Source organism: Pannonibacter carbonis, assembly GCF_003012935.1.
Lineage (GTDB): Bacteria > Pseudomonadota > Alphaproteobacteria > Rhizobiales > Stappiaceae > Pannonibacter > Pannonibacter carbonis.
The window spans coordinates 223,438-265,883 of the sequence record NZ_PUDR01000007.1 but is presented as its reverse complement, the minus strand read 5'-3'; the positions used below and the strand labels follow the sequence as shown (position 1 = coordinate 265,883).

Genomic DNA, 42,446 nt, shown 5'->3' with positions numbered 1-42,446 from the left:
CCTCCTCGCGTCCCCAGTCACGTAGGGGAGAGGGCGCAGGGCTGTCGCAAATGTCGCCAGACGGTTCTCGAGGCCTCTCAGCTCCCCTCCCCCGCGTGGGGAGGGGCCGGGGGTGGGGGGCACGGCGACCGTTTGATCGCAAACCGCGTTAAACATGTCCAGTCAGGAACGCAGCGTACCTGGATCGTAGCCTGTTCCCCCCACCCCCAAACCCCTCCCCACGAGGGGGAGGGGAGCTGAGAGGCTCCGAATGGGAAACAGTTCCGGGTGCAGTCGTTCGCATCGCGCATGTCCTGGACATCATAAGCGAAAACCCTCCCCACGAGGGGGGCGGTTGGACATGTCGCCATGGAAGCTCTGTGAAGGCACCGAGCCCCAGTTTGAGCCCGTGTCTGAGGTCATCTGCGACGGCGCCCTCAAAGTGGCAAGGGAGCAGGAACGCAGGGCATGTGGAAGAACGTGCCAGGCAGGCGCCACCAGCACGCCGCGTTCCGCCTTATCGCGAACTCAAGGTCCCCGAAAAGGTTCAGTCACTTTTTCTGACAGCTCGGTGCGCGACGCCCCTCCATGCTCGTGCCGGAGTTGTTCCGGGACAAGCTGGATGCAAGCCAGGCTGTCAGCGCTGGCGTGCCTTGCGGTTGGCATAGCGGCGGTCGCGCTCGGCCTTGCGGGCAGCTTCATCTTCGACCACGCGCGTGGCCCGGTCCATGTTGGCCTTCTCGCGCGCTTCGCTCTCTTCGCGCGCGGCAGCATCGGCTGCGGCCTGCAAGGCGGCAGCTTCCGCGCGGACACGCTCCAGTTCGTCGGCTTTTGCCTGTTCACGCTCTGCGCGGCGTTGGTCGCGGGCGGTGGCGACGGCCAGGCGCTCGGCCTGCTTGGCAAGGCGTGTCGGTTCGGCAGCTTCCCTGGCGGCGCGATGGGCCTCGACAAGCTTCAGTCTTGCGTCGGCGGCCGCGCTGCTGCGGTCAGAAAAGTCGCTGCTTCTGGTTTTCTTCAAAGGAACAATCCGGATCAAGTGGTTCATCCCGGAGCCTGACGCGCCTGGCGCATCGGGCCCGGGTTCTGCGCCATGGGGCGCCTGGGCGATATCAAGGCGGGATGCCGAAGGCATCTGGACGCCGTGATCTGAGGTCGAAGGGTCAGGACTTCAGGGGTTTCCTCGGCGCGGGTGCAAGAGCAGCCATCGCGCGGTCCTCGAGTTCCTTGGCCATGCGGGCCTTCTTCAGTTCCATTGTCTTTTCGTTGCGCGCCTGGACGATGAGATCGATTTCCTCAACGGCACGGCTTCGCGCCCGCGCGCCGGTCTGTGCCTTGGCGAAGGCGATCTCGGCCTGCTGGCGAAGCTTGCTTTGCTTTTCGGTCATGATGATCCCTTTCAAACGGCATGGAGCGGCGAAGGACAATAAAAAAGGTCAGGCGAGTGGCCTGACCTTTAATGGTGTCATGCTTTCAACAGTGCCAGTACATCCGTGGTCAAAGGAAAGCAGATCCCTGATTAGGCAGCCTGGATATTGCAGGCCGACATCTTGCCCGACTTGTTGTCGCGCTCCATGTCGTAGCTAACCTTCTGGCCTTCGATGATTTCACGCATGCCGCTGCGCTCGACAGCCGAGATATGCACGAATGCATCCGGACCGCCATCGTCAGGCTGAATGAAGCCGAAGCCCTTGGTGGAGTTGAACCATTTTACGGTGCCAGTGGTCATGACGAACCCTTTCATAGCAGTGTGGAGGCCATACCGCAGATGCGATACGGAGTGAGGTAGCGATTTTGAAAGGGAGATACGTTTGGAACGCGGTGCCAATCGCGTAGAAACTAAAGCCCGGCAAACAAATATCGATGTCGGAAAAATAGTGACAAATATCCCTTTTGTCAAGCTGCTGTTTTCACTGTAGCCATGCATTCTCTGGCTTAAAGAATAATTTGAACAATATTTTCGGCTGGACTCGCAAGTTTTCAAGGAATTTTGGAAATCGCATGCTTTCGTCGATCAGGTCGGCACCTTGGTGTCGACCTGATCTTTGTGTTGGCGGATGTTACTTCACTCGTGTCCAGGTCTCGCCCTTGCAGAGCAGTCCGCCCATGACGCAGCCTTCAAGCTTCATCTTGTCGTTGCCGTCCATCTGGATGAAGCCGGTGTAGGTTTCGCCATCCTCGGCGTTGTAGACCTTGCCCTTCCACTGGCCATTCTTGCCGGTCGGCTTCATGCCCAGCACGGTCTGGCTGCCGAGCAGGGGGCGCGAGCGTTTGGACGCGTCCGGGTTCTTGTCGTCGTTGCGCGGGTCTTTCAGCCAGACCAGCGTGCCGCAGATGGCATCGCCGCAAGGCGCCATCTTGATGCGCGATGTTCCGCTCGGCCGCGCCCATTCCCCTTTGGCATCTGCTGCCATCGCCGGAGCCACCGGTAGGCTCACGGCAAGGCCGGCTGCAAACAGAAAGGCAAGCCCAAGGCTGCGCCGGACCGCCTGATTGGATTGTGTCATGTCGTCTCCTCCCGAAAGGGATCTTTCCCTTAACGCAAACGGAAGGCTACGCCGTTTGATTTCGGCTGAAAAGTCGTGACGCAAGGGAAGGTCGACAGTTTGCGCTTTCGGGCCTGACGTTGCAGATGCCAACTGGCGGTGCTGTCGGTTGCCAGACCCGAAATGTGCCAACCGGCTCTTGCCGGTTACAGGTCCTTCGCCTGTCCGTCCGGTTCGCCGGCGACCCAGTAGCCGGCGGCGCGGAGCCAGGCGGTGGGTTGCGCGCGGCTTATCAGGAAATGGTCGCGCACCGCCCGGGCGACGCCGGCCTCGGCGGCAATCCAGACGAAGGTCGCCTTCGGCAGGTGCATCGCCTTCAGCCGCTCCAGGAACGGGGCCGGATCGGTCGGATCGCCGCGGTGGATCCACAGGGCCGTGTGGCTTGCTGCCGTCTCCAGCGGCTGCTCGTCGGCAGCCGAGGGCACGGCGACGAGGCTGGTCACCGTGACGCCGGCGGCCATTTCCTCGATACGGCGGCCGATCGAGGGCAGGGCGGTCTCATCGCCGATCAGCAGCCAGTGGTGGATCGGCCCGGAAATGACCAGCGAGCCGCGCGGCCCGCCGATCTTCGCTTCATCGCCCACCTTCACCGACAGCGCCCAGGCGGTCGCCGGGCCTGCCTCATGCAGGGCGAAGTCCAGCACCAGCTCCTGCCGGGCCGTGTCGTAGCGGCGCGGGGTGTAGTCGCGCATGGCCTCGCCGCCGCTGCCGTCCGGCACGAAGATCTTGACGTGGTCGCCGGGCGACAGGGAGACGAAGTCCGCCATGTCCGGACCGGTCAGGGTCAGACGCAGCATGTTCGGCGTCAGCCGCTCCACGGCCGAGACAGTCAGGACACGGCGGCGCAGCTCGTGGCGGTGGCGTTCGAGGATCGGGTCGCCGGACGGGGTAGGGGCCGAAGTTGTGACCGGAGTTGCAGTGGGCGTGTCGAGCATCGGGAGGGAGGTCCTTTGACGGGCGCGAGGGCCGGAAAATATTATGAGTTTTCTACTCAAGAAATTATCCGGCGACAAGCCCGGCAGCCGTCGCAACCTGTATCAAATCGAGTGTCACCCTTTGTCGGAAAAGGGCGACAGAATCGCCGTGTTTTGGCATGGTTTTGGCGCAAGTTGGCGCGTGCCGTTCCGGCGTCGCCAGACCCTCCCGGACTGCCCTGAAATGACCCTTTCCCTGACCGTCACCGACAGCGCCGATCCGGCGGATGTCGAGGCCATCGGCCGTGAACTCACCGCCTTCAACGACGCCGATGTCGGCCCGTCCGGCCGCCGTCCGGTCGTGGTGCTGGTGCGGGACGAGGCGGGAGCCCTGAAGGCCGGCGTGTCCGGCTACACCGCCTGGGGCTGGCTGTACGTGCAGTGGCTGTTCGTCTCGCCAGACCTGCGCGGCCAGCAAATGGCGGGGAAGATGCTCACCGCCGCCGAGGACGAGGCCCGCCGGCGCGGCTGCCATGGTGCCTTTATCGATACCTTCAACCCGGCCGCCGAAACAGCATACCGGCGACAAGGCTATGAGATCTTTGGCGAATTGCCCGACTTCCCGCCCGGCCGCCGCCGTCTCTTCCTGCAGAAAAAGCTGTGATCGGATGCGGCCCGCCCCTCTCCCCCCTTGAGGGGGAGATGCCCCCGTCAGGGGGCAGAGGGGGGTAATGGGAAGTTCGGCAAGCGCTGTGCCAGCGGATAGGCAGTCACCCCCCTCTGTCCGCTTCGCGGACATCTCCCCCTCAAGGGGGTAGAGGTAACATTCACCTTGAAAATCAGGACCTTCACGCCGCCAGAGGCTTCGGCTCCGCGATGCGGCCGCCGGGCATGGGGGCGGGGACGCCGGTGGTGGTGGGGAAGCTGATCGGCAGGCCGCGCAGGGTGCGCAGGGCAAGGAAGGCGAAGCATTCCGCCTCGATGGCATCGCCGCGCCAGCCGACGCTTTCGGCCGGGACTGCCATGACACCGGCGCGCTCGGCAAGGCGTTCCATGATCACAGGATTGCGCCGGCCGCCACCGCAGACGATGAGTTTTTCCGGGCGCACCGGCAGGAGATCCAGCGCCTTGCCGACCGCCGCCGCCGTGAAGGCCGCGAGCGTTGCCGCGCCGTTCTCGATCGTCAGCCCATCGGCCATCGCAGCGGTAAAGTCGAAGCGATCCAAGGACTTCGGATAGGGCGCGGTCATGTAGGGATGGGCCAGGAGCTTTGCCAGCCGCGCCTCGTCGACCTGTCCCGAACGGGCGATCAGCCCGTCCCGGTCCATCTCGCCCAGACCATGCTGCCGTATGAAATCATTGAGCGGCGCATTGGCCGGACCGGTGTCGAAGGCCACCACCTGGCCCTTGCCGTCGCTCCAGGTGACATTGGCAACGCCGCCCAGATTGAGCACCGCCGTCATCCCGTCCGAGCCCAGATCCTTCAGAAGCGCGGCATGGTAGCCGGCCGACAGCGGCGCGCCCTGGCCGCCGGCGGCGACATCGGCGCTGCGGAAGTCATAGACCACCCGCGTGCCCAGAAGATCGGCCATCAGGTGGCCGTCGCCAAGCTGGCGTGTCGCGCCGATCCGTCCAGCCTGCGGCGCGCGGTGCAGCACCGTCTGGCCGTGGAAGCCGACAGCGGCAATGTCCTGCATGGTCAAGCCGTTGGCCTCGACAAGCGTGCGCACGGCCGCCGACTGGCCCCGGGTCAGGACCTCCTCCGCCTCGCGGAAGATGGCCGGCTCCGGCCCCTCGAAATTCCACGCCCGCGCCTCGTCCAGCGTCCGTTCAAGAAGCCGGCGGGTGCTGTCCGGATAGGGGCTCAGCGTGTAGGCGCCGAAGGCCTCGATGGTCTCGCCATTGGTCTTCAACAGCGCCACGTCGATGTTGCCATCCAGCACGGTGCCGGTCATCAGGCCCACGGCCCATTGCGGTTGGTCGAGCATCAGGACTGCTCCTCGTTGCAGAAGAAACGATCACCGACAGCGCGGCGCAAGGCCATGATTCCGCTGTCGAAATGGCGAGAGGGGTGGACCCGGTTGGTGAGCAGGGTGATGGCCCGGCCTGTGAGAAAGTCGATCCAGAGCCCGGTGCCGGTGAAGCCCGTGTGGCCGATGACGCTGGCGTTGGCCCTGTCGCCGCCGGACCAGCCCGGATAGGGCCGCTCCCACCCGTGGGTGCGGGTGGGCGACAGGGGCTGACGCATCAGCCGGGTGACCGGATCGCCGGTCTTGTCGCCAGAAAGCCGGTCGTGGGCAAAGCCGAGCACCGCATCGACCGTGCCGAAAAGCCCTGCGTGGCCAGCCCCTTGCAGGGCGGAGCAGTTCTCGTCATGCACCTCGCCGACGAGGAAACGCTCGCGCCAGTGGCAATACTCGGTTGCCGCGGATGTGGCCTCCGGCGCGGACCAGGCAAAGCCCGGACCTGGGTCGAGGTCGCGGATCCGCGCGCCCGCCAGCCGTTCCAGCACGATGCCGAGCAGGATGAAGTTGATGTCGGAATAGACCGGAGGTCCGGCGCGCCAGTCCCGCTGCATCACGAAGGCGCGCAGGCGCGCCGGATCGGAGCCGTAGGTGTAGACTGGTTCGACGGCCGGAAACGGCGTCTGATGTCCAAGGCATTGGCGGAAGGTCACTTTCCGCTGCCAGGCGGTCATGTCGTACTGACACAGGTCCGGCAGCAGCGTGGTCAGCGGCGCGTCCAGATCGATCTCACCGGCCTCCGCCAGTTCCAGGATGCGCCGCGTCGTGAAGATCACCTTGGTCAGCGAGGCGAGATCAAACCAGGTCTCGGTGGTCATCGGCCGGGCTGACGGGATCACCTGCGCCTTGCCGATAGCGCGGGTCAGCTGTGTGCCGTCCGCATCCACGGCGCCCAGCACCGCGCCCGGAATGCGGCCACTGCGGACGATCTCTGCAACGGGCTGGAACGCGCTTTCAAACAGGTCCGGGAGGCTGACTGTTCTTGTCATGGCGAAACGACCTCCACTGGCTCAGACTTCGGTTCGGGACAGATGATCCGGGCCATGGCTGACCCAGGCGGCGGGCGAAGGCTCGAAGCCGCGTGGCCGGACCAGCGAGGGCACCTGCCGCGTGTCGAGCGCATAGTCCAGCCGGCGCCGGTCGATGTGCGGCACCGCGTCGATCAGGCGGCGGGTATAGGAATGGCGGGGCGTGCCCAGCACGTCCGCCGCCCGGCCGATCTCCACCACCTGTCCCGCATAGAGCACGGCCACCCGGTGCGCGATGCGCTCGACCACGGCCATGTCATGGGAAACGAAGAGATAGGAAAGGCCGAACTCGCGCTGCAGATCAATGAGCAATTCCAGCACCTTGGCCTGAACGGACACATCCAGCGCCGAGACGGCTTCGTCAAGGACGACGACGGAAGGGTTCAGCATCAGGGCCCGGGCAATGCACAGGCGCTGGCGCTGGCCGCCGGAGAATTCATGCGGATAGCGCTTGAGACTGTCCTGCGGCAGGCCGACCCGGTCGAGCAGCAGGACCATGCGCTGGCGCACGGCCGCATCGACCCGGCGACCGGCTGCGGTGACGGGTTCGGCCAGAATGCTCTCGATGCTGAGGCGCGGGTTGAGCGAGGCATAGGGGTTCTGGAACACCATCTGCACCACATGGCCAGCGGTGCCATCCTTGCCGTGGACCGCCAGGGTGCCCCGGGTCGGCTGCACCAGACCGAGGATCGCGCGCGCGGTCGTGGACTTGCCGCAACCGCTTTCGCCGACCACCGCCAGCGTCTCGCCGGGCATCAGGTCGAAATCGACACCGTCGACGGCGTGGACCGCGCCGGGGGAGGGCTTCAGGAAGCCGCCGCGCATCGGGAAGCGCACCACGAGATCCTGAACATTCAGCGCAGGAACCGGCTTCACAGCCACGGCGCTGCGGTCGTGATCCGTGCGGACCGATCTGCCGGAGGTGAAATGCGGAACGGCGCTGAGCAGATGGCGGGTGTAAGGATGCTGCGGAGTGTCGAGAACGGCGTCGAGCGGCCCCTGTTCGACGGCTTCGCCGCCCTGCATGACGAGCACCTGATCGGCAATTCCGGCAACAAGACCAAGGTCATGGGTGATGAAGATCATGCCCATCCCGGTCTCGCGCTTCAGCTCGGCCAAGAGCGCCATGATCTGGGCCTGGACCGTCACGTCGAGCGCCGTGGTCGGTTCGTCGGCGATGAGCAGGCGCGGATTGCAGGCGAGCGCCATCGCGATCATCACCCGTTGCAGCATGCCGCCGGAGAACTGGTGCGGGCAGTAGGAAAGCCGCCGCTCGGCGTCCGAAATCCGCACCCGGTCAAGGGCGTCCTTCGCCGCCTTGCGGGCCTGCGCCCCCGTGAGGCCCCGGTGCAGGCGGAAGGCCTCTTCCACCTGCGTGCCGATGGTCAGGACCGGGTTGAGCGAGGTCATCGGCTCCTGGAAGATCATGCTGATCTCGGCGCCCCGGATCTCTTCCAGTGTGGTCTCCGGTGCGGTCACCAGATCAAGCACCGACCCGTCGGCCCGGGTGTAGAGGATCTCGCCGGAGGTGATGCGCCCGCCGCCATAATCAACGAGCCGGTTGACGGAGAGCGCGGTGACGGACTTGCCCGAGCCGCTTTCGCCGACGATGGCGAGGGTCTGGCCGGCCAGGATGTCGAAGCTGACCCCGTGGACGATTTCCTTCTGAACCGGCGGCTTGCCAAAGGCGACGCGCAGGTTCGAGACGCGGAGAAGCGAGGTCATGCCATGGCCCTCCGGGTCTTGGGATCGAGAATGTCGCGCAGGGCGTCGCCGGTGAGATTGAAGCCGAGAATGCCGATCATGATGGTGAGGCCCGGGAAGATGAGCAGCCAGGGCGCCATTTCCATAAGGTTGCGGGCATCGGCCAGCATGAGCCCGAGCGACGCGGCTGGCGGCTGGGTGCCGAGGCCGAGGAAGCTGAGGCCGGCTTCGGTGAGCAGCGACCAGGCCAGCGCTAGCGTGACCTGCACGGTCAGGGGCGCGACCAGGTTCAGCATCAGGTGGCGGGTCAGGATGTAGCGGCGGCTGGAGCCGAAGGTGCGGGCGGCGTCGACGAATTCGCGCGTCTTGATGGAGAGCGCGGGACCACGCACCACGCGGGTGAAGATCGGCGTGTAGACGATGGCGATGGCGGTGACGCTGGTCCAGGTGCCGGGGCCGGCGACGGCGATGATGAGAAGCGCGAGCAGGATCGCCGGGAAGGCGAGGAGCACGTCCATCGAGCGCATCACCACGCCATCCCAAAGGCGGCCAAACCAGGCGGCAGTGAGGCCCAGCACGGTGCCCAGCGTCGCGGCGATGCCGACCGCGAGGAAGCCGACGATGAAGGACTGGCCGATGGCCAGCATGACGCGGCTGGCGACATCGCGGCCGAACAGGTCCGTGCCCATCACATAGGTGAGGCTCGGCGGCTTGAGGCGGTCGAGCCGCATCTGCTTCAGCGGATCATGCGGGGTCAGGCCGAGCTGGCCGAGCAGGGCTGCCAGCAGGAAAAGCAGGATGATGCAGCCACCGATGCGGCCGCTGGGGTGGCGCAGGAGCGCCCGGACGAGTGACATCAATTGCCCCCGAGGCGGATGCGCGGGTCGAGCGCCACATAGGCGAGATCGACGAGCAGATTGACGAGAAGGAAGTTGAAGGCAATGAACAGGACGGTGCCCTGGACCAGCGCATAGTCACGCTGCAGGATCGCTTCCAGCACCAGCCGGCCAAGGCCGGGCAGGGCGTAGATCTGTTCCACCAGCACCGCGCCGCCGAGCAGATAGCCGAACTCGACGCCGCTCAGGGTCACAACCGGGATCAGGGCATTGGGCAGGGCATGGCGCCAGATGACACGGCGCGCCGGGGCGCCCTTGGCCCGTGCGGTGCGGACATAGTCGTCCGACAGCACATCCAGCATGGCCGAGCGCGAGATGCGCGTGACGGAGGCGGTGAAGGCAAAGCCGAGCGTGATGGCGGGAAGGATCATCTGGCCGAGATTGGTCAGCGGATCCTGCCACAGCGGCACGAACTGGCCCATGGCGGGCAACACGCCAAAGCCGACCGAGAGGAAATAGATCAGCAGCAGGCCGACGACGAAACTGGGGGTCGACTGGCCGATCATCGCCAGCACGCGGACGCCGAGGTCGGCCGCCTTGCCGTTTCGGGTGGCGGCGAAGACGCCGAGCGGCAGACCGGTTCCAAGGGCAATGACCATGGCCATCAGGGCCAGCTGCAGCGTCAGGGGGAACCGGTCGAGGATGACGTCGAGGACCGGCTTGCCGTAGGTGACCGAGAGGCCGAGATCGCCGGAGAGAACCCCGGCGATCCAGCGGGCGTATTGTGTGAACCAGCTCTGGTCGAGGCCGAAATAGCTGGCAAGGGCGGCCTTCTGTTCGGGCGTGAGCAGGCCGGCTTCCGTGCCGAGCATGGCCGTGATGGCATCGCCCGGCACGAGACGGATTGCGACGAAAACGAGGACGGAGACCCCAAACATCACCAGGGGGAAGGTCAGGAGCCTTCGGGTCAGGTAGTTCATGGACAGTCCGTCCTCGTCTTGATCGTCGTGCGGCTTACGGCTTCAGGGTGACCGTGGTCAGGCCGAAGAGCGAACCGGTCGGCGAGGACACGAAGCCGTCCACGGTCTTCTGCTGACCGGTGTAGGTGTAGCCGGTGTAGAGCCAGATCCAGGGCGCCATTTCGGTCAGGTGCTTCTCGAACTCGGCGAAGATCACCTTGCGCTTGGCAAGATCGGTCTCGACGCGGCCCTGCTGCATCAGGCTGTCGAGCGTGTCATCGATGTAGTTGGCAACCTTCTGCAGGTTTCCAGCCTTGGTCCAGTAGCGGTTGTACATGGTGTAGGGGTCGGAACGGCCACCGTTCAGGGCAACGGCCATGTCGAAATCACCCTTCAGCCAGGTGTCGACATAGACATTCAGCTCCATCATCTTGATGTCGAGATTGATGCCGATTTCCTTCAGCTGTGCCTGCAGCACCTGGGCTTCAGCTGCGGCCGTGGCCGGCTCGCCGGTGGCGACGATCACGGTGGCCGAGAAGCCGTCAGCCTTGCCAGCTTCCGCCATCAGGGCCTTTGCCTTGGCGACGTCCTGCTGGTAGCAGAAGAACGTCTCCGGGTCGGACTGGTAGGCCGGCATGGTCAGCGGACCGGTGATGCGGCCTTCGCCGAGCAGGGCGGTGTCCAGCACTTCCTGGCGGTTGACGGCGCAGGAGATGGCCTGGCGCACTTTCAGCTCGTTCATCGGCGCACGCGACGGGTTGAGCTGCAGCACGTGATAGGCAAGCACCGGCGTGCGGTTCAGCGTCAGGCTTGCCTCGTTCGGCACCAGCGTGGCAACGAGCGGGTCGTTGATCAGGGCAAAGTCGATCTGCTTGGCGCGCAGCGAGGCGAGGATGGCGGTCTCGTCCGGCAGCACGGAGATGTCGATGCCGTCATAGGCGACCTTGCCGCCAGCCCAGTCCTTGTTGGTGGACAGGATTTCCTTCGCGTTGGGTTCCCACTTGTCGAGCTTGAACGGGCCCGAGCCAACGGCGCTGGTGCCGATGGAGCCCGCTTCGATCTCACTTGCAGGGACGACGGCGGCGTTGATGCCGGCCATCGCGGCCAACAGCGGCACGTCGGGCTGTGACAGGTTGAAGACGACGGTCACATCGTCTGGCGTGTCGATGCTGGCGATCGACAGGAAGTTGGCGCGGGCCGCCGCACCGGTCTTCTCGTCCAGGAGGCGCTCGAACGAGGCCTTCACGTCGGCTGGGGTGACCTTGGCGCCGTTGTGGAACTTCGCATTGGGGTTCAGCTTGAAGGTGAGCTTGGTGCCATTGTCGGCGAAGGCCCAGCTGTCGGCCAGCGCCGGCACGATCTCCAGCTTGTCGTCGAGACGAACCAGCGGCTCATAGATGAGCTCGAGCAGGCGGATCGAGGAAAAGGCCGTCTGCTTGTGCGGGTCAAGGCCCGTGGCATCCTGCGACCAGGCCATGCGCAAGGTGGCGGCGCTGGCGGCGGTGGCAAAGGCGGTGGTGCCCAGCATCGCGGCCAGCGCGATGGTGGAAATGATCTTCCCTGCAGTCTTCAGCTTCACGATGGACCTCCCTGGTCTCGCGGTCGGTTGACTTCCATGCCGTTCGGTCGGCTTACCCCTCCGGGTTGACCCCGGTTTCGTTGATGGCGCGGCGCAAGAACCCGCCGGCGCGCGCCAGCGCCATGCGGGCATCGTCGAGGCTCAATCCCGTCAGTGCAATCAGGATCGCCAGTTTGACGTCGTTTTCCGTCGCATCGAGATAGGCCCGGGCCTCCTCGAGCGTGCAGCCGGTTGCTTCCATGACGATGCGCGAGGCGCGGGCATGGAGCTTCTGGTTGCTGACATTCAGATCTACCATCAGGTTTTGGTAGCTCTTGCCGATGCGGATCATGCTGGCGGTGGTCAGCATGTTGAGCACCAGCTTCTGCGCGGTGCCAGACTTCATGCGGGTCGAGCCGGTCAGGATTTCCGGGCCGACGACAGGCGAGATGGCAATGTCGGCCATGCCGGCGATGGTGGAATTGGGATTGCAGGTCAGCGAGACGGTGGTCGCGCCCAGCTCTCTGGCGTGGTCGAGCGCACCGATCACGAACGGGGTGCGCCCGCTGACCGCGATGCCGACGATCACGTCCCTTGCCGAGGCTCCAACCGATTGTAGCATGGCGCGGCCGGCTGCCGGATCATCTTCAGCGCCTTCGACCGGATGCCTGAGGGCATGGTCGCCGCCGGCAATCAGGCCGACGACCATGCCTTCGGGCACCGAAAAGGTGGGCGGGCATTCGGAGGCGTCGAGCACACCAAGCCGGCCGCTGGTGCCGGCCCCGATGTAGATCAGGCGCCCGCCCGCCTGAAACGCCTCGACGATCCGGTCTACGGCGCGGGTGATGGCGGGCAGCTCGCGGGCAACGGCCTCCGGTACGACCCGGTCCTCGGCATTGATGGCCGCCAGAAGCTCGGCTGTGGGCAGCAGGTCGATCTGCATCGTGCGCGGATTGCGGGATTCCGAAACCAGCTTCTCCAGTTCGGAAATGAGCACCTGTTCCATCCGGGCCTCTTGGGTCTTAAGGGGTGTTAAGAAGTTAGAATTAAATATTCCTGATGTCAAACATGAATGGAATTTACTATTCCGGACGACCCAGGCGTCCACAGCTCTCCGCCTGTACCGGCTTGAACCGGCCGGAGCGGGAATGGAACGGGAATGGAAAGGCAGTGCGGAGTGGGGTCAGAGCGTGAGCGCTGCCGGGGACCGGGCGAGGAAAAGCGCGCCGGAAACCGCGTCGCCGTCGGCCGGCTTCAGGCGGCGGCGGACATCGGGGGCAATCCAGGGCTCCAGCGGCTTCCCAAGGCCGCCGAGCAGGGTGAGTTGATCCGCGCCCCGGGCGAAAAGGGCCCGCGCCAGTCCGTCAATGGCTTCCGCGCCAGACCGGATGATCGCACGGGCGGCGGCATCGCCCTGATCGGCGTGGGTGAGGACGTCTGGCGCAAGCGTCGCGTAATCGGTGGCGCTTGCCTTGTCCATCCAGCCGATGATTTCCATCGGATCGCGGTTGAAGCGGACAAGCAGGGCGGTCAGCAGTGGTGTTTCCTCAATGCGGCCATCATAGGCACGCAGCGCCTGCTGCAGGGCCTTGAGACCGAGGTCAGCGCCGCTGCCCTCGTCCGAGACGGGAAAGCCATAGCCGCCGACGCGCACGTGCACGCCCGCAAGGAAGCCCACGCCGATGGAGCCGGTGCCGACGATGACGATGGCACCGTCCTGGCCGGAGTGCGCGCCGAGACAGGCGGCGGCTGCGTCGCTGATGAAGCGCCGGCTGTTGAAGGGATTGGGCAGGGCGTTGAGTGCGTCCAGCGCGCCGCGCCGGCTGAGACCCGCCAGACCGATGCCGGCATCGATGCGGGACAGGTCTTCTGGCCCAAGGTCCGCCTGATCCGCTGCCGCCCGTGCCGCTGTCTCGATCGAGGCCCAGGCCTCGGCGATGCCAATGCGGGTGGTGGCCGGCCCGGACTTGCCTTCGCCGAGGACCTGGCCGCCCGCGTCAACGATGCGCGCGCGGCAGCCCGTACCTCCGCCATCCACACCCAGGAATAACTGTGCCTTGTCGCTCATCACGCCGCCCGGTTTCGCACTTGCAGAATCTTCCCCGAGGAAGTGCGTGCATCATTCCATTTCCGTAAAAAATTTGGAATAATAAATTCCAATCTGCTATGCGGGTTTCGTTACGGCAATTCGGGCCGGGGCTACGTGGGCTCTGTTCCGCTTCTCCAGGCCAGCCGTCCTCCGCGAAAAAAGGGTTCGCGCGCATGTCCGTGCTCAAGATCATCACTGCCAAGCTCGGGTCCATGACCTCGGCCGACCGGCAGATTGGCGAGTTCATCGTTGAACGACCGGACGAGATGCTCGCGATGTCTTCGGCCGCGCTGGCGGAGGCGACCGGACGCAGCCAGTCGAGCGTGGTGAAGTTCAGCCAGAAGCTTGGCTATGCCGGCTATCAGGAGCTGAAGCTGGCGGTGAGCAAGGCCAAGGCACAGGAATGGCAGGTGCCTCCCGGCATGATCCACTCGACCATCGAGGTCGGCGACGGCTATCTCACGATCCTGCAGAAACTGATCGCCAGCAAGGTCATGTCGATGCAGCAGACGGTGGCGGCCAATGACGAGCTGACGATAGGCCGCGCGCTGGAGGCCCTCGACGGTGCACGCCGGATCTTCATGGCTGGTGTCGGGGCCTCTTCGTTGGTGGCTCGGGATTTCTCCTATAAGCTGCTGAAGATCGGCCGTGTCGTCATCCATGACAGCGACAGCCATGTGCAGATCGCCAATGTGTCGACGCTGGACGCCCGCGATGTCCTCTTCGCGCTGTCTTACTCCGGCACAAGCCATGAGACGCTGAAGATTGCCCGCCTTGGACGTCAGCGCGGCGCGACGGTGATCACGTTGACGGGGCTGACGCCCAATCCCCTGTCTGAACTGGCCGATATTCGCCTTCATACGGTGGCCGACGAGGAGCGGGTGCGCTCGTCCGCGATCACCTCGCGCGACGCGCAGCTGACCATGACGGATCTCCTGTTCATCCTCCTGGTTCAGCGCCAGCCATCGGCGCAGGAGTTCATCCACGCCAGCGAGGATGCCGTGTCGGTGCTGAAACTTTAGGGCAGGAGGCGCAGTTTCCGCTGCGCCCCCTTGATCGGCAGGGCTATCGCCTATGAGGACTGGCTCATGTTCGATGTGTAGGACTGTGCCGAAACAGCTCAACCCTGTCGGAGCCTCTAAGCTTCCCTCCCCCTCGTGGGGAGGGGGGAGCGGACTTAAATTCTTACTACTTAGGTTTTTGACCAGGCTTACTTCAGACGCTTGATGACTTGACGGCCTCTCGTGCCCCCCACCCCTCACCCCTCCCCACGAGGGGGAGGGGGGCTGAGAGACCTCCAAGACCGTCTGGCTGCATATGCGACAGCCCTGCCTTGCAGAATGTGCCTGTCACTTCACCGCTCCGGCGGTCATGCCGTTGATGAACTGGCGCGACAGGATGATGTAGATAAGGATGATCGGGGCGGCCGACAGGGTCAGCCCGGCAAAGAGCACACCCCAGTCGGTGGTGTATTCCCCCATGAAGGTGGTGAGGCCCTGTGGCAGGGTCTTCAGGTGATCCGACTGGATGAAGATCAGCGGGAAGAAGAAGTCATTCCAGATCGGCACCACGTTCTGGATCCCGGCGATCACCATCGCTGGCCTGACCAAAGGCAGCATGATCGACCACATGATGCGGGCTTCGCTGGCCCCGTCCATGCGCGCGGCATCTTCCAGTTCGTTCGGCAGGGTGCGGATGAAGCCCGTCATGATGAAGACCGTCGTCGGCAGGCCCATGGCGACATAGATGATGACGAGCGCGGCCTGTGTGTTGAGGACGCCGAGATCGCGCATCAGCACGAACAGCGGAATGATCGCGAGCTTCAGCGGCAGGGTCAGCCCGGCAATGAAGAACATCAGCACGAAGCCCGAGCCGGTGAACTGGTAGCGGGCAATCGCATAGGCCGCCATCGTGCCCAGCGTCAGGATCAGCAGCAGCGACGTGCCGGTGACGATGGCCGAGTTGATCAGGTAGCGCAGGAAGTTCGTCTCGGTCCAGATCTTGGCGATGTTCGACAAGTTCGTGAAGTCGGGCAGGGCAAAGGGCGTCTGGAAGATTTCCGTGTTGGTCTTGAAGGCCGAGAAGATCATCAGGACGATCGGCGCCAGCATGATGAAGGTGTTGGCGATCAGGATGATCTGGATCAGCCCGTCGCGGCCCAGCCGTCCGATCATACCGGAGCGGTCGCTGTAAGCCATGGCGGAGGCGCTCATAGCTGGATCTCCCGTTTGCGCAGATACATGGTGAGGAAGCCGGCCACCACGGCGATGAAGAGGAAGATCAGCACGGCAAGCGCGCTGCCGGTGCCAAAGTCCTGCGCGCCGCCGGACTGGTTGCCGAAGGCGGTGCGATAGAAATAGAGGCCGAGCACATCCGTTGCGCCATGCGGCGAGCCATCAAGCCCGGCCATGACATAAGGCAGCTCGAACCAGTTGAAGGCCCCGACGAAGAGCAGGGTAAAGACAACCGTAGCGCTGGGCGCGACCAGCGGCCAGACGATCTTCGACACTTTCACCCATTCGCTCTGGGTTTCCATCCGCACCGCATCGAGGATCTCGCCTGGAATGCGCTGCATGCCGGCGAGGAACACGAGGGTGGGGAAGCCGACCATATGCCAGGCATTGGCGATGATCAGCGCCATCAGCGCGGTGGAATCATCGCCGAGCCAGGGCATGGCAAGGCCGCCGAGGCCGACGGCGCGCAGTGAAATGTTCACCACGCCGAAGATCGGGTGCAGGAACAGCTTGAACAGAAAGCCGACGATGATCGTCGACAGCACCACCGGCAGGAACACGGCGATGCGGTGAAACCGCGCGCCAGGCAGCTCGCGCCACAGGCAATAGGCCAGCACGAAGCCGATACCGTTCTGAAGCACCATCAGCGCGAAGAATACGAAGACGTTGTGCAGGAAGGCGTTGATGGTCCAGGTGGCATAGGGCTCCTGGAACAGCACCTTGTGGAAGTTGGCGAACCAGACGAACTCGCCCCGCGCCAGCCCCTTCCATTCGAAGAAGGCATAGGCGAAGGCCGACAGGATCGGATAGACGACAAACAGGGCAACGAAGGCCAGTGGCGGCACGATCAGGGCGGCGATCCAGAGCCTGCGGCCGGTGAGCGGCGATCCGAACATCTTGAAGGTCTCGTGGGGAAGGGGTGCCGGAAGGCGGCCCCGGGCGAAATCCCGCCCGGGGCCATGACGGATTACTTCTTGAACGGGGCGTACCAGTTGGCCAGACCCGTGGTCAGCGCGGTGCCGACCTCTGCCGGGGTTGCCTTGTCGGCCATCAGCTTCTGGACCTCACCCTGCAGCAGCACCGAGCCCGACGGCTCGCCGAAGCGGAAATGCACCAGCATGATGTAGGGAATGGCGTTCTTGTTGAGCTCTGCGACCTCGGCCAGCAGCGGATCGTCGAAGGTGACGCCCGGAACGGTCGAGATGTTGCGCAGGCCGTTGGCAAAGGCCTGGCCGAAATCCTTCGAGGCGACATAGTTCAGGAACTTCAGTGCCGCTTCCGGATGCTTGGTCTTGGCATTGGCGGCGTAGCCACCATCGATGAAGAGACCGACGAGGGCTTCATCTTCCGCTGACTTGCCCGGCGCTGCAAAGACGCCGAGTTTCAGGTCCGGGTTCTGCTTGGCGAAGTTGGCAAGCTCGAACGAGCCGCCGGCAAACATGCCGGCCATGCCGGATGTGAACAGTTGCTGCGATGAAGCGTAGTCGAGCCCGATGAAGCCGTCCGGGAAATAGGCCGAGATTTCCTTCAGCTTCGTCAGCGCCTCAATATAGCGCGGGTCGGTGAAGTCGGCCTTTCCGGCCATCAGGTCTTCATAGAAGCTCTTGCCCATGAACGAGGAGCCGAGCGCGGAGACGATGGTCTCGTTCTGCCATGCGGTGGCGGTGCCATTGGCAAAAGGCATCAGGCCGGCGGCCTTTAGCTTTTCGGCGGCGGCCTTCAGTTCGTCGAAGGTCTTGGGCTCGGCAATGCCGTTCTTGTCGAACAGGTCCTTGTTGTAGATCACCAGCATGGTCTGGCTGGCGAAGGGAACACCGTAGAGTGTCTTGTCGGAGCGCATCGTCTGGGCATTCAGCGCTGCCGGTGTGAACTCGGCGAGGGCCGGGATCTTGGTGCTGTCCAGCGGCATCAGGTGGCCTGCGCTGGCCACGGTCTCCAGTCCGCCATAGGCGCGCGACATGAACAGGTCAGGGCCGGTGCCGCCAGCCAGCGCCGTCGACAGGATGGTGTTGTAGTTCGCGGCCTCGAAGGCCTCGAACTTCACGGTGATGCCCGGGTTCTGCGCTTCGAAGGCGTCGATGAACTTCTCGTACTGGGCCTTGTCTTCCTGGCGCCAGCTCCAGAACGTCAGTTCCTGGGCCATGACGGGCAGGGCCATCAGCAGGGCGCCGAGCGCGGCTGTGGTGCGGATGAATGTCTTTCTCATCTGTTCCTCTCTTTTCGGTCTGCGTGCAGCGTGTTGGTGGGGCTTGCCGGCGACAGGGGTCTGCAACCGGGGCCCGGGGTCAGGCGGGCAGGCGCTCGCCTGATGTTCGGTGGAAGACATGCGCCTTGCCAGGCAAGAGATCGACGCGGACCTCGGACTCCGGCTCCGGCCGGGTGTCGGGGCTGCAGCGGATGCTGACGAGGGTGCCTTCATTGAGGCGGGCATAAACAAAGGCGTTGTCGCCGAGATATTCGGTGTAGACGACCTTGGCAGCAAGGCCGGTTGCAGCGTCCGCTGGCCGCAGGACCAGCCCGTCCGGTCGCACGCCGAGGGTGAGTTCGCGGTCGTCACCGGTGCGGATCTCGCCGATCTCGACGGATCCGGAGCCTTCGAGGCCGAGACGGTTCCCGTCGCGGGTCACCGGCAGCAGCGCCATGCGGGGAGAGCCGATGAAGGTTGCGACAAAGGTGTTGGCGGGGGTCTCGTAGAGTTCGCGCGGGGTGCCGAACTGTTCGATCCGCCCCTGGTTCATGACGACGATGCGGTCAGCCAGGGTCATCGCCTCGACCTGATCATGCGTGACATAGATCGTGGTGCCGCCGATGTCGCGGTGCAGCTTGGCGATCTCGAGCCGCACGTCGGAACGCAGTGCCGCATCGAGGTTCGATAGGGGCTCGTCCAGCAGCAGCAACTCGGGCTTGCGCACCAGGGCCCGGCCAATGGCGACGCGCTGGCGCTGGCCGCCGGAGAGTTCGCGCGGCTTGCGCTGCATCAAGGGTTCCAGCCGCAGCATGCGGGCGGCGTCGGCGATGCGCGTTTCGACCTCGGTCTTTGTCAGGCCCATCAGGCGCGCGCCGAAGGCCATGTTCTCGTAGACATCCATGTGCGGATAGAGCGCATAGGACTGGAACACCATGGCGATGCCGCGCCGCGACGGTGCCACATCATTCATGCGGCGGCCATTGAGCAGGAAATCGCCGTCGCTGATCGGGTCAAGCCCAGCGATGAGACGCAGCAGGGTTGACTTGCCGCAGCCTGAGGGGCCGACGAAGACAATCAGTTCGCCGTGGCTGATTTCCAGATCAATGCCATGCAGCACCTCCAGTGCCTTGAACCGCTTCCTGATGCCCCTGAGGGAGAGTTGCGCCATCTCGTCTTGCTCCGGCCAAGCGGCCCTTCATGTGTCGTTTGATCAGTGACGGGTGCCGACGGCCGGCTCGTCGGCGGGGCCGGCCTCGTCCTGCAGGCCCAGCAGGTCCGCAACCGCAGCAATCGTGTCGCCGGGCGAGACATGCAGCAGTGCATCGGTCCAGCCCAGGTCCCGTGCCGCGTCGATGTTCTCGCCGGTGTCGTCGATGAAGATGATCCGGCGGTCCTGCGCTGCTTCCGCCTCGATGAGGCTCCGGTAGATCGCCGGATCCGGCTTTTCCTGATGCAGCACATGCGACACGTAATCTGCATGGAACAGGTCAGGTCCGAGCAATGTGTGCGACACCCGCCGCCAGTGGATGGCTTGTGTGTTCGACAGGCAGACCACGCGAAAGCGCCGCTTCAGAACGCGGACAAATCCGACCATTTCCGGGTCGACGCCAGCGATATAGGCGTCCTCGGCGGCGAGGATTGTTTCAGTTGAAACGTCAAAGTGGGCCGACAGTGCCGCCAGATAGGCAGGCTCGTCGACCAGGCCGAGCCTGAAGTCGCGCATCAGGTCGCGGGGCAGGGAGGTGAAATCGGGACGTCCCGCACCGGCCTTGCGACCGGCGACGAGGGCCGCGTCCCGCGCAGCCGGATCGAGCTCGATCAGCACGCCGCCGACATCGAACACGAACAGGACATCAGCCTTGTTCATCTCCCGCTTCTCCCAACCCGGCTCCCCCGGCAACGCCAGTCAGGTCCATGCCTTTCCGGTCGTTGGTCTCAGGCTGGTTCGCGGCGGCAGTCCTGCCGTCCGTCGATCCAGTTTGGAATATTAAATTCCAACACTCCGACGTTGTAAAGAATTATTAATTATTTTTGTACGGTCCGATGTGGTCTCCTGCGGCGGTCATAAAACGCCGCAGGAGTGGGACAAACGGCCGGGCGACACGCAGTCACTCCCGGCTGGCCACCATGTGACCCGCGCCAATGTCCAGGAGCGCCAGCCGTTTCGGGCCTTGGCCAACCGGATAGACCGGGCTCGGGATTTCCCCTGCCAGACGCGGGAAGGCATGCCGCTTGGCGGCCGGATCAGGCTGCGGCACGGCGGCAATCAGGCGCTGGGTGTAGGGGTGGTGCGGGCTTGAGAACACCTGGTCCCGGCTGCCGGTTTCCATCATCTGGCCGAGATACATCACGGCAAGGCGGTCCGAGATGTTCTCCACGACAGCCATGTCATGGGAAATGAACAGATAGGACAGGTGGAACTCGTCCTGCAGATCCTTCAGCAGCTGCAGCACCTTGGCCTGGACCGAGACATCGAGGGCGGCAATGCTCTCGTCGGCAATGATCAGCTTCGGCTTCAGCGACAGAGCCCGGGCGATGCAGATGCGCTGGCGTTGGCCGCCGGAAAATTCATGCGGGTAGCGCTCCGCATGAGACGGGTCGAGGCCGACCCGCTCGAACAGGTGCGCCACCATGTCCTGCCGCTCGCGCGCCGTGCCAATGCCGTGGATCAGCATCGGTTCGGCCACCAGATCGCCCACGCGCATGCGCGGATCGAGCGAGGCATAGGGGTCCTGGAAGATCATCTGGATGTCGCGCTGCACGGCCTTTCGTGCCGCACCGCTCAAGCCGTCGATGCGTTCGCCGTCCAGCGTGACCTTGCCCTCGAAGGGGACGAGCCCGGTCAGCGCCTTGGCAATCGTCGACTTGCCGCAGCCGGATTCGCCGACGAGGGAGAAGGTTTCGCCGCGCCGGATCGTGAAGCTGACGCCTTCCACCGCATGCACACGGTGGGTCTTGCGCCCCAGCAGGCCGCCCTTCAGATCAAACCCTACCTTCAGGTCTTCCACGACCAGCAAAGGGGGCTGCGGTGTGGTGGGCTGAACCGGAAGGCCGGCGGCCGCAGCTGCCGCTTGCCCAGCGCCCATGCGCGGCACGGCGGCCAGCAACGCTCTTGTATAGTCGGCCTTTGGAGTGGCAAACAGGTCGGCCGTTGCCCCGGTTTCAACCATTTTGCCATGCTGCATGATGATGACGCGGTCGGCCATTTCGGCAACGACGCCCATGTCATGGGTGATCAGGATGATGCTGGTGCCGAAGTCGCGTTTCAGATCGCGCAGGAGTTCGAGAATTTCGCCTTGCACGGTGACATCCAGCGCCGTTGTCGGCTCGTCGGCGATGAGAACATCGGGGCGTAGGGCCAGCGCCATGGCGATCATGACGCGCTGGCGCATGCCGCCGGACAATTCATGCGGATACTGGCTGAGGCGCCGCTCGGCCTGGGGAATGCGAACGGCAGACAGCGCCTCGACCGCCCGTATCCGCGCTGCCCCGCGGGACAGGTCCGTATGGGTCTCGATGGCTTCGGTCAGCTGCCGGCCGATGGTCAGGACCGGGTTGAGCGAGGTCATCGGCTCCTGGAAGATCATGGCGATCCGGTCACCGCGAAGCCGCTCCATCACCCGTTCCGGTGCGGTGGCAAGATCGGTTGTCCCGAAAGCGATGGACCCGGCGGTGATCGACACGGCCGGCTTCGGCAGCAGGCCCATGATCGCCAGCGATGTCATAGACTTGCCAGACCCGGATTCCCCGGCGATGCAAAGGGTTTCTCCGCGCGCAAGGTCAAAGCTCAGGTCGCTCACCAGCGGGAGCATTCCACCAGCACTGCGGGCGCTGATGGTCAGGTTGCGCAGGCTGAGTACCGGGACCGGGGATGCCTCTGACGCCGGAGCGCCAGAGGACAGGCTGGAGGGAGCCGGAGCGGTCATTCGAGCACGCACCGGGGGAAGTAGAACGACACGACCCAGTTCGGCATGTCGACGATCTCGCTGATCCTGAGGTCGCCGCAGGTCGAGACCAGCATGTAGGCGTCGACCGGGTTCATGTTGTAGCGGGCGGACAGGAGGTCGATCATGTTCGACACCGCTGCCTTCGCGCCTTCCATGAGATCCGGGCCGATGCCGGTCGTCACCTCATAGCCCTTGGCGTCGAGGTGACGCGTGACCGGCCCCGGCGTCGTGAAGCGCGGCGTCTTGAGGTTGGCGCCTTTCACCAGATCGAGCTTCAGCACCACGTCCATCGGGCTTTCGATGGCGGTTCCGCAGACTTCGCCATCCCCTTGGGCTGCATGGGTGTCGCCGACGGAGAACAGCGCACCGGCCACTTCGATCGGCAGATACAGCTCGGTACCGGCCGCCAGATCGCGGATGTCGAGATTGCCGCCGACCCGGCGCGGGGGCACGACCGAGTGGAGGCCAGCTTCTGCCGGTGCATTGCCGATGGTGCCGCAGAACGGCTTCAGCGGCACCCGGCCATGGCTGCCGAACAGCGCCGGCTCCAGCGTATCCGGATTGTACGTCCAGATATGCAGCGCCGGGTCCTTGAACTGGTCCGCCAACAGCCCGAAGCCGGGAATGTTCGCGGTCCAGCCGAAGCCGGAGGGCTTGAAGCTGTCGATGGTCACCTTCAGCGCATCGCCCGGTTCTGCCCCTTCGACGAAGATGGGGCCGGAGACCGGGTTGATCTTGCCGAAGTCGAGGCGGCCGAGGTCTTCAAGGGTGCTCGACGGGCCAAGCTGGCCCGCCGAACTGTCATGGCAATGAAACAGGATCGTCGATCCCGGTTCGACGCGGGCGGCCGGGACAAGCGAGTTGTCCCAGCCAAAGTGATGCTGCGCGCCATGGATGGTGTAGTTGCAGTTACTGCACATCGGTCACATACACATAGTCGTAGTTGACGGGGATCGAGACCGGGTCGACGTAGAGCGCATCCGCGCCGCCCATGCGCTCCGACTTCATCGTGAAGCGCTGTTCGTTGAACACCGGAACCCAGGGGGCATCGGCCATCACCTTGCCGTAGATCTGGCTCCACAGGGCGTTGCGTTCTGCGGCCTTGGCGGGATCTGCCATCGAGTCGGCCTCTGCGGCCAGCTTGTCGAGATCCTCGTTGCAGTACCAGGACCAGTTCCAGCCGCCCTGGACCGCACCGGCGCAGCCGAGGATCGGGCCGTAGAAGTTGGACGGATCCGGGAAGTCGGCGATCCAGGCCATGCCGCCGGACCAGATCATCGGCGCCTGATCCTTTTCCCCGCCGGCCGCGATCACGTTGGCCTGGGCCAGCGACTGGATCGAGGCCTTGATGCCGATGGCGGCCAGATCCTGCTGGATCGCCTGGGCGATACGCGGGTTCGGGTCGGTGTTCATGACGAACAACTCGGTCTCGAAACCGTCCTTCAGTCCGGCGCTGGCCAGCAGTTCCTTGGCCTTGGCCTGATCGAAGGCATAGCCCTCGTAGGACGGGTCATAGCCCGGCATGGACGGGGGCAGCGGCTGGTTGGCCGGAACGGCGCGGTTGTTGATGATCTGGGTGATGCGCTGCTTGTTGATCGCCATGTTGACCGCCTGGCGCACCTCGACCTTGTCGAAAGGCGCGATGGCGACGTTCATGGTGATGTAGCCGGTGTGTAACTGGCCGCCTTCGATGACACGGGCCTTCTGCGCCGGATCAGCCATCACCTCGGTAAATTTGGCCGGCGGAATTCCGTCACCCGGCACATCGACTTCGCCCTTCTGCAGCCGCAACAGGGCAACAATCGGCTCCTGGCCGATCTCGAAGGTGATCTGGTCGAGATAGGGCAGACCCTGACGCCAGAAGTCCGCGTTGCGCTCGAACACGACACGCTGGCCGAGTGTCCATTCAGCAAGTTTGAAGGCCCCCGTGCCGACTGGAGCGCGTCCGAAGTCAGCCCCGGCGGCGTCCACCGCTTCCTTGGCCACCACAGAGGCAAAGTTCAGCGCCATGACATGCAGGAAGGTTGCATCCGGGCGGCTCAGCTCGATTTTCACCGTCTGCGGATCGACAACCGTCACGCCCTCAAGGGTCTCGACCGAGCCGGACGAGATCGCGTCATAGCCCTTGATGGAGCCGAAGAAACCGGCACCGGGGCTCTGCGTCTTCGGGTTGGTCACACGGTCGAGGGAATATTTGACGTCCTCGGCGGTCATCACGCGGCCATTGTGGAACTTCACGCCCTCGCGCAGCTTGAACGTATAGGTCAGGCCGTCGGCTGTGGCTTCGTAGCTTTCGGCAAGGCCGGGGCGCAGGTTGGTGGTGCCCGGCTCATAGTCCATCAGGCCATCGAACAGGCTCTTGATCATCGACCAGTTCTGCCAGTCGTACCCGATGGCCGGATCGAGCGTTGCCACGTCGTCCTTGTAGGTGATGACGATGCCGCCGCCCTGCTTGGCGTTCGGGTCAAGGCCGGTCTCGGCGGCCATAACGGGCAGGCTCGACATCAGCGCGGCAAGTGTCACGCCGGCCACGGTTGATTTCAGAAATCGCTTCATTCCCTGTCTCCTCTGGTTTTGTTTGTCCCGGCTCAGCGAAGCCGGATGCGGGGATCGATGAAGGGGGTGACGAGGTCCGCGAGCAGATTGCCGAGGACGATGGCGCAGGCCGAAACCAGCGTGACCCCCATGATGATCGGGATGTCGACGCGCTGGATCGCCTGCCAGGCGAGCTGGCCGATGCCGGGCCAGCCGAACACGCTTTCGATGACGACGATGCCCGACATGAACATGCCGATGTCGATGCCGATCATGGCGATCACCGGCAGGATGGCGTTCGGCAAGGCATGGCGCATCAGCACCGTCAGGCGCGACAGGCCCTTTGCTCTTGCGGTGCGGATATAGTCCTGGCGCAGCACGTCGATCATCGAGGACCGCATCATGCGCGAGTACCAGCCGGCGCCGAGGATGCCGAGGGCGACCGAGGGCAGGACGAGATGCTGGAACGTGCCGTAGCCGCCAATTGGGAACCAGCCGAGCTGAACTGCAAAGAAGTACAGCAGCAGCAGGCCGACGACGAACTGCGGTGCCGACACGCCGACAAAGGACGCGATCATCAGCCCCTGGTCCAGCGGCGTGCCGCGCCGGACGGCGGCGATCAGGCCCATGGTAAGGCCGATCAGCAGTTCGCAGACGATGGCCCCGGCCATCAGCAGCAGGCTGGCGGGGAGGCGTGCGGCGATCAGCTCGCTGACCTCGGAGCGCTGCAGATAGGACCGACCGAGATCTCCCTGCAGCAGGCCGGTGAGATAGCGCCAGTACTGGACAAGGAAGGGCTGATCGAGCCCGAGCTGGCGGCGGATGTTCTCAACGGTTTCGGCCGTTGCGCTGCGGCCGGCGATCTGGCGCACCGGGTCGGCGGGCAGCAGATAGAGCAGGGCGAAGGTGATGACCGAGACACCGAGCAGGATCAGCGCGGCCTGGATCAGGCGGCGGGCGAGATAGGTCAGCATCAGTCACGCCCCCGCTGGGTCGGGTCGAGGATGTCGCGCAGGGCATCGCCGACCAGGTTGAAGCCAAGGGCCAGCATCAGGATGGCCGCGCCGGGGAAGAACACCAGCCAGGGAGCTGTCTGGAAGTAGGTCTGGTTCTCGAAGATGATGTTGCCCCAGGACGGGGTTGGCGGCTGCACGCCGATGCCGAGATAGCTGAGCGTTGCTTCCAGCAGCACCGTGGTGGAGATGCCGAGCGTGCCCCAGACGATGATCGTGGGCACCAGATGCGGCAGGATGTGGCGGAACAGGATGCGAGCGGTCGAGGCACCAAGCGTGCGCTCGGCGTCGATGAACTCACGCCGGGCCAGCGCACTGGTCTCGGTGTAGATGATGCGCGCGGTCTGCACCCAGTTCACCAGTGCGATGACCAGCGCCACGATCCACAGGCTGGGCTGGAACACGGCGGCGAGACAGATGGCGAGCAGCAGAGCCGGGAAGGCCATCATCAGGTCGGTGAAGCGCATCAGCAGGCTGCCGATCCAGCCGCCAAAATAGCCGGCGGTGACGCCAACCAGCGTGCCGATGGTGAGCGCAATGCCATTGGCGACGAGCCCGATCACCAGCGACGTGCGCGCGCCGTAAAGGATGCGCGTCAGCAGATCGCGCCCGAGCAAGTCCGTGCCAAGCCAGAAACGGGCATCCGGCGGCAGCGGCGAGCCCTCCAGCGTCAGGCCGTCGAACATCTGCTCGTCGGGGGAGTAGGGCGTGGCATAGGGCGCAAGCACCGCGCCGAGCACGATCAGCACGACACAGGCAAGACCTGCAACGGCGAGCGGGCGGCGGGCAAGGCGGGCCACCACACCAGGACGGCGCGCCGGCGCTGCGGGAGCCGTCTCAGGTGAAGCGGTTGGACTGTGTGACATCTTCTTCTTCCGACCAGGAAACGATACGGGCTGCGGCGTCTTCCATGCTGACCTGCCAGGTCATCGCCAGATGGCGGAGCTGGTCATAGGCACGGTCCTCGCTGGTGCCGCGGGCGATGAGAATGCCGACGGCGCGCACAATGCTGCGGCGCTCGCCGACGCGCTGGCGCAGGTCAGCGACCTCGGCCGCCAGCGCCTTGCGGGCCTCGAATGCGTTGCGCGCGATCAGCAGCGCCGAATAGACGCCGGCGTTGCCAACGGGCTTCAGCAGATGCGCGTCGGCGTTCTGCGACAGCGCCCATTCGACACGGCCAGGCGCTTCGGAACCGATCAGCGCGATCAGGGGCATGGGCGACTGGCCAGCGCCCCAAGGGAACTGCTCGTCGTGGCCAAGGTCGGCGTCAAAGAAGACAAAGTCAGCCGCTGTCGCAACTGGCGGCAGATCCGGCCAGGCCTCGATCGTGCGAATGCCGATCACCTTCAACTGGCGCTCGATGGCAGCGACTGTCGGATGCGGCCGGTGCAGGATATAGGCCTCGGCGCCGCCGAGATCGGGGATGCGGAAGCTGCGCCTCATGACATCACCACCTTCAGCGCGGGGCGGGGAAACGTCTGGGCCCGGTCATAGCGGGTGAGATAGGGGTCCGGCAGGATGCGGCTTGTCACATCCAGCGCCTCGACATCGCTGCCCTGCATGCGCCCGATGATGACCGGCAATGCGGTATGGCGGGTGACCGGATCGATCTCGACCATGCCGAAGGGCGAGGCAACGGGACGGCCGACAAAGGCGGAGGCGTCCGGATCGGCCCGGCCGGTGGCGCGAATGCCTTCGGCCAGCATGCGCACCGACATGTAGGTGGCCGCTTCGAAAGACGTCGCAGACCGGCTGGTTCCGGAGGCGGGCCAGCCGAGCCGTTCAGCCGGGCGGGCAAAATAGGGCCCGGCCGAAATCTGGCCGTCGGCGGCCCCGTCCAGCCGCGACGTCTCGCATTCCGTCAGGTTGCAGGACAGCACTGGGCAGACCTCCGGACGGAAGGCCGGATCGATCCGCCCTAGTTCGGCCATGGCCTTCAGGAAGGCATAGGACGAGGGGCCGATCAGGTTGTTGAGCACGAAGGAGGGTCGCAGCGCCTCGATCTCCTGAATCAGCCGGCTGACGTCCTCGTCGCCCAGGGCCAGGCAGCGTTCGCCGAGCGCCTCGCCGCCGGCATCGCGCAGCAGCTCGCGGGCGACGCGGTTCATCTCCCAGCCCCAGATGTAGTTGGAGCCGACCAGATAGCCGCGCGCACCAAACCGGGGAACGGCAAAGCCAAGCAGGGGCACCAGATGCTGGTTGGGGCAGGCGTGGGTGTAGAAGACGTGGTCGCTCGCCTCATAGCCCTCATAGGGGCAGCCGTACCAGAGTGTGCCGCCGTGCTTTTCCAGAACGGGAATTACCTCCTTGCGGCTCCACGAGGTGACGCAGCCGACGACGTGCCGTGCCGAGGACGAGCGGAAGATATCCTCGCAAAGGGGCGCATAGCGGTCGGTGCTGCCGCCCGGATCGCGCTCGACGGGAACAAGTTCAATGCCGAAGTCCGGGTCGGCGTTGATGTCGGCAATGGCGGCCATGGCGCCAGCGCGGCAGGCGTCCGAAACGAGGACGTAGCCGCCGGAGCGTGAAAACAGGATGCCGATCTCGAAGCGCTGACGCATCGTTTCCCCTCAGAAACGAAAAACGCCCCGGAACCAACACCAGTTCTGGTGAGGTTTCGGGGCGCAAATGCCATCCGGGTATACCGGTATTTGTTGCCAGCGTAATGATGCCCAGCTCGAAGTCAAGCAACGAAATTAGGCAATGACAGCCAGGCAGGGTTCGAAAGTTGTGCCGATTTCTGTCTGGCTTACCGAAGATTGTGTGACCTTGATCTTGCCTTACATGCGTGCAGCGCAGCCGGCGAGTGCGGCGAAGTCGTCATCGAGCAGATAAACCGGGATGGCGGACACCAATCCGGTCTGCCGGCCCTTGGCGCGGAAGGCGGCGAGGAACTCCGGCTCCGACAGGAACGGCTGCAGGCTGCGGGCAACGCCGCCGGTGAGATAGACGCCGCCCAGGGCCATGAACACAAGCGCGATGTCGCCGGCGACCCGGCCGAGGATGTCCATCCAGGCCCTCGCCGTGGCAACTGAGATCGGGTCTGTTCTGGCCCGCGCGGCCGCAGCGATCTCTGCCGGCGACAGCGGACCAGGCGACTGTCCGGCCTCAAGGCAATGCCATTCGTAAACTTCGCGCAGACCCGAACCGGACAGCGCACGTTCCACCGACGCCCGGCCACGGCCACGGGCAAGGTAGTCGCGCAAGGACAGGTGCCGGGCCGTTTCGACCGGCAGGGTCATGTGTCCGCATTCGCCGGTTCCAACCGTGCCCCGGCCGCCGTCGCGGGGAGGATAGAGCGCAGCTGCATTGAAGCCCGTGCCCGCGCCAACGACCACACGAGTCCCGTTTGCCGGGGGGCTTTCGGCCGGGATCTGCACCGGCACGAGCCGGCCCTCGTTGAGATTTTCCAGCGAATGGGCCAGCGCCTCGAAATCGTTGAGGAACTCCACGCGGGCATCACCGAGGAGACGCGAGAGGGAGCCCGCCTCGAAGACCCAGTTGTGATTGGTCATCTCGATGCGCGTTCCGGAAATCGGCGCGGCAATCGCCAGCACCGCGGAGCCGCAGCGAGGCGTTCCGGCCTCTGACAGATAGGCACCGATGGCCGCCTCCGGCGTCTCGTAATCGGCGTTGCTGTAACGCACGATCGTGTCCTCGCGCACGCGGCCGTTTTCGACCAGCGCAAGACGCGTGTTGGTTCCGCCGATGTCGGCGGCCAGTCCGAGGGCGAGGCTCATAGGCGTTTTCCAGAGTGCGGGTCGAAGTAGGAGATCTTCGAGAGATTGAAGGAAAGGGGCACGATCTCGCCGGCGGTTACCGTGGCATCGCCCGACAGGCGCGCGATCGCTTCCGTTCCGCTGAGCGTGATGACAGCGTAGGTATCGGCTCCTGCTGGCTCGACCACGTCGAGCTGACAGTTGGCGCGCTGGATCAGGCGGCCGTCGACCTGATCGGCATCGGTCATCGCCTCGGGGCGCAGGCCCACAATCAGGTCAGCAGGGCTTTCCGGCAGCAGCGTTGGCGCATTGCCGTAATCGGTGAGCACCAGCGGCTGGCCACCGGCCGTTGCGATCTCGATGCGGATCGCGCCGTCCTGCCGGCTGACCTTGGCCGGCATAAGGTTCATGGCCGGTGCGCCCATGAAGTCGGCGACGAAGGTATTGACCGGCGTGTCGTAGATTTCCTTGGGCGTCCCGATCTGCTGCACCACGCCGTCCTTCATGACGACGATGCGGGTGGCCAGTGTCATAGCCTCGATCTGGTCATGGGTGACATAGATGATCGAGGCGCCGGTGGCCTGGTGCATGCGCTTGATCTCGGTGCGCATGGTGACACGCAGCTTGGCATCGAGATTGGACAGCGGCTCGTCGAACAGGAACAGCTTCGGCTCGCGCACCAGGGCGCGTCCCATGGCAACGCGCTGGCGCTGGCCGCCGGAGAGTTCGGCCGGTTTGCGTTCGAGGAGATGGCTGATCTTCAGCATCTCGGCCACCTGGCGCACCTTGGCGTCCCGCTCGCCGTCAGACACCTTGCGCACCTCGAGGCCGAAGCCGATGTTGCGGCCGACCGTCATGTTCGGGAACAGGGCGTAGGACTGGAACACCATGGCGATGTCGCGGCTGGCTGGTTCCGCGTGGGTGCGGTCCTCACCGGCGATGCGGATGGTGCCGGAGGTGACGTCCGACAGGCCGGCGATGCAGCCGAGCAGGGTCGACTTGCCGCAGCCCGACGGGCCGACAAGCACAAGGAAGTCGCCCGGCTGCATGGCGACATTGATGTCCTTGAGGACATGCACGTCGCCGTAGCGCTTTTCGAGTCGTTCGACGGACAGGATGGAATGTGCCGACATGGCAGTGTTTGACCTTTCGATCCGGAGCCCCGGTGCGCGAAGCGCGTGTCGCTCAGCCCTTGACGGAGCCGGCGACAAGTCCCGAGACGATGAATTTCTGGAAGCAGATGGCGAGGAGGGCGGGGGGCAGCGTGGCCATGACCCCGACCGAGGCAATGACGCCATAGTCGGTGACGCGGCCGGCTGCGAAGTCGGCGATGGCCACCGGCAAGGTCTTTGCCGTCAGGTCGTTGGTGAAGATGAGGGCATAGAAGAACTCATCCCAGGCGACCAGGAAGGACAGCATGGCCGTCGCCGCAATGGCCGGCAGTGCCAGCGGCAGCACCACCACGCGCAGGGTGAAGCTTGTCGATGCTCCTTCCATGAAGGCAGCCTGTTCCACCTCTACCGGCAGCACGTCGATGTTGGCCTTCATCAGCCAGATGGCGAAGGGCAGCAACATGGCTGTGTAGACGATCACCAGAGTCACCTTGCTGTTCAGCAGCCCAAGCCCGGAAAAGGCGGTGTAGAGCGGCAGGACATAGGTGATCGGCGGCATCATGATCGTCGCCAGGAACGCAAAGAGCAGCACCATCGGCGCACGGCGGCGCGAGAAGGAATAGGCTGCCGGAACGGCGATCAGCAGAGCCAGCGCGGTGGCCGCTCCGGCAACCAACACCGAATTGCGCATGGCGCTGAGGAAGCGCTCGCCTGCGCCGCTCTCCAGGTCGAACAGGGCCTGATACCGGCTGAAATCGATCTTGGAGGGGATCCAGCGCAGGGGCACCTCGGTCAGGTCGGAGGGAGCGCTGACGCTCATCAGGGCGAGCCAGATCAGCGGAGCCGTTGTGAACAGGGCGACCGCGAGGGCTGCAAGGTACAGAAGCGCGGATTGCATCGGGGTGCGTCTCATGCCCGGCTCCCCTGGTCCTGTCGGCGCGCGGCGGCGTAATAGGCAAGGATCAGCACCGCGCTGATGCCGGCAACGAGCACGGCATAGGACGCGCCGCTGCCGCTGCGCAGATAGTTGAAATATTCCTGGTAGACGTAGAAGCTCGCGGTCTTGGTGCTGTCGGCCGGGCCGCCGCCGGTCATGACATAGACGATGTCGAAAACGCGGAAGGCCTCAATGGTGCGCAGGACGATGACAACGAGCAGCGGTCCGGCGATCCAGGGCAGGGTGATTGCGCGAAACCGCTTCCAGGGCCCGGCCCCCTCGATGGCCGCAGCCTTCAGGAGCTCCCCCGGCACGGTCTGCAAGGCGGCGAGCGCCACATAGACCACGAGCGGGAAATTCTTCCAGACATCGGCCAGGATCACCATGTTGAGCGCCAACTGGGTGCTGCCGATCCAGCTCTGGTAGCTCGAGATGAAGCCGAGCTGGAACAGGAGCGAGTTCAGCGCGCCGTAGTCGGGGTGATAGATCAGCCGCCAGGCGACCGCATTGACGATCGTCGGCACGGCCCAGGGCAAAATGATCAGGGCCCGCAGCAGTGTGCGGCCCCTGAATTCCTGGTTGAGGAGCAGCGCGATGCTGATCCCCAGGGCGACTTCCAGCCCGACCGAGACGACTGTGAAGTAGAGAGTGCGCCACAGCGCTTCCTGGAAGTCCGGGTCGGTCAGGGCATAGACATAGTTTTCCAGTCCGATCAGCTTCACCGGCGTTACAATCGCCGTGATCCTCGCATCGGTGAAACTGAGCCAGAGCGTGTTGACCAGGGGCACAAGGGTAATCACCCCGAGCACCGCCATGGCCGGCACCAGCAACATCCATTTCTCACGTATCTGGCGCCGGCCAAGCATGGGTCCTGCTTCCTCTTTGTCTGCGTTTGCGGTCAGCGGATGCGCTTGACGCGGTCGGCAGCGGCGGTGAGGGCTTCGTCGACGCTGGCCTCACCCAGAAGCGCCTTGTGCAGGTTCTTCTGCAGGATGTCGGAGACTTCCGTGTAGGACGGCACGAGCGGGCGCGGATACATCACGGCAATTGACTGCTTCGCGGCGGTGATGAGGTCTTCCTGGCCTTCGGCAACCGTCGGATTGTCGTAGGAGGCCTTCCAGATCGGCAGGCTGAGCTTGGAATAGGTCTCCTGAACCGACTGGTCCGTGAGATGCGCGATGTACTTCCAGGCTTCGTCCGCATGCGGGCTGTTGGCCGGAATGCCGAGGCCCATAGAGCCATTGACGCCCGAGGCAACCGACTTGCCGTCAACGCCCGGTGCGGAGGTGACCTTGAACTTGCCGGCGACCTTGCTCTCGGCCGGATCATTGGCCATCGCGTTCATGTAGGTCCAGTTCAGGGCGAATGCCGCTTCGCCGTTGGAGAAGACGCGGCGGACGTCTTCCTCCAGATACTCGCGCGAGGCCGGGTTGGTGAGGCCATCGTCCAGCGTCTGCTTCATGTAGGCGAGGGCATCGCGGGCGCCGCCCGAGGCAAAGACCGGCTGGCCTTCCTCGAAGAAGGCGCCGCCATTGGCGGCCGTCAGGGTGGTGAAATCGCAGATCATGGCTTCGGCCTGCGACCAGCTCCAGACCAGCGGATACTGGACGATCCCCTTGTCCTTGATTGCCTTTGCCTGGGTGGCAAGCTCTGCCCAGGTCTTCGGCGGATTTGCAATTCCGGCCTGCTTCAGCATGTCCTCGTTGTAGAAGAGATACTTGGTGTCGAGGATCCAGGGCATGCCATAGCGCTTGCCGTCATATTCCACGGTGGTCCAGGCGCCGTCGAAGATCTTGGCGGTCGCGTCGGCCGGAATCTTGTCGGTGACGTCCGTCAGGAAGCCGCGTGTCGCGAACTCGGCCGGCCAGATCACGTCGAACAGGACGACGTCATAGCCATCGGCACCTGCGCCCGATGCGGCCACGATCTTGTCATGCAGCGCCTCATAGGGAACGAACTCGAGCGCGACCTTGACGCCCGGGTTGGCTTTCTCGAAATCCGCCGTCATCGCCTTGATGTCGGCTTCGCTGTAGGCGGCCTGGCTCATGAACAGCGCATTGAGCGTGGTCTCGGCAAAGGCCGCGGAATTCATCAGGAGCGCCGCCGCTGCGGTGCCAAGGATAAGCAGTCGTCTCATTCTGGTTTGCCCTCCGGTTGTTTGTAATGAGCAGCGGCATCCTAGCCGGCGTATTTTATTTGTCAATTTGCTGGAAAAAATAATTGAGATGTTTTGATGATGTGCGGCGCAACACATGAATCAGAGGATAGTCTCGTTGTGAGAAGCGTATTCCCGCAACCGCAGTGCAATCGGTGCTGGCGCGTCGCTGACGCTGCGTCTAAACAAAAGGCAGGAACACACGACGGGGGGCAGTGGATCCGGGCATGGCAACATCCTTTCGCACACGCGGAACCAATCTGACCCGTGCCAAGACGCACAATCATCGCGTCGTGCTTGAGATCATCCGGACGCGCGGCCCGATCGGCCGGTCAGAGATCGCCGACATCACCTCGCTCTCACGCCAGACGGTGCAGAACATCGTTGCAGAACTCGAAGCCGAGGGCATTGTCGAGTTGCACGCTGGCAAGGCCTCTGGTCGGGGGCATCCGGGCATGAATGTGCAGATCCGGGCCGGCCATTCCTACAGTCTCGGCTTTCACGTCGACCGGCTCGCTGTCACCGCCATTGCCTGCGACCTTCTGGGGAATATTGTCTGGACTGGAACCGGGCATCTGGCGGCTCCCTCAACCGCATCGGCCAATGCGCTGGTGCTGAACCTGGTACAGGAGTTCCGCTCAGCCCATCCAGGCGAAGCGGCGCGCGTGTTCGGTGTTGGCCTTGCCGCGCCGGGTCCTTTTGCGGCCGATGTCGGCGAGTTGCAGCACCTGTCATCGTCGTCCGATGCCACCACCTTTACCGAGTTCGGCCTGCCGGAGAACTTGAAGCATCTGTCAGATGCCCTGAAACTGCCGGTCGTGCTGCAGAATGATGCCTCGGCCGCAGCCCTGGGCGAGCATGTCTACGGGCTTGGCCGGGCCTATGGCAATTTTGCCTTCATCCAGTTCGGGGTGGGGCTTGGTGCCGGCTTTGTCCTCAACGGGGCGATCTATCCAGGACCCAGCAAAAACGCAGGCGAAATCGGCCATATCCAGGTGCAGCCCGGGGGCCTTGCCTGTTCCTGCGGCAGCCATGGCTGCCTGGAGCGCTATCTGTCGCTCAATGCCCTGTGTGAGCGGCTCGGGCTGGACCCGGCGCTCGGCCAGTCGCTGGTGCGGATCGAGCAGTTGTTTGCGGCAGGCGATCCGGCGGTGCTGGCGTGGATGGACGAGGTCGCGCCCTATCTGCGCCAGGCGATCAACATCGTCGAGATGATGCTGGACCCTGAAGCAATCATCCTTGGAGGCATCATCGCGCCGGAGTTCCTTGCGGCGTTGCTGCAGCGGGCTTTGCCCTTGCTGCCGCGTCTTGCTCCCAGTGCTCCGGGAGAGCGGAGGATCCATGTCGGGACGTCGGGCACCCGCGCGGTGGCGCTGGGCGCGTCGGCTGCCGCCGTCGAGGCGCTGTTCGCTCCCTCGGTCTCCCAACTGGTGCTGCAGGCGGAGTGATCGCCGGCCGGTGCCGGCGTCAAACAGTGGTGCCTGCGAGTTTCACTCCAAGGCCGACAAAGGCTGCCGCAAAGCCGCGCCGCAGCCAGACGACAATGCGCGGCTGCCGGACCAGCCGGTCGCGCAAAGTCGCAGCAAAGATGCCATAGAGCGCGAAGACGGCGAAGGTCAGGGCCATGAATATCCCGGACAGCACCAGCAACTGGCCAACGGCGTCCGGGCCTTCAGGATCCATGAATTGCGGCAGGAAGGCGACGAAGAACAGCGGCAGCTTCGGATTAAGCAGGTTCAGGGCCACTGCATTGATGATGACCCGCAAGGTCCCCGATTGTTTCTCCTGCGTGGGGTCTTCCGCGTCGATCTTCAGCGGGCCGTCGTCCTTGAGGCTGGTCCAGGCCATCCACAGCAGATAGGCGATCCCGCCGATCTTCAGGATGTCGAAGGCCAGGGGACTGGTGCTGAGAAGCGTCGCCAGGCCGGTGATTGCGGCGAGCATGTGCGGAATGATGCCCAGCGTGCAGCCAAAGGCCGCCGCCACCGCCCGGCGCCAGCCGCCGGACAACCCGGCTGCCAGGGTGACGACGACGCCGGTCCCCGGGGAGGCGACGACGAGGAGTGTGGTGAGAAGAAATTCCGGGCTCATGGCGGCTGGTTTCCGGTCAGGACACTGGTTGTTTCTACAGTGTCCTACTCCTGCGAAGCCGTCACGCGGGAAATTGCGGGCTTTCGGCAGTGCATTCGGTTACCCGCGCGACATCCTAGCTCGTCGGGATTGTCCCTCCATCAATGACAAACTCGGTACCGGTCACGGCACCAGCACGGGGGGAGACGACGAAGGCGACCAGATCAGCGACTTCTGCCGGTGTTGCCGGGCGACCGAGCGGGATGCCGCCCAGCGAATTCATGATGATCGTCCTGCCGCCCGCAAAGTCGCTGCCGGCCTGCTCGGCGACGCGCTCGATCAGGGCAGTTGCGGCCTCGGTTTCGACCCAGCCGGGCGAGACCCGCATTACGCGGATGCCCTTGGGAGCGACTTCTTTCGACAAGCTCTTGCTGTAGGTGGACAGGGCGGCCTTGGCGGCGGCATAGGCCGTCGTGGATTCCGGCAGTGGCAAGCGGTTCTGGATCGAGGTGATGTGCACGATCACACCGGACCCTTGCTCGATCATCCGAGGCAGAAGCGCTCGGTCGAGGCGCACGGCCGACATCAGGTTCCAGTTCAGTTCCTTCTGCCATTCCTCATCGTCCAGCGCCGCGAAACCGCCGCCGGGCGCGGTGGAGCCGCCGACCACATGGACGATGATGTCCACGCCGCCCAGATGTTCAAGCACACCTGCGGCAGCCGCCGCACATCCCTCCGGATGCAGCAGATCGGCGGCGATGAACTGTACACCTTCCATTGAATGGTCGGGCAAGGTGCGGGCGGTCGTCACGACGCGGGCTCCAGCCTCACGCAGCGCCTTGACGATGGCCGCACCGATCCCCTTTGTTCCGCCGGTGACGAACGCGCGTTTGCCCGCAAGATCGAGATCGAAGCTCATGGTGTGACCTCCAGCCTGGCGATCCGGTCACCATCAAGAACGAATGCATATCGCAGGTTGACCGGGCTACCGGGAAAATTGCCTTCGACACGGGCGAGGATGATCGTCTGGCCGTCTTCCTCGCTGATTTCGAAGGGTTTGGTCGTGTAGCTGAATTTTGCGGAGGCTTCGGTTTTCCAGCGGCCAATGGCGTCGCGTCCGGTATGGGTCTGCCGTTCGTCCACAACAGTCGCGGTCTCGGTGAAACATCGGGCGACGGCACCGCCGTCTTTCTGATCGGCGGCAAAATAGGCCGCAATGGGGTCCGGAAGGAGGATCTGCATTGGGTACTCCAAAATGAGTTGTCCTCCGGCAAAGATCATCTTAACTTGCCCATATGACAAGAACGCACGAAAAAGTAAGGCACACACCTAAAAGTAAGCCGGTGGCTCTCACCCGTGAAACCGCGGCCGAAGGTGTTGAAAATATTCTGAAACTTCTCGAAGGCCGGTGGAAACTGATCATCCTGTTTCACCTCTTCGGCGGCAACACCCTGCGCTTCTCCGACCTTGAGAGGGCGATCCCGGGCGTCTCGCAGAAGATGCTGATCCAGCAGCTTCGTCAGTTGGAACGCGATGGCATCGTTCGCCGGATTGTGCACCACCAGGTGCCGCCAAAGGTCGAATACTGCCTGACAGACTGGGGGCAGGCATTGTGCCCGGCGCTGGATGCGCTGCTCTCCTGGGCGGCTCTGCGCGAAGAACTGGCCGTTTCGACGACCTTGCAGGACCCGTGAAGCCGGCCTGCGTCAGCACAATCTAATGACCGCGACAATCAGGCGCTGCTGGCATCCGGCTTGCCGGCAACCGGTTTATCTGGATTGGAACAGGTTATTTGACCGTAGTGATCAGTGTGCGGCTGCTTGCGAGGTTCACCTCCAAGGTGCCCGCAAATCCAGGCCCCGGGCCCACAATATGCCCGCAAGTGACGTCGGCTTGCTGAATTGTAGTCAGCCAGACCAAACGATAAGTCGGAAGGAAGCGCCCTTTTTTCAGGCGCTTGCGGCATTTTTCTAAAGTTTCGTCGAAGGGGGGATGGAGGAGGGGGCGCGACTGCGGTCGAGCTTTCTCCGTTGCAGGTATCGGAACGCAGTAGTTCCTTTGGTGACTGGCGTGAACTCGTTGTCTCTTTATTCTTGAGATGGGTTCGTGGAGCAAAGTCAGTATTTAGGTCGGCTATGTCGATCTGTGGAAGAACTGCATCCTGGACCGCCGTCACCTGCGTCCTTACTAATTTCTGCCCAGTCTTTGTCGCAGCAGCCAGCCGGCGTAGGCACCTGTGAGGCAGAACAGGGCGAAGACCCAGCCGGAGGCGGCGCCGGCCATGATGCCGGACAGCAGCACGCCGACCGTACAGCCCAGCGAGACCATCGCGCCCCAGCCGAGCAGGAGCCCGCCGGCGAAAAGGCGCGGCAGCTCCGACACCTTGGGCACCGTTGCACGGTAGTCGCCACTGATGCGAGCGGCCGCGACCGACCCGAGGACCAGTCCGGCAACGAACACGCCGTTGCGTGACCAGAGCGCCGACTTGATTGCCGTCGCGCAGCCTGCGAGGCCGTCCAGTCCGAACAGCTGCTCCGGCAGAAGGTCAAGGGTGCTGGCAAGCGTCCTGGCGACCGAGCCGAGTTCTGCCGTCACGCCCAGCGGTCCGCTGCGCAAATAGGCAAGGAGGGCGATCCAGCCGATCAGGATGCCGCCGGTCACCGCTGGCCACTTGCGCTGCAACAGCCCGCCGGTCGCGGTTGCGGACCTTGGGGACGGGTCCTCAGGGCTGGTCCGGCGGCTGCGGAGCAGGACGGCGGCGATGAGGGCGAGGGCCCCGAGCTGCAGGGCAAGTGCGCCGCCATGGCCAAGATGCGCGGGCAACCAGATGACGACGGCCCGGTGCAGGTCGACGAGATAGAGCGTGTTCCACGTCAGGAAGCCCAGCACGAAGCCGCCAACCGCGCCGGCGAGAGCGACCAGCGATCCGTAGGCGCCTTCCCCCAGACGGTAGAGATGCGCCGAGATGCAGGAGCCGCTCAGCGCCATCCCCACCCCGAAGGCAAAGGCCCCGGCGGCAAGGGTCAGCGACACGGGGCCGACATGCGCGTCAGGCGGCAGGCGGCCGGGCGTCGGAGCGGGCACCCAGATCCCGAACAGAAGGCTGTACCCGACGAGACCGACGGCAAGGGCTGCCAGGAGACCGAGAAGCCCGGAAGGATCGCGGTGTTCCAGCCAGTCACGGAAGATGCACCAGAAGCAGAAGCGGGACCGTTGCAGGACAACGCCGAACGCGGCACCGAGAAGGCAGGTCAGGACCAGCGGCCGTCCGAGTTCGTCCCGGTCCGGCATGATCCAGAGCAGGCCCAGCAGGACCAGACCGGCGGCTGCGGCCACAAGACGGTGGCGCGCCGGATCGCCAGCGGGAGCGGCGCCTGTCGCGATTGGCATGAAGACCTCGGGCATGAAGGATCTGGAGAGGGGAATGGGGCGATCATCAGACCGGTTTTGCCGGCACACCGCTGGGGCGTGCCGGCAATCCTGCCAGAGAGACAACCGGAGGGCTTGCCTGTCCGGCAGGTTGACTCAATTCGATCAGCCCGGGATCAGTCCCGTTTACTGGCCGGTCCAGACGGTGCCGGCCAGATTGGTCACCGGGACGCCGACGGCGTTGCCGTACTCGGTCCAGGAGCCGTCATAGTTGCGCACCTCGTAACCGAGCAGCTTGCTGAGGGCGAACCAGGTGTGGCTGGAGCGTTCGCCGATGCGGCAGTAGGTGATGACCGGCTTGCTGCCGTCGACGCCGGCTTCCTTGTAGAGCGCGCGCAGCTCCTCGACCGGCTTGAAGCGGCCGTCCGCCTGAACTGCCTTGCCCCACGGAACGTTGACGGCCCCGGTGACATGGCCGGCCCGGACGGCGGTTTCCTTGAAGCCTTCCGGCGCGATCACCTTGCCCGAGTATTCATCGGCAGACCGGATGTCGACAATCGCCTGCGAGCCGGACGTCGAGGCCGCGACCACATCACCGATGCTGGCGCGCAGGGCCGGATTGGCGTCCTTCAGTGTGATCGAACCGGCTGCCAGTGCGGACGGCGAAACCGACAACTGTCGTCCCTCGGCTTCCCAGAGCTTGCGGCCGCCGTCGAGCAGCTTCACGTTTTCAGCGCCATAGACGTCGAGAACCCAGGCGCCCCAGGCTGCGAACCAGTTGTTGGTGTCACCGTAAAGAACGATCGTGTCGCCGCCGTTGACGCCTGCCTTGCGCAGCAAGCCTTCCAGCTTGTCCTTGCTGGCGATGTCGCGGCGAACCGTGTCGACCAGATCGGTATGCCAGACTAGGTTGGCCGCGCCCGGGATATGGCCGCGTTCATAGACGCCAGGATTGACCGAGACCTCGATGATCCGGACCTTGTCAGTCTTGAGATTGGCTTCGAGCCATTCCGTCGTCACAAGCGGGCCCTCGGCGGCGATGGCCGACGAGACGCTGACGATGAGGGCGGACGCAAGCGCCGCCAGGCGAGAGAATGTCTTCATGCGGGTCTCCTTGGTGTGTTGATCCGTCGGGGTCGATGGGGTCTTGTGGGTTGGTTTCAGGCCGCTGTTCGGCCGTGGAAGATCGCCTCGAGGATGCGCGCCTCGATCCGGGCGGCCTCCTCGGAAGCGGTGGGACGGGGATGGGGCGCGTCGACGCGGAACTCCGCGGCGATCCGCCCGGCTTCGAGGACGATGACCCGGTCGGCCAGCGCCACGGCCTCGGCCACGTCATGGGTCACGAGAACGGCCGTGAAGCCTGTCTCCTGCTTCACCCGCAGGATGAGCGCCTGCATCACCAGCCGGGTCAGGGCGTCGAGCGCGCCGAGCGGTTCGTCGAGCGCCAGCAGCCGGGGCCGGCTCACGAGAGCCCGGGCCAGCGCCACGCGCTGCTTCTGCCCGCCCGAGAGCGTCGCCGGCCAGACCCCTGCCTTTTCCGGCAGTTGCACGGCCTTGAGGGCTTCGGCGACGGCGCGGTCTGCCTCGTTGCCAGGGTGGGCGTCCTGACGCAGGCCGACGGCGACATTGCCCGCCACGCTCGCCCAGGGCAGCAGCCGTGGCTCCTGGAACATCAGGCGGATGTCGGCGGCGTTGTTGCCAGGCGTCCGTCCGTCGACGCTGACCTCACCACTCTGCGGTGTGTCGAGGCCGGTCAGGATCCGCAGCAGCGTGCTCTTGCCGCAGCCGCTCTTGCCGACGATGGCCAGAAACTCACCCGGTGCAATGTCGAGGTCAACCTGGTCCAGAACCCGGGGGCCGCCGAAGCTCTTGTTGAGACCACGGATCCGCACCGCTGCCCCATCAGGATGACGCAGGCCGGGTTCAAGGGTCACGTGACCCGCTGCCCGCGCGGCTGCCGCCGGCTCGATATCGGTACGTTCGTGCACGATGGCCCGTTCGGCCTTAAGACTTGGCATAGACCGGGCTCCAGGCAAGGGTGCGGCGTTCGAGGGCACGGGTGGCGATGTCGGCAACCTTGCCAAGCACGGCGTAAAGCAGGATCGAGAGAACAACGACCTCGAGGATCATGAACTCGCGTGCCTTCATCGCCATGTAGCCAAGACCGGACGAAGCCGAGAGTGTCTCGGCGACGATGAGCGTCAGCCACATGATGCCGAGCGCATAGCGCAGACCGACGAACACCGACGGAAGGGCGCCTGGCAGCAGGATGCGGCGGAACAACGTGGCCGGAGACATGCCGTAGGCTTTGCCCATCTCGATCAGCTGCCGGTCCACGTTGCGGATGCCATGCAGCGTGTTGAGATAGATCGGGAAGAAGACGCCTATGGAGACCAGGAACAGCTTTGCGCCTTCGCCGATGCCGAACCACACGATGACCAGCGGCAGCAGCGCCAGGTTCGGAATGTTGCGGATCATCTGCAGCGTCGTATCGGTCGCCCGGTTCGACAGGTCGCTGATGCCGTTTGCCAGACCCAGCAGGAAGCCGATGCTACCGCCGATCAAGAGCCCGGACAGGGCCCGCAGCGCGGAGACGCCGAGATGCGTGAACAGTTCGCCACTGACCAGCGTCTCCCAGGCGGCCACCGCAACGGCACTCGGCCTCGGCATCAGCGCATCGGAAATCCAGCCAGCCGCCACGGCGGCTTCCCAGATCAGCAGGACGCCGACCGGCAGCAAGAAGGGAAGGGCATGCCCCGCGATCCGGGCCAGGTCGACGGTCGGGCCCTGCGCGGAGGCGTCGGGCGTGGTGGCAAGACCTGTCGCGTAGATGGTGTCACTTGCGCTCATGGCAGGGGTCCTGTGTCAATGACGGGAGAGAGCGGCCTGCGCGTTCCGGGGGGAGGTCCCTCGACGCGCAGGCCGGATCTGGCGCTCAGCTTGCGGTCGCCAGTTTGGTTCGGAATTCAGGTCTTGCGTTGTTCAGACCTGGCCGCGTCGCGATGTTCTCGAAGCGGACATCATGGCGATCGGTGGCCTTGCCCTTCAGCACGGGGAACAGCAGCTCGGCGACGCGATAGGCCTCCTCGAGATGCGGATAGCCGGACCCGATAATCGTATCGATGCCGAGATCCTGATACTCGCGGATGCGTTCGGCGACCGTTTCCGGCGATCCGACCAGCGCCGTGCCTGCGCCGCCGCGCACCAGACCCACGCCTGCCCACAGGTTGGGTGACACTTCCAGCCGGTCGCGGCGACCGCCGTGCAGGGCGGTCATGCGCTGCTGGCCGACGCTGTCGGACTGGCTGTTCAGCCAGGCCTGCGCCTTGGCGATGTCGTCATCGGTCAGGCGCGAGATCAGCCGGTCTGCGGCCTGCCACGCCTCCTCGTCGGTCTCCCGGACGATGAAGTGCAGCCGGATGCCGAAGGTGACCTCGCGGCCCTTGCGGGCAGCGGCCTCGCGGACGCGTGCGACCTTCTCCGCGACCTGGGCGGGCGGCTCGCCCCACGTCAGGTACTTGTCCACCCGACCG

At 64.5% G+C, this 42,446-nt stretch carries 42 protein-coding genes (1 of these 42 running past the window's edge); 4 read left to right on the top strand and 38 right to left on the bottom strand.

Annotation, left to right across the window (positions count from 1 at the left end; all coding sequences use genetic code 11):
* Nucleotides 1-616: 616 nt before the first annotated feature.
* From C8348_RS12155 to C8348_RS12135, 5 genes are all read right to left on the bottom strand, one after another.
* Complete coding sequence (locus C8348_RS12155; RefSeq protein WP_106753620.1) at nt 617-997, bottom strand: DUF6481 family protein; 381 nt, start codon at nt 995-997, stop codon at nt 617-619.
* Between the two features lie 142 nt (nt 998-1,139).
* Nucleotides 1,140-1,364 (bottom strand): hypothetical protein, encoded by a 225-nt coding sequence (locus tag C8348_RS12150; RefSeq protein WP_106753607.1) that lies wholly within the window; start codon nt 1,362-1,364, stop codon nt 1,140-1,142.
* Nucleotides 1,365-1,495: 131 nt separating this feature from the next.
* A complete protein-coding gene (locus C8348_RS12145) occupies nt 1,496-1,705 on the bottom strand; it encodes a cold-shock protein (protein ID WP_106753606.1) in 210 nt (69 codons plus the stop codon).
* Between the two features lie 331 nt (nt 1,706-2,036).
* A complete protein-coding gene (locus C8348_RS12140) occupies nt 2,037-2,483 on the bottom strand; it encodes a DUF2147 domain-containing protein (RefSeq protein ID WP_106753605.1) in 447 nt (148 codons plus the stop codon).
* A gap of 185 nt (nt 2,484-2,668) precedes the next feature.
* Nucleotides 2,669-3,457 (bottom strand): siderophore-interacting protein, encoded by a 789-nt coding sequence (locus tag C8348_RS12135; protein WP_106753604.1) that lies wholly within the window; start codon nt 3,455-3,457, stop codon nt 2,669-2,671.
* A gap of 223 nt (nt 3,458-3,680) precedes the next feature.
* Here C8348_RS12135 and C8348_RS12130 point away from each other — a divergent pair, with 223 nt between their 5' ends.
* A complete protein-coding gene (locus tag C8348_RS12130) occupies nt 3,681-4,100 on the top strand; it encodes a GNAT family N-acetyltransferase (RefSeq protein WP_106753603.1) in 420 nt (139 codons plus the stop codon).
* A 184-nt stretch (nt 4,101-4,284) separates the two neighbouring features.
* Here C8348_RS12130 and C8348_RS12125 read toward each other — a convergent pair whose 3' ends face one another.
* The 8 genes from C8348_RS12125 to C8348_RS12090 all read right to left on the bottom strand — a co-directional run bounded on the left by C8348_RS12125 (nt 4,285) and on the right by C8348_RS12090 (nt 13,613).
* A complete protein-coding gene (locus C8348_RS12125) occupies nt 4,285-5,424 on the bottom strand; it encodes an anhydro-N-acetylmuramic acid kinase (protein ID WP_106753602.1) in 1,140 nt (379 codons plus the stop codon).
* On the bottom strand, nt 5,424-6,449 hold the full coding sequence (locus tag C8348_RS12120; RefSeq protein ID WP_106753601.1) for a serine hydrolase domain-containing protein: 1,026 nt from the start codon (nt 6,447-6,449) through the stop codon (nt 5,424-5,426). Before C8348_RS12120 ends, C8348_RS12125 begins: the two co-directional genes overlap by 1 nt.
* 21 nt (nt 6,450-6,470) lie before the next feature.
* Nucleotides 6,471-8,213, bottom strand: coding sequence for an ABC transporter ATP-binding protein (locus C8348_RS12115; RefSeq protein WP_106753600.1), 1,743 nt, complete (start codon nt 8,211-8,213; stop codon nt 6,471-6,473).
* Nucleotides 8,210-9,049 carry an ABC transporter permease gene (locus C8348_RS12110; protein ID WP_106753599.1) on the bottom strand — a complete coding sequence of 280 codons (840 nt, stop codon included), beginning with the start codon at nt 9,047-9,049 and terminating at the stop codon, nt 8,210-8,212. The genes C8348_RS12115 and C8348_RS12110 overlap by 4 nt, the downstream gene beginning before the upstream one ends.
* Nucleotides 9,049-10,008 carry an ABC transporter permease gene (locus C8348_RS12105; protein WP_106753598.1) on the bottom strand — a complete coding sequence of 320 codons (960 nt, stop codon included), beginning with the start codon at nt 10,006-10,008 and terminating at the stop codon, nt 9,049-9,051. Before C8348_RS12105 ends, C8348_RS12110 begins: the two co-directional genes overlap by 1 nt.
* Nucleotides 10,009-10,042: 34 nt before the next feature.
* Nucleotides 10,043-11,515 (bottom strand): ABC transporter substrate-binding protein, encoded by a 1,473-nt coding sequence (locus C8348_RS12100; RefSeq protein ID WP_106753619.1) that lies wholly within the window; start codon nt 11,513-11,515, stop codon nt 10,043-10,045.
* Between the two features lie 103 nt (nt 11,516-11,618).
* Nucleotides 11,619-12,551, bottom strand: a complete 933-nt coding sequence (gene murQ / locus C8348_RS12095; RefSeq protein WP_106753597.1) for an N-acetylmuramic acid 6-phosphate etherase — start codon at nt 12,549-12,551, stop codon at nt 11,619-11,621.
* Between the two features lie 177 nt (nt 12,552-12,728).
* On the bottom strand, nt 12,729-13,613 hold the full coding sequence (locus tag C8348_RS12090) for a glucosamine kinase nucleotide-binding domain-containing protein (protein ID WP_106753596.1): 885 nt from the start codon (nt 13,611-13,613) through the stop codon (nt 12,729-12,731).
* A gap of 194 nt (nt 13,614-13,807) precedes the next feature.
* Between C8348_RS12090 and C8348_RS12085 the strand changes: the two genes are divergently transcribed.
* Nucleotides 13,808-14,656: a MurR/RpiR family transcriptional regulator gene (locus C8348_RS12085; RefSeq protein ID WP_106753595.1), complete on the top strand. Its 849-nt coding sequence runs from the start codon at nt 13,808-13,810 to the stop codon at nt 14,654-14,656.
* Between the two features lie 327 nt (nt 14,657-14,983).
* On the opposite strand, the gene C8348_RS12080 is transcribed toward C8348_RS12085, so the two are convergent.
* The 17 genes from C8348_RS12080 to C8348_RS12000 form a co-directional block, all read right to left on the bottom strand.
* Entirely contained in the window at nt 14,984-15,847 is an 864-nt protein-coding gene (locus tag C8348_RS12080) for a carbohydrate ABC transporter permease (RefSeq protein ID WP_106753594.1), read from the bottom strand.
* Entirely contained in the window at nt 15,844-16,764 is a 921-nt protein-coding gene (locus C8348_RS12075) for a carbohydrate ABC transporter permease (RefSeq protein WP_106753593.1), read from the bottom strand. Before C8348_RS12075 ends, C8348_RS12080 begins: the two co-directional genes overlap by 4 nt.
* Before the next feature lie 71 nt (nt 16,765-16,835).
* A complete protein-coding gene (locus tag C8348_RS12070; RefSeq protein ID WP_106753592.1) occupies nt 16,836-18,074 on the bottom strand; it encodes an extracellular solute-binding protein in 1,239 nt (412 codons plus the stop codon).
* 79 nt (nt 18,075-18,153) lie between these two features.
* Complete coding sequence (locus tag C8348_RS12065) at nt 18,154-19,224, bottom strand: ABC transporter ATP-binding protein (RefSeq protein ID WP_106753591.1); 1,071 nt, start codon at nt 19,222-19,224, stop codon at nt 18,154-18,156.
* A 42-nt stretch (nt 19,225-19,266) separates the two neighbouring features.
* Nucleotides 19,267-19,923 (bottom strand): HAD-IA family hydrolase, encoded by a 657-nt coding sequence (locus tag C8348_RS12060; protein WP_106753590.1) that lies wholly within the window; start codon nt 19,921-19,923, stop codon nt 19,267-19,269.
* A gap of 241 nt (nt 19,924-20,164) precedes the next feature.
* Nucleotides 20,165-21,982, bottom strand: a complete 1,818-nt coding sequence (locus C8348_RS12055) for an ABC transporter ATP-binding protein (RefSeq protein WP_106753589.1) — start codon at nt 21,980-21,982, stop codon at nt 20,165-20,167.
* Nucleotides 21,979-22,923 (bottom strand): acetamidase/formamidase family protein, encoded by a 945-nt coding sequence (locus C8348_RS12050; RefSeq protein WP_106753588.1) that lies wholly within the window; start codon nt 22,921-22,923, stop codon nt 21,979-21,981. Before C8348_RS12050 ends, C8348_RS12055 begins: the two co-directional genes overlap by 4 nt.
* Complete coding sequence (locus C8348_RS12045; protein ID WP_106753587.1) at nt 22,913-24,559, bottom strand: ABC transporter substrate-binding protein; 1,647 nt, start codon at nt 24,557-24,559, stop codon at nt 22,913-22,915. The genes C8348_RS12050 and C8348_RS12045 overlap by 11 nt, the downstream gene beginning before the upstream one ends.
* A gap of 32 nt (nt 24,560-24,591) precedes the next feature.
* Nucleotides 24,592-25,512: an ABC transporter permease gene (locus tag C8348_RS12040; protein WP_106753586.1), complete on the bottom strand. Its 921-nt coding sequence runs from the start codon at nt 25,510-25,512 to the stop codon at nt 24,592-24,594.
* Nucleotides 25,512-26,417 (bottom strand): ABC transporter permease, encoded by a 906-nt coding sequence (locus C8348_RS12035; protein WP_106753585.1) that lies wholly within the window; start codon nt 26,415-26,417, stop codon nt 25,512-25,514. Before C8348_RS12035 ends, C8348_RS12040 begins: the two co-directional genes overlap by 1 nt.
* Nucleotides 26,389-26,994 carry an ANTAR domain-containing response regulator gene (locus C8348_RS12030; RefSeq protein ID WP_106753584.1) on the bottom strand — a complete coding sequence of 202 codons (606 nt, stop codon included), beginning with the start codon at nt 26,992-26,994 and terminating at the stop codon, nt 26,389-26,391. The genes C8348_RS12035 and C8348_RS12030 overlap by 29 nt, the downstream gene beginning before the upstream one ends.
* On the bottom strand, nt 26,991-28,112 hold the full coding sequence (locus C8348_RS12025) for a transporter substrate-binding protein (protein WP_106753583.1): 1,122 nt from the start codon (nt 28,110-28,112) through the stop codon (nt 26,991-26,993). The genes C8348_RS12030 and C8348_RS12025 overlap by 4 nt, the downstream gene beginning before the upstream one ends.
* A 219-nt stretch (nt 28,113-28,331) precedes the next feature.
* Nucleotides 28,332-29,291, bottom strand: a complete 960-nt coding sequence (locus tag C8348_RS12020; protein ID WP_106753582.1) for a glucokinase — start codon at nt 29,289-29,291, stop codon at nt 28,332-28,334.
* The gene (locus C8348_RS12015) at nt 29,288-30,403 is read right to left on the bottom strand and encodes an ABC transporter ATP-binding protein (RefSeq protein WP_106753581.1); all 1,116 of its coding nucleotides are present in this window, start codon (nt 30,401-30,403) and stop codon (nt 29,288-29,290) included. Before C8348_RS12015 ends, C8348_RS12020 begins: the two co-directional genes overlap by 4 nt.
* Before the next feature lie 52 nt (nt 30,404-30,455).
* Nucleotides 30,456-31,295, bottom strand: coding sequence for a carbohydrate ABC transporter permease (locus C8348_RS12010; protein WP_106753580.1), 840 nt, complete (start codon nt 31,293-31,295; stop codon nt 30,456-30,458).
* The gene (locus C8348_RS12005; protein WP_106753579.1) at nt 31,292-32,185 is read right to left on the bottom strand and encodes a carbohydrate ABC transporter permease; all 894 of its coding nucleotides are present in this window, start codon (nt 32,183-32,185) and stop codon (nt 31,292-31,294) included. Before C8348_RS12005 ends, C8348_RS12010 begins: the two co-directional genes overlap by 4 nt.
* 32 nt (nt 32,186-32,217) lie before the next feature.
* Nucleotides 32,218-33,456: an extracellular solute-binding protein gene (locus tag C8348_RS12000; protein ID WP_106753578.1), complete on the bottom strand. Its 1,239-nt coding sequence runs from the start codon at nt 33,454-33,456 to the stop codon at nt 32,218-32,220.
* A 245-nt stretch (nt 33,457-33,701) separates the two neighbouring features.
* On the opposite strand from C8348_RS12000, the gene C8348_RS11995 reads away from it, so the two are divergent.
* Complete coding sequence (locus C8348_RS11995; protein WP_106753577.1) at nt 33,702-34,922, top strand: ROK family transcriptional regulator; 1,221 nt, start codon at nt 33,702-33,704, stop codon at nt 34,920-34,922.
* A gap of 19 nt (nt 34,923-34,941) precedes the next feature.
* Here the strand turns inward: C8348_RS11995 and C8348_RS11990 are convergent, their stop codons facing one another.
* The 3 genes from C8348_RS11990 to C8348_RS11980 form a co-directional block, all read right to left on the bottom strand.
* Nucleotides 34,942-35,565 (bottom strand): LysE family translocator, encoded by a 624-nt coding sequence (locus C8348_RS11990; protein WP_106753576.1) that lies wholly within the window; start codon nt 35,563-35,565, stop codon nt 34,942-34,944.
* Nucleotides 35,566-35,680: 115 nt separating this feature from the next.
* Complete coding sequence (locus tag C8348_RS11985; protein ID WP_106753575.1) at nt 35,681-36,463, bottom strand: SDR family oxidoreductase; 783 nt, start codon at nt 36,461-36,463, stop codon at nt 35,681-35,683.
* Entirely contained in the window at nt 36,460-36,825 is a 366-nt protein-coding gene (locus tag C8348_RS11980; RefSeq protein ID WP_244293994.1) for a nuclear transport factor 2 family protein, read from the bottom strand. The genes C8348_RS11985 and C8348_RS11980 overlap by 4 nt, the downstream gene beginning before the upstream one ends.
* 14 nt (nt 36,826-36,839) lie before the next feature.
* Here C8348_RS11980 and C8348_RS11975 point away from each other — a divergent pair, with 14 nt between their 5' ends.
* On the top strand, nt 36,840-37,238 hold the full coding sequence (locus C8348_RS11975) for a winged helix-turn-helix transcriptional regulator (protein ID WP_106753573.1): 399 nt from the start codon (nt 36,840-36,842) through the stop codon (nt 37,236-37,238).
* A gap of 493 nt (nt 37,239-37,731) precedes the next feature.
* Here C8348_RS11975 and C8348_RS11970 read toward each other — a convergent pair whose 3' ends face one another.
* From C8348_RS11970 to ssuD, 5 genes are all read right to left on the bottom strand, one after another.
* The gene (locus C8348_RS11970; protein ID WP_106753618.1) at nt 37,732-38,934 is read right to left on the bottom strand and encodes a YeeE/YedE family protein; all 1,203 of its coding nucleotides are present in this window, start codon (nt 38,932-38,934) and stop codon (nt 37,732-37,734) included.
* A 165-nt stretch (nt 38,935-39,099) separates the two neighbouring features.
* Nucleotides 39,100-40,017 (bottom strand): sulfurtransferase, encoded by a 918-nt coding sequence (locus tag C8348_RS11965; protein ID WP_106753572.1) that lies wholly within the window; start codon nt 40,015-40,017, stop codon nt 39,100-39,102.
* Nucleotides 40,018-40,073: 56 nt separating this feature from the next.
* Nucleotides 40,074-40,931 carry an ABC transporter ATP-binding protein gene (locus C8348_RS11960; protein WP_106753571.1) on the bottom strand — a complete coding sequence of 286 codons (858 nt, stop codon included), beginning with the start codon at nt 40,929-40,931 and terminating at the stop codon, nt 40,074-40,076.
* Complete coding sequence (locus tag C8348_RS11955) at nt 40,918-41,763, bottom strand: ABC transporter permease subunit (RefSeq protein WP_106753570.1); 846 nt, start codon at nt 41,761-41,763, stop codon at nt 40,918-40,920. Before C8348_RS11955 ends, C8348_RS11960 begins: the two co-directional genes overlap by 14 nt.
* 85 nt (nt 41,764-41,848) lie before the next feature.
* Nucleotides 41,849-42,446, bottom strand: partial view of an FMNH2-dependent alkanesulfonate monooxygenase gene (gene ssuD / locus C8348_RS11950; protein ID WP_106753569.1) — the 3' portion only. Its footprint extends 572 nt past the window's final position; 598 of the gene's 1,170 nt are visible here — the last part of the coding sequence; its start codon lies beyond the right edge, outside the window — the gene reads right to left on this strand; it ends in the stop codon at nt 41,849-41,851.

What these genes read in the sequence shown, in the direction of transcription:
- C8348_RS12150 (WP_106753607.1), bottom strand. Translation starts at nt 1,364, where the DNA reads ATGACCGAAAAGCAAAGCAAGCTTCGCCAGCAGGCCGAGATCGCCTTC.
- C8348_RS12145 (WP_106753606.1), bottom strand. Translation starts at nt 1,705, where the DNA reads ATGACCACTGGCACCGTAAAATGGTTCAACTCCACCAAGGGCTTCGGC.
- C8348_RS12140 (WP_106753605.1), bottom strand. Translation starts at nt 2,483, where the DNA reads ATGACACAATCCAATCAGGCGGTCCGGCGCAGCCTTGGGCTTGCCTTT.
- C8348_RS12135 (WP_106753604.1), bottom strand. Translation starts at nt 3,457, where the DNA reads ATGCTCGACACGCCCACTGCAACTCCGGTCACAACTTCGGCCCCTACC.
- C8348_RS12130 (WP_106753603.1), top strand. Translation starts at nt 3,681, where the DNA reads ATGACCCTTTCCCTGACCGTCACCGACAGCGCCGATCCGGCGGATGTC.
- C8348_RS12125 (WP_106753602.1), bottom strand. Translation starts at nt 5,424, where the DNA reads ATGCTCGACCAACCGCAATGGGCCGTGGGCCTGATGACCGGCACCGTG.
- C8348_RS12120 (WP_106753601.1), bottom strand. Translation starts at nt 6,449, where the DNA reads ATGACAAGAACAGTCAGCCTCCCGGACCTGTTTGAAAGCGCGTTCCAG.
- C8348_RS12115 (WP_106753600.1), bottom strand. Translation starts at nt 8,213, where the DNA reads ATGACCTCGCTTCTCCGCGTCTCGAACCTGCGCGTCGCCTTTGGCAAG.
- C8348_RS12110 (WP_106753599.1), bottom strand. Translation starts at nt 9,049, where the DNA reads ATGTCACTCGTCCGGGCGCTCCTGCGCCACCCCAGCGGCCGCATCGGT.
- C8348_RS12105 (WP_106753598.1), bottom strand. Translation starts at nt 10,008, where the DNA reads ATGAACTACCTGACCCGAAGGCTCCTGACCTTCCCCCTGGTGATGTTT.
- C8348_RS12100 (WP_106753619.1), bottom strand. Translation starts at nt 11,515, where the DNA reads ATGCTGGGCACCACCGCCTTTGCCACCGCCGCCAGCGCCGCCACCTTG.
- murQ (WP_106753597.1), bottom strand. Translation starts at nt 12,551, where the DNA reads ATGGAACAGGTGCTCATTTCCGAACTGGAGAAGCTGGTTTCGGAATCC.
- C8348_RS12090 (WP_106753596.1), bottom strand. Translation starts at nt 13,613, where the DNA reads ATGAGCGACAAGGCACAGTTATTCCTGGGTGTGGATGGCGGAGGTACG.
- C8348_RS12085 (WP_106753595.1), top strand. Translation starts at nt 13,808, where the DNA reads ATGTCCGTGCTCAAGATCATCACTGCCAAGCTCGGGTCCATGACCTCG.
- C8348_RS12080 (WP_106753594.1), bottom strand. Translation starts at nt 15,847, where the DNA reads ATGAGCGCCTCCGCCATGGCTTACAGCGACCGCTCCGGTATGATCGGA.
- C8348_RS12075 (WP_106753593.1), bottom strand. Translation starts at nt 16,764, where the DNA reads ATGTTCGGATCGCCGCTCACCGGCCGCAGGCTCTGGATCGCCGCCCTG.
- C8348_RS12070 (WP_106753592.1), bottom strand. Translation starts at nt 18,074, where the DNA reads ATGAGAAAGACATTCATCCGCACCACAGCCGCGCTCGGCGCCCTGCTG.
- C8348_RS12065 (WP_106753591.1), bottom strand. Translation starts at nt 19,224, where the DNA reads ATGGCGCAACTCTCCCTCAGGGGCATCAGGAAGCGGTTCAAGGCACTG.
- C8348_RS12060 (WP_106753590.1), bottom strand. Translation starts at nt 19,923, where the DNA reads ATGAACAAGGCTGATGTCCTGTTCGTGTTCGATGTCGGCGGCGTGCTG.
- C8348_RS12055 (WP_106753589.1), bottom strand. Translation starts at nt 21,982, where the DNA reads ATGACCGCTCCGGCTCCCTCCAGCCTGTCCTCTGGCGCTCCGGCGTCA.
- C8348_RS12050 (WP_106753588.1), bottom strand. Translation starts at nt 22,923, where the DNA reads ATGTGCAGTAACTGCAACTACACCATCCATGGCGCGCAGCATCACTTT.
- C8348_RS12045 (WP_106753587.1), bottom strand. Translation starts at nt 24,559, where the DNA reads ATGAAGCGATTTCTGAAATCAACCGTGGCCGGCGTGACACTTGCCGCG.
- C8348_RS12040 (WP_106753586.1), bottom strand. Translation starts at nt 25,512, where the DNA reads ATGCTGACCTATCTCGCCCGCCGCCTGATCCAGGCCGCGCTGATCCTG.
- C8348_RS12035 (WP_106753585.1), bottom strand. Translation starts at nt 26,417, where the DNA reads ATGTCACACAGTCCAACCGCTTCACCTGAGACGGCTCCCGCAGCGCCG.
- C8348_RS12030 (WP_106753584.1), bottom strand. Translation starts at nt 26,994, where the DNA reads ATGAGGCGCAGCTTCCGCATCCCCGATCTCGGCGGCGCCGAGGCCTAT.
- C8348_RS12025 (WP_106753583.1), bottom strand. Translation starts at nt 28,112, where the DNA reads ATGCGTCAGCGCTTCGAGATCGGCATCCTGTTTTCACGCTCCGGCGGC.
- C8348_RS12020 (WP_106753582.1), bottom strand. Translation starts at nt 29,291, where the DNA reads ATGAGCCTCGCCCTCGGACTGGCCGCCGACATCGGCGGAACCAACACG.
- C8348_RS12015 (WP_106753581.1), bottom strand. Translation starts at nt 30,403, where the DNA reads ATGTCGGCACATTCCATCCTGTCCGTCGAACGACTCGAAAAGCGCTAC.
- C8348_RS12010 (WP_106753580.1), bottom strand. Translation starts at nt 31,295, where the DNA reads ATGAGACGCACCCCGATGCAATCCGCGCTTCTGTACCTTGCAGCCCTC.
- C8348_RS12005 (WP_106753579.1), bottom strand. Translation starts at nt 32,185, where the DNA reads ATGCTTGGCCGGCGCCAGATACGTGAGAAATGGATGTTGCTGGTGCCG.
- C8348_RS12000 (WP_106753578.1), bottom strand. Translation starts at nt 33,456, where the DNA reads ATGAGACGACTGCTTATCCTTGGCACCGCAGCGGCGGCGCTCCTGATG.
- C8348_RS11995 (WP_106753577.1), top strand. Translation starts at nt 33,702, where the DNA reads ATGGCAACATCCTTTCGCACACGCGGAACCAATCTGACCCGTGCCAAG.
- C8348_RS11990 (WP_106753576.1), bottom strand. Translation starts at nt 35,565, where the DNA reads ATGAGCCCGGAATTTCTTCTCACCACACTCCTCGTCGTCGCCTCCCCG.
- C8348_RS11985 (WP_106753575.1), bottom strand. Translation starts at nt 36,463, where the DNA reads ATGAGCTTCGATCTCGATCTTGCGGGCAAACGCGCGTTCGTCACCGGC.
- C8348_RS11980 (WP_244293994.1), bottom strand. Translation starts at nt 36,825, where the DNA reads ATGATCTTTGCCGGAGGACAACTCATTTTGGAGTACCCAATGCAGATC.
- C8348_RS11975 (WP_106753573.1), top strand. Translation starts at nt 36,840, where the DNA reads ATGACAAGAACGCACGAAAAAGTAAGGCACACACCTAAAAGTAAGCCG.
- C8348_RS11970 (WP_106753618.1), bottom strand. Translation starts at nt 38,934, where the DNA reads ATGCCAATCGCGACAGGCGCCGCTCCCGCTGGCGATCCGGCGCGCCAC.
- C8348_RS11965 (WP_106753572.1), bottom strand. Translation starts at nt 40,017, where the DNA reads ATGAAGACATTCTCTCGCCTGGCGGCGCTTGCGTCCGCCCTCATCGTC.
- C8348_RS11960 (WP_106753571.1), bottom strand. Translation starts at nt 40,931, where the DNA reads ATGCCAAGTCTTAAGGCCGAACGGGCCATCGTGCACGAACGTACCGAT.
- C8348_RS11955 (WP_106753570.1), bottom strand. Translation starts at nt 41,763, where the DNA reads ATGAGCGCAAGTGACACCATCTACGCGACAGGTCTTGCCACCACGCCC.